The following is a 57105-nucleotide window of genomic DNA, read 5'->3' on the forward strand; positions in this document are numbered from 1 at the left end:
AAACATGGAATCAGGTGCTCGATGACCGACGGGTATGACTGTTATCAGAACGCTTTGGCAGAGCGTGTGAACGGGATCTTGAAGACAGAGTTTCTGCTTCACCGACCTAGAGATCTGGCCGAGGCGATTCGAATGGTCGACGAGTCGATAAGCATCTACAACAGCAAACGTCCGCACCTATCGTTGAAATGCAAAACGCCCGATGCGGTGCATCGGGCGTTTTGAGGGTGAAACAGGTGTAAACCTATTTCAGGACTAGACACCGGGTAAAGATCAAAACAACCCATCACTCTCCGGCAACTCATACGCTGCCGCGCCCTTGCCCATCGCGCTTGGCTTGCCCGGATTGCTCAAGGTCGGCTCCTTCTCCAGGCATTCCACCAGATAGTCGATGAATACCCGTAACTTGGGCGGCAGATAGCGGGTGGGCGAATGCAGCAGCCAGGCGCCTCCATGGTAGGACGCCAGAAAGGTCCAGTCCGGTAATACCTGCACAATCAGCCCCTGTTCCAGCGCATAACGGGCGGTGAAGTACGGCAGGCTACCGATCCCGATGTGTTGCAATACCGCGCCCAATCGCACGCCCGTGTGATTGGCGGCGTAACGTCCGCGCACGCCGACGGTCACGGCTTTACTGCCTTTCTTGAACTTCCAGCGCGCATCGCTCGGGGTTTCGCCCAGATAGATGCAGCTGTGATTGAGCAAGTCGTGGGGATGAGTCGGTGTGCCGTGCTCGGCCAGGTACTGCGGCGTGGCGCAGAGCAAATGGTCGATGGTCAACAATTGGCGCCCCACCAGCCCCGCAGGGGGCCGATCGGTAATACGGATGGCCAGGTCGACGTTGTCATCGATCAAATCCACCTGGCGGTCCTCGAGCAACAACTCCACATCCACTTTGGGATAACGCCGCAGAAACTCCGGCATATGTGGATGAATCACAAATCGCCCGACGGCCTTGGGCACGCTGACGCGCACCAGCCCTTCCGCTTCCTGGGTGAACTGACCGCTGATTTCCATCACCGACTTCGCCGCGCTGACCATCTCCTGGCAGCGCTTGAACACCTCTTCGCCTCCGTCGCTCAGGCGTAGCTTGCGCGTGGTTCGTTGCAACAAACGCGTGGCGAGCGCCTTCTCCAGCCGCGAAATGCTGCGACTCACCGCCGAGGGTGAAGACCCCAACTGACGCGCCGCTTCGGAGAAACTGCCGGTTTCGACAACCTTGACGAAAATCGCCATTTCACCGAGCAGCGGCAAGGGAAGATTTATGCTCACAGCGCAACAGTCCTTTGATGGTTGAACGGATTATCACGCAATTCCACGGTTCATATAATAAAAATAGAAACTTTAATAAGGGCATGGAATATGACGCTTCGCCTCTTTTTCCATAGTGATGACCTCAGGGCCAACGTGGAAGTCCTGGATTGCACGCCCTATGAGAACGAGTTCGCCGTGGTGCTGCGCGCCACTCTGTTTCACCCCCAGGGCGGCGGGCAACCCTGTGATACCGGCTGGATCGGCGAAAGCCAGGTGCTGCGCGTGGTGCAGGAAACGGAGCGGATCATCCATTTCGTCGACCACCCGGTAAAACTCGGCATGATCCAGATTCGGGTCGACGAGCAACGCCGCCAGTTCAATACGCGCATGCATTCGGCGGGGCACCTGATCGGTCACTTTGTTCAGGCCATGGGCTGGATGCCTATCAAGGCTCATCACTGGCCGGATGAAGGACGTGTGCAATTCAAACCGGGCGATGGCGCGCAGGAGGTTGATGCCCAGACGATTCAGCACGGCATCAAGCAATGGATCGCCCATGATCTGCCGCGCTTGACGTCGTTGCGCGAAGGCGCCCGTGAAATCGGTTTCGGTGAGCTGCCCGCCTACGGCTGCGGCGGCACCCATGTACGTAGCCTGAAGGATTTGGGCATGGTCACGATCGCTTCCCTTTCACAGAAAAAGGGAACGTTGTCAGTCCACTACCACGTGGACTGAGTCTTTGGGCGATGTCGATCCCGTCATCGCCTGACGCCGGGGGAGCCTGCGTTCGCGGGCTCTGTTGACTATCTGATAGATGGACCTAAGACATGATGCTTGACGTCGAGCGTCTCGATGAGACGTGCATAAAAAAACTGGCCAACGAAGAAGTCCTCGCCATCCGCGTCAGAGGCTTGTTGCCTCGGCCACTGGCGATCCAGATCGGCGACAAGATCCTCGCCCCCGGCTTCGAAGGCTACATCAACGCACCGAGCATCGGTCGCATCGGCATGGCGTTTTACGAAGCGGAAAACCAGCCACTGCTGATCGAAGACTATTTCGAGCGCGCCACTAGCAACATCGCCGAGTTGCGCAGCCGTTGTGCGCCCTACTCCTCGCCTGTCGACACCCTGCGCTGCATGCTCGATGAGTCCTGGCCGGCGGGGGCGCATCTGGAAAATCTCTATGGCCGCAAGATGTATGTGGGGCTATCGCGCGTGGTCAAACCCGGCGTGTGCTTCCTCGCCCATCACGACATTTTCGCCAAGGACGCCCCGGACAGTTTCCAGGCCAGAAGCCTGGAAGCGCAGTTCGCCTGCAATGTTTACCTGAACATGCCGACCGAGGGCGGCGCATTGCAGATGTGGGACCACGACATTTCCCCGGACCAGTTCGACGAGATGCGTGGCGACAGTTACGGCATCGATCCGGCCTTGCTCGGACCTCCGACCCTGGAGGTTCGCCCTGAGCCGGGTGATTTCATCATGTTCAATTCACGCCGCATGCACTCGGTGACGCCGGGTGTGGACGATCCGCGATTGAGCCTTTCTTTCTTTGTCGGCTACCGCGGCAATGCATCCCCCCTGACTTTCTGGAGTTGAGATGTTTTCGAATTACCTGGGCGAGTTTCTGGCGCTGGCAACCATCCATTTTCTGGCCGTGGTAGCTCCCGGGCCGGACTTCGCCGTGACCATCCGCCAAAGCGTGCGTTTCGGGCGTTTAGTGGGCATCTGCACGGCGCTGGGCATCGGCGCGGGCATTTCCGTGCATGTGCTGTACACCTTGCTCGGCGTCGGCGCATTGATGCACACCACGCCTTGGCTATTGATGGTAGCCAAGGTGATCGGGGGGGCCTACATTTTGTATCTCGGTGTGAGCCTGTTGCGCAGCAAACCCAAAGTGGCGACTGAAGGCGACAACGGCGCGGCAGCGTCAACTGAGCAGCAGACCCTGTTCAAGGCCTTCAGCACGGGGTTTCTGACCAACGCCACCAACCCCAAGGCCACGCTGTTCTTCCTGGCGATCTTCACCACCATCATCAGTGCCTCGACACCGCTGCAGATTCAGGCGCTGTACGGGCTGTGGATGTGCTTCGTGAACGCCTTGTGGTTCGTGATCGTGGCCCTGTTCTTTTCCAGCGCCCGGGTGCGACTGCTGTTCATGCGCATGGGGCACTGGTTCGAACGAACCATGGGGGTGATCCTTATTCTGTTCGCCGGACGCCTGATTCTGTCCATGTAAGCCCTGCCGCCTTAGTTGCCTCGCCGAACCGCATTTTTTTGCCGCTCCAACGCCAGCAACATGGCTATCTCCACACTCTGCCCTGAAAGTTTTGTTTTAAATCGTGGCGCTTTGCTTTGTTTGAACTACCTTCAAACAAGAAGAAGTCATAACGGTTTGAATTTTGACGTTAGGTTCAGAGATCAGATAGCGAATTGGCAAAAGGAGTTACCTCACTATGATCCTGACAGGCGTTTACCGGCGCAGAGCTGTGATTGCCGGTTGCTTTTTAGGGGAGTCAGGTTGGCGGGAAGTGCCGCCTATAACCGCGATGGTTGTCGAGCCTGAGCCTGTCGCTCGGGTCGGCAGCCCAGGTATCTGGATCACTAAAAGCCGTTTTAGAAGGTCGCTCGCTGTTCATTCGGATCAGCGTATTGCACCTGCTTGCGTGTAGCACCAAGGAATATTGCCGGGGGCATTGGTCATTAGTGGTGAGTGCTCTGGCGAGGTTGAGGGTCGACTCAGGCCCCCTGTAGTGATCCGAGGCAACTTGGTTTGCCTTGTAGATGGCCTATTCAGCGAGGATGCACTTAATGAGCTATCGTACCGTGCCCGCTTTCAAGCGAATTATCCATGGCCTGTTCTGGATGGGCCTCAGCGTGGACGCGGCTCAGGCCGCGGCGGCCAATTGTTCGCAGATGGACAGTATGCCGACAACGTTCGAGGTCGGTCAGGGGCTTCAGAGTGAACTGCGCACTCCGGTTCCGGTGACGCAACTGGCCGTGGGTGACCCGAAAATTGCCGATGTGCAACCCAGCGGCAACAACCCCAACGCCTTCCTGCTCACTGGTCTGACACCGGGCACCACCAGCCTGATGGTCTGGACCGGCTGTTCGAAAGAGCCGCGCCATAGCATGGTGTTCGTCAAGGGCCGGGCCACCTCGGCGCTGACCAGCGCGTCGACCGGACCTTACGAAGACCCGCTGCTGCCGAGCCAGGTACAGACCGATATTCGCTTCGTTGAAGTCAGCCGGACCAAACTCAAGGAAGCCTCAGCGTCTATTTTCGGCACCCGCGGCAACTTCCTGTTCGGCTCGCCGAGAACCTTGCCCACCATTGGCGGCGTCGTCACACCGTCGGTGCCGGTGGACAACGGCATGTTCAACCTCAACTTTGCTACCGGCAATACCCTGGTGGCGATCAACGCACTGGAAGGCAGCGGTTTCGCCTACACCCTGGCGCGGCCAAGCCTGGTGGCGCTCAGCGGGCAGAGTGCGAGCTTCCTGGCCGGCGGTGAAGTACCGATTCCGGTGCCCAGTTCGGGCAGCGATAACATCTCCATCGAGTACAAGGAGTTCGGTATCCGCCTGACCCTGACGCCAACCATCATCGAGAAAAACCGTATCGCCCTGAAGGTGGCGCCGGAAGTCAGTGAACTGGACTTCACCAACGCCGTCAGCATCGCCGGCACCATAGTTCCGGCGCTGACCATACGCCGTACCGACACCAGCATCTCCCTGGCCGACGGCGAAAGCTTCGTCATCAGCGGCCTGATCAGCACTCGCAACAATTCCCAGGTGAACAAATTCCCGGGGCTGGGCGATATCCCGATTCTGGGCGCGTTCTTCCGCGACAACTCCGTCAACCGTGAGGAGCGCGAACTGCTGATGATCGTCACCCCGCATCTGGTCCAGCCCCTGGCTGCCAATGCACAACTGCCGTCGTTGCCTGGCGAGCAGCTGCGCAATTACGACCCGAACTTCTACCGCATGTTCTTCCTCGAAAATGGTGATTTCGACAGTAAGACCGGGCTCTCGCAATGAACCGGAGCCAGACGCTGAACCGGGCTTTCGCCCTCACTCTTAACGGTGACCTTGAGCGCTTGGCGGGCCAGCTGTATTGCCATTGGCCAGGCGTTCAACGTGTTGTAGCCAGAGGACACTCGATGAAAGCAGTCATTGCAATAACGGCGACATTGATGCTCGCAGGTTGTGCCACCAACGGTATCGTTTCGCGACCGGGCAGTTGTGCCAAACCCGCTTCGGAGCAAGAGTTGGCCCTGAACCTGGCCGACAACATGGCCAACGAAGGCCGTTTGTACGCCAGCCTGGCGAACCTGGAAGGTTTGCCCGATGACCTGGTCCAGGTTCGTCTGCGCAAGGCCCGGGTGCTGCGCTTGATGGGGCGTAAAGATGCGGAGCCGTTGTATCAAAGCCTGCTCGGCACCTGTCTGGCCGCTGAAGGGGAACATGGCCTGGGCCAGTTGGCCGCGGCCAAAAATGATAACGCCGGCGCTACCACTCACCTCGAACGCGCGGTGAAGATGTCCCCCACCGACGACAAGATGCGCAATGACCTGGGGGTCGTCTACCTCAATCAGCGACGGATCCCTGAAGCACGCTTCGAGTTCATGACGGCCATGGAGCTCAAGCAGGCGGATTCACTGGCGGCACTCAACATGGTGACGCTGCTGATCTATCAGGATAACTGGAAGGCGGCTGCCGAACTCGCGAACCGCGCCAGCTTGAGTCCCCAGCAAGTTGCAGAGGCTCAAACCCGAGCGGAAAAACTCAAGGCCTCTGCCAAAAAAGCGGTGGCTTCCGAGGGGAATCGCAAGACTGAGGCCGTAGTCGATGCCTCAGCCAATGCTGCGATCAAGTAGAACGTACGAGGAGTCGAGATGAATACCAAAGGGCTGTTGATTGTGTGCATGGCTTGCCTGTCCACCAGTGCCTGGGCTATTGAGCCAGGTCCCTCCTCGGCGCCGCAAAAGGGCACCGAACAGTGGATGCAGCTACAGATTCGTGGTGTGGTTGCCTCCCCTTTTCGACAAACTGCATCGGTCACTGAGCGTGACCTGTCCTTCCAGCGCTGGCTGAACAGCTTCACCTACCCGATCCCGATGTTCTTTGAGCAGAAGGCTGGGGGGAAAATGACCTCCAGCAGCAACTGAGGGACGTCAATGGATGATCAACCTCTGGCATCGTCCAGAGTAGCCTGGCTAAAACGCCAGGCTTAATCACGTCTGCTGGAAAGTATTGGCATCTACACATTGTTCAGTTCTGACCGAGTCCCCCTGGAGCGCAATGCTGTTCACTTAAACAGTTTCAGCCGCGACGCATTCTTTGTAGCAGCTGCCGAAGGCTGCGTTCGGCTGCGCAGCAGTCGTGAGTCCGGCTGCCGTGATGTGCCTGACGCACCGCAATGGCTGATTTTACGACTGCTTCGCAGCCGAACGCAGGCTTCGCCAGCTGCTACAGATCGCATTACGGCTTAAGTGAACAACATTGCCCGTAGGAGCGAGCGGTGTAGATCTTGGGAGGGGAAGTACAGATCAGGTTCGGGTGGCAAGGCCATCTGATTCGACAGCCCCCCACCCGATCCTCTTACATATTTCCGAATGCTTTCATTACGCCAATCATGGCCGGGCCGATGGCGACCAGAAAGAAGCTCGGCCACAGGCAGAAAATCAGTGGAAATATCAGCTTGGTGCCGATTTTCGCCCCCGCCTCTTCGGCGGCCTGCGTACGCCGATCACGGAATTCATCGGCATAGATGCGCAGGGTGTCGGCCACGCTGGTACCAAAGCGAATACTCTGCGCCAACAAGCTGACCAACCCTTGCACGTCCTCCAGACCGGTGCGTATGGCCAGTTGTTTGAGCGCCTCGGTACTGGTGATGCCCGCGCGGATCTGCGCATTGACCAGGGCCAGCTCTTCAGCCAGTTCAACATGACTGACCGACATCTCTTCAGCCACCCGTTCAATGGTCGTGGGCAGTGACAGGCCTGACTCCACGCAGACCACCATCAGATCCAGCGCATCTGGAAACGCGATACGCAGCCGGTTTTGACGCGCCTGCTTACGCTTGGCGACATACAGCGCTGGCAGCAACCATCCGATACCGGCCACCATGACCACCAACAACAGCCCCACAGCCAGGGAAACCTTGGGAATCAGCGGCAACAGCAGCAACGCAAGGCCGACCATCAACAGCGGTAACATCAAGCGCACCGCCCAGTACATCTGCACCGCCGAAGAGGAGCGGTAACCCGCATGCGTCAACAGAGTCTGGGTAACTGACGCCTGGGCCGATTCAGCCGAGGCAAAACGCTGGCCGACCCGCTCCAGCAACAGCTGCAGATTACCCGGCGCTTCCTGCCCTGCCGTATTGCCCAAATAACCGCGCTTGATCAGCGCCAGACGACGCTGTACCGGGTCCTGAAGACCCAGCATCAGCAACATCAAGGCGACGACCGCAAGCACCGTACTCAAACCGATCGCGCCAAGGAACAACAGGCGCGCTACTTCCTCGTTCCCCGTGAACCGACTGAACAACCCGAGTAAAAAGTCCATGACCTGTACCTCCCGGTAGCGAATATCGCTTAAACCTGAATCCGGATGATTTTTCGTATCCAGAAAATCCCGATCAACATGGCGAAGAAAGCCCCGATGATCAGCTTGTGGCCTATGGGATCATTGAGCAGCACAGGCATGTAGCTGGGGCTTGTGAGCACGATCGCAATAGCCAGCACAAAGGGAATCGCCACCAGCACCCAGGCCGACATGCGCCCTTCCGCCGACAGGGTTTTGATCTTGCGCTGAAAGCGGAAACGCCCGCGGATCAGCCGACTCAGACGCTCCAGCACTTCCGTCAGATTGCCGCCAGTCTCGCGGTGGATGAGGATCGAAGTCACCAGCATCATCACCGTCATGCTGGGCATGCGCTCCAGCAGGCCGAGCATGGCCCGGCGAACATCGTTGCCATAGTTGATGTCGGCAAAGGTCAGGCCGAACTCATGAGCGACCGGCCCCTTGTGCTCCTCGGCGACCAGACGCAGGGTTTCGTTGAACGGGTGCCCGGCACGCAAGGCCCGGCACATGGCATCCAGCGCATCCGGCAGGCCTTCCTCAAACGCAGCGAAACGTTTGCTACGGTCACGAGAAATTTTCAGCAGGGGTAACCAGAACACCCCGAAGCCTGCCAGCAACGCCATCCACCAGACGGTCACGACCATCCAGATCGAGATGCCCGCACACGCGCCCAGGAACAGCCCGAGCAAGATCACTCGATAAGCGCGGTATTCATGGCCGCCCTGCTCGATCATCTGCGTAAGGCTCGCCATGAACGGCAACTGCTCGAGCATGGCCTCCAGTGGCGACAAACGCGTCAGGTATTTCTGCCGCAACACCGTCTGCATGTTGGGCAAATTGTTGGCTTTTTCCAGTACATGCAAACGGCCGCGGATGCGCTTGCGCATCTTGCCCGCTTCGCCGAACACCGGCACCACCACGCCCTGGGACAAGAGGAACACGGCGATAAACACCATGCCCAGGAACATCACAATGAATTCAGCAGGAATATGGCTCATGGCTGCCGTGCCTCCATCCATTCAGGCCTGAACATCGTCAGCGGCAACTCGATGCCACGCTTGGCCAGCACATCGCGGAAGGCCGGAATCATGCCGCTGGGGCGATAATCGCCAAGCACTTCACCGTTTTCACCCATGCCCTGGCGCGCAAAGGAGAAAATTTCGGTCATGGTGATGATCTCGCCTTCCATGCCGTTGATCTCTTGCACGCTGACCAGCCGGCGCTTGCCGTCCTCCTGACGTTCCAGCTGGATCACCACATCGATGGCCGACGCGATCTGCTGACGCATGGCCTTGATCGGGAAGGTCGCCCCGCTCATCGACACCATGTTCTCGACTCGCCCCAACGCATCGCGCGCGGTGTTGGCGTGGATCGTGGTCAACGAACCGTCATGGCCGGTGTTCATGGCCGTCAGCATGTCCAGCGCCTCGGCACCGCGCACTTCGCCGATCACAATGCGGTCTGGGCGCATCCGCAAGCTATTGCGCACCAACTCCCGCTGACTCACCTCTCCACGCCCCTCGATGTTCGAAGGCCGGGTTTCCAGGCGCACCACGTGGGGCTGCTGCAATTGCAGTTCGGCCGAGTCTTCGATGGTGACGATCCGCTCGTTGTGCGGAATGAAACTGGACAACACGTTGAGCATGGTGGTTTTGCCGCTACCGGTACCGCCGGAAATCAGCACGTTCAGGCGCCCGCGGACAATCGCCTTGAGCAGCAGAGCAATGGCCGGGGTCAATGTCCCCACCTGAATCAGGCTGTCGGTATTGAGCAGGTCCACCGCAAAGCGGCGAATCGACATGCTCGGGCCGTCGATGGCCAGCGGCGGGATAATCGCGTTGACCCGCGAACCGTCCTTGAGCCGGGCGTCCACCAATGGCGAGGACTCGTCGATACGCCGACCCAGGCTGGACACGATGCGGTCGATGATATTCAGCAAATGCTGATCATCGCGAAAACGCACATCGGTCCGTTGCAGTTTGCCGAAGCGCTCGACATAGACCGAGGCATAGCCGTTGACCAGAATGTCGGACACGCTGTGATCGGCCAGCAACGGCTCCAGGGGCCCCAGACCGAGCACCTCGTCGGTGATCTGCTTGATGATCAACTGGCGGCTGGTGGTACTCACCGGTGCCGAATGCTCGTCGAGCAGGCGCTGGCAAATATCACGGATCTGCCGTGAGGCCTCGGCCTGTTCAAGGGAGTCCAGCAAGGACAGGTCCATGACCTTGAGCAATTGCTGGTAGATTTTTTCCCGCCACTCGGCTTCCACCGGGGTGACCTGGCTTCTGGTTTCGTAAAGAACGTCCGGTGTTGCACGCTCCCACGCCATTATTTCCTCTGCCGGATCCAGCAGGTCGTCGCCCTGAGCAGCTGACGATGCTGCGGGTTTACCGGACTGTTTGCGCAAGCGGTTACGAAAGTCGCTGATCATGGGTCATCCCCCGAAAAAACGGTTGAAGGCGCGTTTGAGTAAGCCTTTGTTCCCGGCCACCTGTTGACCGACCAGGTCCTCGGTCATGTCGCGCAGGGCGGTAGTAATCGCGGCCCTCGGCGCATGCAGCCCCAACGGCACGCCAGTGTTCTGACTCTGGCTGACCAGGTTGAAGTCGTTGGGTAATTTCGACAGATTGGTGCAGCGCAGTGCCTCGCCAATATCCTTGAGGCTGATCGCTGCGGCCTTGTCATAGCGGTTGACCACAATCTGCAACTGATCGCCGCGCACGCCCAGGTCGTCGCGAAGAATCCGCACCAGGGAGCTGGCATCGCGCAGATGACTGACGCTCTGCTGCACCACCACGTACACCCGGTCCACCTGTTCCAGCACGGAGCCGGTGAGGTGGTCGATTTGCCGTGGCAGGTCGATCACCACCCAGTCGTAGCTGGCGCGGGCCAGTTGCAACAGGGTGTCAAGTTGCTCGGGTTGGGCATCCTGCGGCAGGCACAGCTCACCGGCCCGACCACCCAGCACATGCAAGGTCGGGCTGAAGTGGCTGCAAAAACCGCGTAGCGCGACGCTATCCATGCCATCGATCTGATGCAGCACCTCGAGATGGCTGTGCGTCTGCGCCACGTCCAGGTAATGCGTCACGCTGCCGAATTGCAGGTCCATGTCCAGCAATAGGGTGCTGCCGCCCCTGACGCTGAGCTGTTGAGCCAGGTTGCAGGCCAGCAAGGTTCCGCCGGAGCCGCCCTTGGCGCTCATCACGGCGATCAATTTCCCTTCTGTCCCGCTGCCGGTGCGAACCTCCATGACCAGGCGATTCAAGGCGGCAACCAGTTCGGTCTCGGCGATAGGCTCCGGCAGCACGTCACGGGCGCCGGCCTGCATCGCCAGGCGCATGCCTTCCTGCTCGGTCAGCAGACCGCACACCAACATCGGCGGACGCTCATGGGCCGGACGCTGCAACAGCGCCGCCAATTCTTCGCGCCACAGATGGCTGACGCGCAACAGCAACAGATCGGGCATGCGGTCCAGGCCGTAGAGCGGGTCGACATGCCCATTACTCACCAGGCGAGTGCTCACCTCCAGGCAGGGCATGCGCTGGCAGACGCTCTGCAGATCGCGCAACGAGGTGGCATCACGGCTGCTGATCAGCAACCTCAGCCCAGCCTTGCCGGTCGAAGTGGAGAGCGGGGTATCCTTGGTATTCAGCATGGTGTGATCTCCCCGGAATCGGAATGACGCCCGAGGCTTTCGCGTGGCAAGGTTGCCTTGAATGCAGGCAAGGTAATGGGCACGCCTAACCCGGGAATAAACAGATTGAAAACGAAGCCTTGCAGACTCAACTGGACATAACGGATGGCACGAAAGCCAGTAGCGCTGACCAGGTCGCCGGGATTGGCCACCACAGCACCGTTGACGTCCAGATAAGTCAGCGTCAGGTTGGTGGTGGCCAGGCTCGTGATCAGCTGGCTCGTGCCGGCGTCGGTCGAGGCGTTGAAGATCGCCCGCCGCAAGACCACCGGATCGCTGATGTTGCACACCGCTGCCAGCCGCGCACCACGCCGCGCGGCTTCATCCAGCGCACTGACCGTGAAGTACAGGCGGCCCATTTCCACCACGCCGAACAACAGGATGAACACCAGCATGCCGATGAAGGCGAACTCCACGACATAGGTGCCGTGCATGCGTTTTTTATTCATCACAGCACCCTCATGACAGTGGTGGCAACCAACGGAATGGCCAGCGCAAACTGCCCACCGATAAGACCAGGAAACGTGCCGACACAATTGCCACTGCCAATCACCGGGCAGAAGCTATAGGTGATGGTGACTCGCACATGGTCGGTGCCTACCGCGGCGACCGCTACGTTCGCGGTCGTCAACCCTGACACCACAGCGCTGCCGGTAGCGCTGGGCACGCCATAGACCGCGACGTTTTTCGTCTGGGTCAGCAGCGTATTGCTCAGAGCGATAGCGCCGAGCGTCGAGTCCCAGGCCTGGCTGGCGACAAAACGGTCGGCATCACGGCTGGCCTGCAACAGGACGTTGTACTGGTAGAGCATGCGGCCGAATTCGCCGAGGCTCAGTAACAACAGAAGCAACAGCGGCAGGACTAGGGTGAATTCCACCAATGCCACGCCTTGCTGAGCCTGTGGTCGCTTGAATGAGTGAAGTCCCATGACGCCTCCTACGAGTCTGTGCTCGGAGTGCCAGTGCCGCTGCCAATATAGGTTTTGTAGAGTTGAATGATCTGCGGGCCGACATCGGTGGACGGCGAGGGGCCGGCTACGTTATCGCCTTCGCACTCCTTCACAAACTGGCCGAATATCTGCGATTCCGTGCCGCCGTTGCTCATGGGCTGTACCACGAAATAGCAACCAAAACCCAGGACCGGCACCGAGGTTGTCCCCCCCTGTTTACCGGTGCAGTCGCCCACCACGATTTTCAGCATCCGACGCTCGTACACCCCACCGCTCTGACAGCCGCTGCCGGACCCGGCCACACACGCGGCTGTGCTTGCACGCCAGTCGTTGTAGTCCAGTATCGCGTCGCTGCCCGCCGTGAGATTGCCGTTGCTCGATGTGACGGTTTGCCCCTTGTACTTCTCGACTGGCGGGGTGACTGAGTCGTCGTAAGTGATCGCGGGGGTGCTGGACGTCGTCACCAGGTCTGGCGGATAGTCCGAGGCACTGACTGGGCCGTTATAGATGCCGAAGCGCGTATTCAGACCTTGCGAAGTAGGACCCACCATGTTGCCGGGAGCAGTCTGGACGTTTTGCCCCACGTTGCGACAGACCTTGCCACCTCCAGCCAGATCATCCCTGACCGTACTGCCGCCCGATCCAAAGTCGAGCAACTGAAAGTTGCCTGGGCCAATGGGGGACGAATTGCCAGCAGCCGTCTTCAGTACCTGCAAGTCACCAAACTGGAAGCCCCAGAACATGCCCGCGGCCGGGTTGTATTTAGTCGGGTCGCCACAGACCATCAAAGGTGCAAGATCACAGGGGCTGGTAGGGCTGGGGCCGGCGGTGGCGATCGCCGCCACGGCCTTGCTCCCAAGACCCGCAGTGCCTAATGTCTGAACGAAGCTCCAGAAAAAACCTGTCAGCTGATAGCTCGGTACCGATACCCGAACGTACTTGGCATTTGCCGGCCCGGGATAGGAGAACGGGCCATAGACGCTGCTGGAAAGTTCCACCACCGCAAATGCGCCTGGGTTGCCGGCGACCGCCGTTGCCAATTCGGAGTTGCCCGTGGCATTGGCATTTTGCGTCAGCGTATTGAGCGCGGCAGTGCGTGTCGCGCTGGCCATGGTGGCAGCACCTGCCGCCTCAAGCAGGGTTTTGGCGCCACTCAGGGCGGCGGCATCCACAGCGTTTTGCAGGCGCGTCTTGTTCAACATCATGTGCCCGCCGTCCAGAGCCAACGCCGCTATCATGGAAATCGCCGCCAAGGCGATCACCATCAGTACGCTCACCGCTCCTCCCTGGCGCCTTGGCGTCGCAGTGAACGGCCGCTGAATACGAAGATTCATCATCAAGCCCTCGTTTGCCGATACTGATCCGGATCGGCTCCGCCAATACCTTGGTGCACAGGCACCCCTACCGCTCAGTCAACGAACTTTCACTAAACTGGTCTGGACCCCGCGAATGATGGTGAGAGCCCCACCACCCTCGCTACGGTGCACCACGCGTTTTTGCACTGGGGCAGCGGCCACAACCATGGGGGCCTGTGCAGCAGGCGCGGCGGTCACGATTTTTTTCTCGGAGTTCAGCGGATTGCGCAGCGCCAGTTGCAGCTTGCCTTCCGTTTGCGCCGTGACCAGGGTTTCAGCCTCGGCGGCCGTCATCTCCAGCGTCACTGCGCGCACCACCACCGGTTGGGTCTTGTCGGTACCCGCCGTCTGGTCCACCGCCAACACCCGCAAGTTCTCGAGGATGGTCCTGGACACGGCACTGTTGCTGCCGGCACTGGTGGTTTTGGTCGCCAGTACATCGACCCGGTTACCTGGCAGGAGGAATCCGCCCACACCAACCACATCGTCCACGCGTACCGAAATGGCACGTTTGTCTGTGGCAATCAGAGAGGCCAGGGTACTGCCGCCCAGGTGCTCGCTCAGGCGTGCGCTGCGCATGACGTCGCCACGCAAGATGTCGAACGTTGCGATCTTGCCCACGGCCTTGTCGCTGGAATCGAGAGCATCGTCCGGGATCGTGTCCATGGGCATGCGCACGGTCGTGACCTGTTGGGCCTCGACCATCTGCCCGAATGGAATCTCTACCGTGGCGACTACCACGCTTCGAAGATGGTCATCTGGCGTGGCATTGAGCCGGGCGCTTAGCCAGGAGTCGGCCATCCATGCAGCACCAAGGCCCATGACCAGGGAAACGCCTATCAGGGGAAGAGTACGAGAGCTCATGTCAGTATCTCCGTATCAAAGAAAGTCGAGCTGGACGAAGTAGTTGTGCCAGGCCCATTCCAACTCTTGTGGTGACAGTGCCCCGGTACCGCCGATATAACGCTGACGATCGAGGGCCATGTTCAGGAGATCTCGGGGATGGCAAGGCACCAGGGGCATGCCTTCACTTGCATAAAGCCTTTGCAGTACATAACGCAGCAGCAGGGGGTCAAAAGGAATACCCAGACGCTCACATTCCTGACGCCAGATCTTTTCGTACTCCTCGGGCTTCAGGTAACCGAACTGCAACTTGTAGCCAATCCGCCGCAAGAAGGCCTCATCAGCCAGTTCCAGGGGATTGAGGTTGGTGGAGAACACCAGAACCAGATCGAATGGCAGCTCGCAATGCCGACCACCGCCCAAATTGAGGAAGTCGCGCTTCTCCTCCATCGGGACGATCCAGCGATTGAACAGCTCGGCGGGTGCCATGCGCTGGCGGCCCATGTCATCGATGATGAACAGGCCATTACTGGCCTTGAGCTGCAAGGCGGCCTGGTACTGGCGGGTGAAGGGGTCATAGCGAACATCCAGCTGTTCCATGCTCAACTCACCGCCCGTAATGACGACCGGGCGTTTGCAGCACAGCAGTCGACGATCGATCCCTTCGTTGAGCATCAGATTGTTCTGTTGACCGTTGTCATCCAGCCGCTGATGCACCTGCGGGTCATAGATCTCGATCACCGACTCGTTGATCACGATGGCATGAGGTACCCAGATGGCCTCGGCGAACAGACGAATCAACCGACTGCTGACGTAGGTCTTGCCGGTACCCGCGGGGCCATAAATCATGATTGCGCGCCCGGAGTTCAGGGCCACACCCAGTTGATCGAGCATCCCCTCCGTGAGCACTACACCGGTGAGGGCCTTGTGCATATCGCTTGAGCTGATGCGACCATGGTGAATGGTCTGGATTTTGATCAGGGAACGGTAGGTACTCACCGGGAAGGGGGCCGCGCCGATATAGCCGCTGCGTGACAGCGCATCGCGGGCAGCACTGCGACCGCGTTCGGTCAGGCTATAACGCAGCTGCCCACCCGATTGCCCCACCTGACCCAGGACTTCGACACGACCGTCCTTGCGCAGAAACGCCAGGACTTCTTCAAGTACGGCGCCAGTCAGCGCCAGGCGCTCCACCAGTCGCGGCATGTCCAGCACGCCGGCGTCGTACAAATGCTTGCATACCAACTCACCGAGAAAACTGTCGGTCAGACCCGTCTCGCGGATTGTGCAAGGCTGAGGAGCCAGCCGTTGCACCGCTTCCCGATCGCTGGAGTAGGCATCACTATCGACAATGACGTGCATGACTAACCTCCCAATCCACCGGCAACCAGTTGCCAGTAGACGCTGTTTAAAGTGCCGATCAAGATTGCGATCGAATAAGGAAAAGGTTTGCCGGCGACTTCATCCGAAGTCGGCGCCAGATAGGCCTGCGCCCTGAGAATCAGCCAATAACGCCCCAGGGTCTGCAACAATTGCCCGCGAACCAGCACGATCAGGAAACCGCACACCCCACCAGCTATCAGGCTGAACATGGCTGCCCACAAGGCGAAATGGAACGGAAGAAAGCTGCCGACCATGGCCATCAACTTGACGTCGCCAGCAGCCATGCCTCCCAGGGCGTACATCGGCAGAAAGAACGCAAAACAGATCAGGATACCCAACAGGCTGTCACCCAATCCGCTGATACCACCTGAATAAGTCTGACCGGCCAATCCCAGGGCAATGCCCAACAGGACCAGCGTGTTGGGGATACGGTGGCGAAGCAGATCGCTCACCACCGCGACGCCCAGCAGTCCTAGCAGTAAAACAGTCGACACCAGCAATTCCATGGACATGGCGCGTCTCCCCTACCGGGATTATCGTTAGCAGGCAACGTTGCCGTTGACCGCCTGGCACAGCGCTCTGATCTTGGTATCTACAGCGCCGCCCAAAAGAACGAAGGCTGCAGCCACAGCTACCGTAATCAACCCACCTGCCACCGCGTATTCCACAATGGTCAGGCCATCTTCATCTTTGGCGAACTTGCTTATCGAAGTTCTGATTGTTTGCAGAGTCATTTTGTGTACCTCACTTCAGCGGTCATACGGCTCGGAAAGTACATTGGCGGGGACAGCGCGAAGTCCATTGAGTTATCCGGTCGCTCTATCAGCAAAACAGCAACAACCGGTCATTCATGGACTTCGCCGCGTCCCGCCACCGTAAATTTCGTTATCAGCACGCAACGTTGCCGTTGACGGCCTGGCACAGCGCCCTGATTTTGGTATTCACGGCACCGCCCAAAAGCACGAACGCAGCGGCAACAGCTACCGTAATCAGCCCACCGGCCACGGCGTATTCCACGATGGTCAGGCCGTCTTCGTCTTTGGCGAACTTCACTACCGAAGCCTTGATTGTCTGCAGATTCATTTTGCCCACCTCACTCGAATGTTGTTTTTTCCGGAAGGCAGTACGTTCTGCACTGCCTGATGCAACCCTAGTCAGGGGCAAGGCATGGGCGTTAGGAAGATTTTGCACATCACTAGGACTTTTTTGCGGGTGCGGCCAAATACGGTTATTGGCCTTTGCAGAAGTAGCAGGAGGGGTAAAACAAGGGATGGCTCGCGAATACCACTGACTTCGATTTACAAGCGACGAGCGGCTGATACCTGGTTCATAGACGACACACCAACAGGCTGTTGCCTGGGACTGATTTCCAGGCAACGCATAGAGCGGATAGAACTAAAATTCGTCTTTCTTATCAGTATTTAATCTGCAAAGTGATGGCACGTTAGCAATACTACTCAGCGAAGAGGGGCCCGTAGAACCGCAGAGTAGAGACATGACGTCCAACATGACCAGAAGGCCATCGCTGCTTTGGTTCGATCTGACTCACGATCGTTCCACGAAGGAACTCATCGCGCAGTTCGAGGAGACTTGCGACTGCAAACTGGCGAAAAATTCCGTGCTGCCCAGCGGGGAACAGGCAGACATGATCTGCATCCATTTCGATCGCCCCGACACCCCCGGCTTGCGGTTGTTGCTGGAGATCAAACGCACCACCCCTACCATCCCGATCACCATGTTCACTGTGCAGCACTCAGAAGAACTGGCCGTCTGGGCCATGCGCTCCAGTGTCTGGGAATACATGGTGCTCCCGCTCACCAACGCCGAGAGGAAGCGCTACCTGACGGCTCTGCTGCAGCTTTGCGAATTGCGCCGCAATGCCGGTCAGGACAAGACATTGCTGATCGACCACTCGCCCACTCTGCCAGAGAGCATCCGCCTGACCTCCGGGCACCAAAAACACCAGGCGCTGAGCCATACCATGCTGTACATCGACCAGCACTTTCGGGACAGCATCGATCAGAGGGATTTGGCCAAGCGCTGCGGCATGACGACTTTTCGCTTCAGTCGCCTGTTCAAGGAAGCCAATGGCGTCGGTTTCACCGATTACATCCTGGACAAGCGCATGAGTTTTGCCAAACAGCTGCTCGACAACAGCCAGATGCCGATTACCAGCATCGGTTATGAGGCCGGCTTCAAGGATCCTTCCTACTTCGCCCGCGCCTTCAAGCAGTTCGTCAACTGCACGCCCAGCGAATACCGTTTGGCCAGCCAACTTAGAGCGGTAGCAGCGCAACCGCCCCTGGAAGATACAACCATTGAAGCACTTGAAAGCCTGGTGCAGAGCCTTGGAAATTGAAGCAGGTTTTTTACGCGCATAAAAAAACGCCGCTCAAATGAGCGGCGTTTTTTTGAATTTGGAGCGGGAAACGAGACTCGAACTCGCGACCCCGACCTTGGCAAGGTCGTGCTCTACCAACTGAGCTATTCCCGCAAATGGCGTCCCCTAGGGGACTCGAACCCCTGTTACCGCCGTGAAAGGGCGGTGTCCTAGGCCACTAGACGAAGGGGACACGCTGCCCGGAACACATGGTGTGTGTTTCGGTGCCCAGACCCGCATCCGAAGACTTGGTTCTGGTTTCACTCAGCTTTGCCCGAAAGCAACGCTGTTTAAAATTGGAGCGGGAAACGAGACTCGAACTCGCGACCCCGACCTTGGCAAGGTCGTGCTCTACCAACTGAGCTATTCCCGCATTGGCGTCCCCTAGGGGACTCGAACCCCTGTTACCGCCGTGAAAGGGCGGTGTCCTAGGCCACTAGACGAAGGGGACACACGTACAACATTCACTCCCTACCGCGTTTCGCTGTGTGCTTTACGCTGTAAGTGGCGCGCATTCTATGGATGGATTGAGGGGTCGTCAACCCCCAGATATAAATTTATTTAAATCAATGACTTCGCCCTGCTTTTGGCAGCGATTCAGGCTTTTGTGTCGCCTGACCTTTGGCGCCTATATTCTGGCATCCACCAAGACGCTATAGTCCATGCCGAGATGATGGCAATGTGCACCTCGCACGCTATTTACTTATAGAAGCGGCATTGCGGCCGATATAAGAAGAGCTATAGCCGATTCACTCGTCGAGCAACCCTATGCGCCCATATGCCAAGCCAACTACACTCGACTCGAACGCGAACCCCATAAAGAGGTCTTACCGGTGACACCACTCATGATCACCCTGCTAGTCGTAGCCGGGATCGCACTATTGATCGCCATTGGCTACATGAACCATGTGGTGGAAAACAATAAGCTGGAAAAAGCCCGCACCAAGGTTGAACTCAACGACCGCCTGCGTCGCTGCGGCGAAATCACCGAGACCTTTCCCGGTCAGTTCATGACACCCGCGCTCAAGTTGCTATTGACCCGTCTGGAACTGAACGTCTGCCAGCGCTTGCTCAACCTAGAAAAAACCAGCCCCACGCTAAAGCCACGGATTACCGAGCTGAGTGCCTTGGTTGCCCAAGGCGAATCGATCCCGGTCAACAACCCGCCGGCACCGATCCAGACCGAAGCCAAGGCCAAAGACGTGCGCTTCCTGCTCGAAGCCCTGCATGGCCAGATCACCCGTGCCGCACAGGACGGCTACCTGCCGACCAACGAAGCCAAGCACTGGATCCGCGAGGTCCGCCACATCCTGGTCCTGCTGCACATCGAATTCTTCAACAACCTTGGTCAGCATTCCCTGCAACAGAACCAGCCAGGTCAGGCCCGACTGGCCTTCGAACGCGGCGTGCAATACCTGCGCAAACAGCCGGAGCCCCAGGTCTACAGCGAACAACTCGAGTACCTGGAAAAACTCCTGGCCCGCGCCAACGACCAGGTCATGGACAAGATCGCCCCAGTTGAAGGCGAAGTGAACCAACTGACTGAAGGGCTCAAAGACGTCGAGGCTGATGCCGACTGGAAGAAGAAAGTGATCTACGACTGATCATGCAAATGCTGAAAAGCCACCGGGTCAGGTGGCTTTTTTTTGCGTTGGGATTGATGCCCGCCAGAGTCAATAGATCATCCGGACACAGCCCGGGCCTTCGGCAGCTGCTACAGCTTGAAATGCCCCACCATCCCCCTCAACTCACTCCCCAACTGCGCCAGTTCAATACTCGACGCCGCATTGCCCTGCATCGCCAATGAAGACTGATCCGCACTGGCGCGAATGCTCGTGACACTGCGATTGATCTCCTCGGCCACCGAGCTCTGCTCCTCCGCAGCCGCTGCAATCTGCTGGTTCATCTGCTGAATCAGCGACACCGCCGCCGCAATACTCCCCAATGCACTTTCGGTCTGCAACGCATCGCTCACCGCCAGTTTCACCAACTCGCCACTGCTCTGAATCTGCTGCACCGACGATTGCGCCGCCGAGCGCAAGGCACTGACCAGGCGTTCGATTTCCTCGGTCGATTGCTGGGTTCGCCTGGCCAGTGCCCGAACCTCATCGGCCACCACCGCAAAGCCCCTGCCCTGCTCGCCGGCACGCGCCGCCTCGATGGCCGCATTGAGCGCCAACAGGTTGGTCTGCTCGGCAACGCTTTTGATCACGCTGAGCACCGTGCCGATGTTCTGGATTTCTGCACTGAGGCTTTCGATGCTGGAGCTGGCCGAGGTGGCCGAGTCCGCCAGTTGCTCAATTCGCGCCATGCTCTGACGCACCACCTGCTGACCGCTTTCGACCTTGCCATCGGCCGTCTGCGCCGCCTGGGCGGCCTCCTCCGCGTTACGTGCCACATCGTGCACCGTGGCGGTCATCTGGTTCATCGCGGTGGCGACCTGCTCGGTTTCTTCTTTCTGGCTGCTGACTTCAAGGTTGGTCTGCTCGGTCACCGCCGACAGCGATTGCGCAGAGCTTGCCAGCTGTTCGATACCGGCCTGCAAACCACTGACAATGCTGCTGAGCCCCGCGCCCATTTGCTGCATGGCTTGCATCAACTGGCCGATCTCGTCACGGCGGGTCACCTCAATCGTCGCGCTCAAATCGCCCGCGGCGATCTGCTGGGCGACACGGATCACGCTGCGCAGCGGTGCGACGATCAACCGGGTAATCACCCACGCGGCAATCAGCCCGACCAGCAAGGCCAGTGCCGAGGAGCCGATGATCAACAGCGAGTTCTTTTTCAGCTCTGCCTGCATCGACCGGTCTTCGGCAACGTAGGCCTGATCCACCCGCTCCACCACTTGCGCGGCGCGCTGGTGGAGTTGCTCGGAGACGGTCTTTTCCTGCGCCAACAGCCCGGTGTACTCGGCGAGTTTTTCAGTGAAACTGCCGATATGACCCGACACTTCATTGAGGACCGTCTGGTAACCCTCATCCTTTACGGTAGCTTTCAACTGTTCGGCCTGGGCCAGCGCCTGGTCGGCTTGCTCGATCTTGCCCTGCCCGGCACTGTCGTCGCCCTTGCGGCTCTGATCCAGACGTACGTGCGCTTCGTTCATGGCCTGCAACATCAGTCGCGAGACCTGGCTGACCTGATTCGCCTGCTCGATGAATTGCGCACCGTCCTTGCCCTCGGACTCCTTCAAGGCATAGGCGCCATCATCGCTAAGCCCGGACTGCAGCACATCCAGGTTATTGGCCACACTGGACACCGACCAACTGGCCATTTCCAGCGCCAGGTCCTTGGCCTGACTCAGCGAGACGAACTCGTCAAAGGCTTTGCGATAAGCCCCCAGAGACTGTTCGACGTCATTCATGACCGGCACGTTGGCTGCGGACTGAGCCTTGAGCTCGGTCGCCAGCGCGATCAACGCGTCCACCCCCGCGTGCAAGGCTTCCACGGTTTTCGGGTCGCCGCGCAAGACGTAGTCCTGCTCAAGCAGACGCACCTTGAGCAAACCGCTGTTGAGCGACGACATCTGCTTGAGCCCATCGAAGCGATGACTGATGGTTTGCAGGGACCATACGCCGATGGCCGCCACCAGGGCTGTCAACAGCAGCACCAGTACAAACCCGACACCCAGTTTTTTCGCCATACCGAGGTTGGCAAAACGTCCTTGCACGGCCGAAATCATTGCGCTTAGTCCCCTGCCATTATCTGTTGATGCAGATTCGCAACGGGCTTGTGCCAACACAAGTCTCTGGCGTCGGAATAATGGCCAAAAGCTACGCCAGCGTCGTTTTCAGAACGCTTGAGGTCGATCCTCAGGGTCTGTTGACGTTTGGTGACGACCGCAACGTTGGCTCCGTCCCTTCGGGTTGCGCGCCAACGTGCGCGAGGCTGCGTTGCGGGATTTGCCAAGGGAACAACCATTGGCGGCATCCCGCGCCTTGCCTCGCGCACGTTGGCATCGCAACGCGGCTCGCCACCAAACGTCAACAGACCCTGGCGGTAGCCTGAAAAAATGCCCGAGCACGAGGATCACAGGCATAGGCAACGTTGATGCGCTGCCAGTCATGAGCCTCGCCGGTGGGGCTGAATGCCGTTGCGCATGACAGACGGATGCCGAAGCGTCGCGCCTGAACCTGCACCTGAACGGCGTCGGCCTTGCGCGATCGCGCCCAGATGAACAGGCCACCTGCGGGTTTGCCGAAAACCTCCCATTCCGCGTCTTCAAGCACCTGCAAGGCCGCGTCCCTGTCGGTGCTTAAACGCTGGCGCTGACGCTGCACCAATTTGCGATAGGCACCACTGGCCAACAAAGAAGCCAGCACCGATTCGCTGAACCGTGAAGCACCCATGCTGCTGATCATCTTGACCTCGGCCAGTCGCGCAATGACGTCGGCACCCGCCACGACAAAGCCGACCCGCAACGAACTGCTGAGAGTTTTGGAGTAGCTGCCGACGTAGATCACGTTGTCATCGATACCCAGTGCCGCAAGACGCGTCCCGGGACCGCGGTACAAATCCGCATAGACGTCGTCTTCGATCACCAGTACGCCATGCTTTCTGGCCAGCTGCATAACCTGCCGAGCCACGCCCAGGGTCAAACTGCTGCCGGTGGGGTTGTGATAAAAACTGTTGATGAACAAGCCACGGGGTTTGTATTTCAGCAACAGTGCCTGGAGTGCTTCGGTGTCGGGTCCGTGAGGCGTTCGTGGGACTTCGATCATGCTGACCCCATGCAGCCTGAGCAAATCGAACAGCATCGAATAACCGGGGTTCTCCACCACCACGCAATCGCCCGGTTTGAACAACGTGCGCACGATCAGGTCGAGCCCATGACTGGCACCCGCCGTGGTGAGGATTCGACTTTCATCCACCGCGATATCCAGCTGCTTCAGTCGTTTGAGGATCTGTTGGCGCAGGGCAAGCAGGCCCAGCGGTGTGCTGTAGTTGAACAAACCGGCCATATCGGTGCGGCTGACCTGGCGTATGGCATAGCTCAGGTCGTCAGTCTCGCGCCAGCTTTCGGGTAATCCGCCGCAACCCAGCTTCAGATCGCCCGCGACGCCACTCTGCTGCTCAACCCCCTCGAACCAGGAAAAATCCCGTTGCCCGTGAGCGGCAAGCGCCGTTGCCGCGACAAAGAAACCCGCCCCGCTACGCGTGGCCAGCACACCTTGGGCCACTAACCGTTCACAGGCCTCGACAACACTGGATTGGCTGAGCAGATTGATCCGCGCGATTTGCCGCACGGAAGGCAAACGTGTCCCCGGCGACACCTCGCCACGATGGAGCCAGTCGGCCATCGCGTCGACGATTTGCTGCACGACCGGCACCAATGCCTGTCGATCGATTCTCAACTCCATGAGCAAGCAAACTCCTGTCTGTTTTGCGGAAAACAGTTAATCACAGGAGCGCTCGACAAGATGTGCGACAAAACCGCCAAAACCGTCGGTTCTAACCATTTGAAACACAATGCCCGGTGTTTTCACGGAACCGATGGCAGTGTGCGTAATGCTGAGAAACCTGTGGCGAGGGAGCTTGCTCCCGCTTGAGTGCGTAGCACTCACAAAAACCGGCAATGGTTGTCAGATTTTTGGGGCCGCTACGCAGCCCAGCGTGAGCAAGCTCCCTCGCCACAAAAGCAGGTATATCGAAACGCCTGATTAAAACGCCGTAACCCCACCATCCACCGCCAGCGAATGACCGGTGGTGAACGCCGCGCCGTCGCTGCACAGGTACAGCACCGCGCTGGCAATCTCCTCGACCTTGCCGATACGTCCGACCGGGTGCATGGCATTGGCGAACTCGCCCTTCTTCGGGTCCGCTTCATAGGCCCGACGGAACATATCGGTGTCGATCACCGCCGGGCACACCGCATTCACGCGAATCTTTTTCTTGGCGTATTCGATGGCCGCCGATTTGGTCAGGCCGATCACCGCATGTTTGGAGGCGGCGTAGATGCTCATCTTCGGCGCAGCCCCCAGGCCGGCGACCGAAGCGGTATTGACGATCGCGCCGCCGCCCTGGGCCAGCAGCAATGGCAACTGGTACTTCATGCACAGCCAGACGCCTTTGACGTTGACGCCCATGATCGCGTCGAACTCATCGAGCGTGCCCTCGGCCAGTTTGCCTTTCTCGATTTCGATGCCGGCATTGTTGAAGGCATAGTCGAGACGGCCGTAGGCATTCACGACCTCGTCCATCAGATTTTTTACATCGCTTTCCACAGTGACATTGCAGCGCACGAAGGTCGCGTCACCGCCGGCAGCGCGAATCAGCGCCACAGTGCCTTCACCACCGGCCACGTCCAGATCGGCCACCACCACTTTCAACCCTTCGGCGGCGAACGCCAAAGCGGTTGCGCGGCCAATCCCATTGGCCGCGCCCGTCACAACGGCGACCTGGCCGGAAAACGTCATGCTCATTGTTATGTCCTCGAAGAGAAGAATGTGGGGAGTCACGTGTTTTCAGTTAGCCACAGCGCCTTGTGACACGGCAGCACTATCAGAAGGCCGGTTGGGCGCCCATGAGTGGCGGTGATGGAACTGCCGCCCTGACTATCACTGCACTGGATCGATGTGCATTCGCCGTGTCAGCCAACCTTGCAGCATCGTCCATGAAGGTCTATCAACAAGGCTTCATTCATCTTGAGTGCCTGTCATGACTACCCAGACCAATCGCCAGTTCCTGCTCGCCAAACGTCCCGTGGGGCCAGCTACCCGCGAGACGTTCACCTATCAAGAAGTACCAGTCGGTGAGCCTGCGGCAGGTCAGATCCTGGTCAAGAACGAATACCTGTCCCTGGACCCGGCCATGCGTGGCTGGATGAACGAGGGCAAGTCCTACATCCCGCCGGTCGGCATTGGTGAAGTGATGCGTGCATTGGGCGTAGGCAAAGTCATCGCCTCGAACAATCCGGGCTTTGCCGTGGGGGACTACGTCAACGGTGCCTTGGGTGTGCAGGATTACTTCCTTGGCGAGCCGCGAGGTTTCTACAAGGTCGATCCGAAACTGGCGCCGCTGCCGCGTTATTTATCCGCGCTGGGCATGACCGGAATGACCGCCTACTTCGCTCTGCTCGATGTCGGCGCGCCGAAAGCCGGCGACACCGTGGTGTTGTCGGGCGCGGCCGGTGCGGTGGGCAGCATCGCCGGGCAAATCGCCAAGATCAAAGGTTGCCGGGTGGTCGGCATCGCCGGCGGCGCGGACAAGTGCAAGTTCCTGATCGATGAGCTGGGTTTTGACGGTGCCATCGATTACAAGAACGAAGACGTGATCGCCGGCCTCAAGCGTGAATGCCCGAAAGGCGTCGACGTGTATTTCGATAACGTCGGCGGCGATATTCTCGACGCCGTGCTGAGCCGCCTGAACATGAAGGCACGGGTGGTGATTTGCGGTGCCATCAGCCAGTACAACAACAAGGAAGCGGTCAAAGGCCCGGCCAACTACCTGGCCTTGCTGGTCAACCGCGCGCGGATGGAAGGCTTCGTGGTGATGGATTACGCCGCACAGTTCGCCGCTGCCGGGCAGGAAATGGCCGGCTGGATGGCCAAGGGGCAGCTCAAGAGCAAGGAAGACATCGTCGAGGGACTGGAAACATTCCCGGAGACGCTGATGAAGTTGTTCAGCGGCGAGAATTTCGGGAAGTTGGTGTTGAAGGTATAAAAGCTTCGCGGGCAAGTCGGATCGCCGCACCGCTCGCTCCTACAGGAGCGAGGCTTGCCCGCGAATCGGCGCTTAAGCGATTTCTGCGACGACCGCCGCCAACGCCTTGGCCGGATCCGCCGCCTGACTGATCGGACGGCCGATCACCAGGTAATCGGAACCGGCATCCAGCGCCTGACGCGGCGTCAGGATGCGGCGCTGATCGTCCAGGGCACTGCCCGCCGGACGAATCCCCGGCGTCACCAGTTGCAACGACGGGTGGGCGGCTTTCAAGGCCTGGGCTTCCTGGGCCGAGCAGACCAGACCGTCCATCCCGGCCTTTTCCGCCAGCGCGGCCAGGCGCAGCACCTGCTCCTGCGGCTCGATGTCCAGGCCAATACCCGCCAGATCCTCACGCTCCATGCTGGTCAGCACGGTCACGCCGATCAACAGCGGTTTCGGGCCGCTGCGCTGATCGAGCACTTCGCGGCAGGCGGCCATCATGCGCAGGCCGCCGGAGCAGTGCACATTGACCATCCATACGCCCATTTCCGCAGCCGCCTTGACGGCCATGGCGGTGGTGTTCGGAATGTCGTGGAACTTGAGGTCCAGGAACACTTCGAAACCCTTGTCGCGCAAGGTGCCGACGATTTCCGAAGCGCAACTGGTAAACAGTTCTTTACCGACTTTGACCCGGCACAGTTTCGGGTCCAGTTGATCGGCCAGCTTCAGTGCGGCGTCACGGGTGGGGAAATCCAGGGCGACGATGATAGGCGTCTGGCAGGCGGACATGAGTGGGCTCTCAGGCAAGTCGAAATCGGCGCGCATTGTAGCGGAACCAGCGCCGCTGCGGGACCCGATGATCGGTAATTCGTCGTCGCGGCTCAGGCAAGACTAGCTGCTGCGGCAATTGTGTCGACCCCGATACACACACGACACGCCCACAACACCCTTCAACGCTACCCTCGTCAGCCGCAACAAGCCCTACAGCACTTCCCGCCTCACGGCCGGACGCCTATGCTGAAGCCACAACCTCGCAGCCTATCTTTGTGGTTGGCAGCCTACCTGGCAGATGAACGCACGCATGCACAACTCCCCAGCACCTCTGAACGACGATCAAAAAGCGCCGGCCGATGACAAACGCTGGAGCATTCGCGCCCTGATCGTCGACGATGACGTTCCGATCCGCGAACTGATGATCGACTACCTGGCCCGTTTCAATATCCACGCCAGCGGCGTCTCCGATGGCGCCGCCATGCGTCAGGCGCTGCAAGCCGAGCATTTCGATGTGGTGGTGCTCGATCTGATGTTGCCGGGTGAAGATGGTTTGTCGCTGTGCCGCTGGCTGCGCGCCGAATCGGACATCCCGATTCTGATGCTCACCGCCCGCTGCGAACCCACCGACCGGATCATCGGCCTGGAACTGGGCGCCGACGACTACATGGCCAAGCCGTTCGAGCCGCGGGAACTGGTTGCGCGGATTCAGACCATTCTGCGTCGGGTGCGCGACGACCGTACTGAACAGCGTGCGAATATTCGCTTCGACAACTGGCGATTGAACAGCGTGTTGCGCCAGTTGATCGCCGCCGATGGCCTGGTGGTGCCACTGTCCAACGCCGAATTCCGTTTGCTTTGGGTGTTCATCGAACGGCCGCGCCGGGTGCTCAGCCGCGAACAACTGCTGGACGCGGCGCGCGGTCGCTCGATCGAAGCGTTTGATCGCAGCATCGATCTGTTGGTGTCGCGCCTGCGCCAGAAACTGGGCGACGACCCGAAAGCCCCGCAGTTGATCAAGACCGTTCGCGGTGAGGGTTATCTGTTCGACGCACGAGACATCAGCTGATGCGTGCGCGCTTCGATACGCTGTTCGGCCGCCTGTTCGGCGTGCTGTTGGTGGCGATCGTACTGGCGCACTTGTTAGCTTTTTTATGGTTCAAACATTACGGGCCGCCCCCTCCTCCCCCTCCGCCGCCGGGGTTTTCCGAGCGCTTTGACGGCCCTCCCCCACCAATGGACCCGCGTTTCGGCAATCGACCACCGCGGCCATGGTTCGGCGGGCCGCTGGTGCCACTGACCTTTCAGTTTGTCTCGCTGATCATCGCCGCCTGGTACGGCGCCAAGCTATTGACCCGCCCGATTCAACGCCTGAGCGACGCCGCCGAGCGCCTGAGTGAAAATCTCGACAGTCCGCCTCTGGATGAGTCCGGCCCACGGGAAGCGCGGCAAGCGGCGCACACTTTCAACCTGATGCAGAAACGCATTCTTGAACAAATGCAGCAACGTTCGCGCATGCTCGGCGCGGTGTCCCATGACCTGCGCACACCGCTGTCGCGGCTCAAGCTGCGGCTGGAACAGATCGACGATGAGAAGCTGCAAGGCCAAATGCGTCAGGACCTGGACGACATGATCGGCATGCTCGATTCCACCCTCACCTACCTGCACGAACAGCGCACCAGCGAGGCGCCACAATGGATGGACGTGCAGGCGCTGGTGGAGTCCCTGAGCGAAAACGCCCAGGACCAGGGCGCCGACGTCCAGGCCCGCGGCCGTTGCGCCCCGCTGCAGGTCCAACCGATGGCTTTGCGCTCGTGCATCAACAACCTGCTGGACAACGCCTTGCGTTATGCCGGGGACGCGCTGATCACGCTTGAGGACAGTCGCGAACAACTGGTGATCCGGGTCATTGACCATGGCCCGGGTATCGCGGCGGAAAAACGTGAAGCGGTGTTTGAACCGTTCTTTCGCCTGGAAGGTTCGCGTAATCGCAACTCCGGCGGCGTCGGCCTGGGCATGACCATCGCCCGGGAAGCCGCGGAGCGTTTGGGCGGGCAGTTGAGCCTGGAAGAAACGCCCGGCGGTGGTCTGACCGCCGTCATCCGCCTGCCCCGCGTCTAAGCCCGCACCCACAGGATCCGGGTCTGACTGGATAAGTTGTGTGTACCCATCGGTACAAATCCCACATACCCACGACAACTTGCCCCTTGAGGCTGCATAAGCCGGTGCACCCACCGGTTTCCCATTCCAAGGAGTGAGCACAATGATCGGTAGTGTCAGCAGCTACACGAGCTATACCAGCACCAGCAGTACCGCCACCAACAGCGCCCGTAGCCAGCAATTCCAGAAAGAACTGCTCGCCAAACTCGACAACAACAGCGACGGTGCGGTGGATCAGGATGAGCTCAAGAGCGCCCTGTCGCAGAAAAACGACGATGGTCTGCTGGTCAGCCTGAGCAAGAACTTCAGCGATCTGGACAGCGACAAAAGCGGCAGCCTGAGCAGCGAAGAGATGGCCGCGATGGCCCCTCCGACGCCACCGCCGCACGATCAGGCACCGAACACCGAGCTGGCCGATGCGCTGATCAGCGCTTTGGACAAAGACGGCGACGGCGCCATCAACAGCGATGAGCTGAGCAATGGCCTGACCAGTGCCGGCAGCACGGCCGACAGCTCGAAAATCTTCTCGGCCCTGGACAAGAATGAAGACGGCACCGTCAGCCAGGACGAACTCGCCGCCAGCCTGACCCCGCCGCCACCGCCACCTCAGCAGATGTCCAGCGAAGAGCTGTTCAGCCAAGTCGATACCGACAGCGATGGCAGTGTCACGGCCACGGAACTGAGCAGCGCGTTGCAGGCGAGCGACAGCACTTCATCGACCGCCACCGACACCAGCGCCGCGTTGCTCAAAGTACTCGATAGCGACAGCAGCGGTGGCGTCAGCAACGATGAACTGAAAGCCGTCCTGCAAGCCGGCCGCGAGCAGAACTCCGACAGCTCCACCCATCAGTTCAACGTGACCGAAGCCCTGAACAAAATGATCGCCAACCTGAGCAAGCAGTATTCGCTCGACAACGTGGCGACCGTGGGCAAACACCTGAACGTAGCGACCTGAGTCAAAAAACTTCGCGGCCCTAAGACCCAACAAAAAACTTAGGGCCGGCGATCTTCAACCCGAGCCTGGCTCTTGCTCCAATCGGTCAACAGGCTGTAAGCCACTGCCAACAACGTCGGGCCAATGAACAGGCCGATAAACCCGAACGCAATCAACCCGCCAAACACCCCGAGCAGCACAATCACCAACGGCAAATTCCCGCCCCGGCTGATCAGGTACGGCTTAAGCACGTTGTCGACCCCGCTGATAATGAACGTGCCCCAGATCCCGAGGAACACTGCCATTCCGTACTCACCCTTCCAGGCCAGCCACGCCGTGGCCGGAATCCACACCAACGGCGGCCCCATCGGAATCAGGCTCAGCAAGAACGTCACGATCCCCAGCACCAGCGCCCCAGGCACGCCGGCAATCAGGAAGCCGATCAACGCCAGCACCGCCTGCGCCGCCGCTGTACCGATCACCCCGTTGACCACCCGTTGCACGGTGCCCGCCACCAGTTCGATGTAATACCCGGCGCGGTCGCCAATCAGCCGCTCCAGCAACCCATGGACAAACACCGCCAAACGCGGCCCGTCCCGGTAGAAAAAGAACACAAACACGATACTCAGCGTCAACTCGAGGATCCCGCCGCCAATCTGCGCACTGCGTGCCAGCAACCAGTTACCGACCTGACCCAGATATGGCTTGATCGCCAGCATCATCGCCGCACCTTGCTGATCGATGCTGTTCCAGATCCCCACCAGCCGCTCGCCGACCAAAGGAATACCGCCAACCCAGGCCGGCGCTTCAGGCAGACCATCGACCTGCACATCCTTGATGAACGCCGTGGCATCGCGCACGTGATCCGCCAGGTTGAACCCCAGCCACACCAGCGGCACCGCCACCAGCAGCATCCAGCCAAGCGTCAGTAACAGCGCCGCCAGGGATTCACGACCATTGAGCCAACGGGTCAACAGACGCATCAACGGCCAACTGGCAAACGCCAGCACCGCCCCCCAGAACAGCGCCGACCAGAACGGTGCCATTACCCATAAACTCGCGCCAAACAGCACCAGCAGCAGGATCTGCACCAACAGCCGATCGTTATTGACCATGTAAGATCCCGAAAAAAGTCAGCCCGCAAAGAGTAGGCAAATGCGCAGACGCATTCGCCAAATGAAGCTTATCGCAACAGTTCGAAGTGCAGGCCAGAGCCTTCGACGCTGCCGGTTTCCATCCGCGCCGTGCGCACGCCCTGGCCGATCAACGCCTGGCGCCAGGCTTCGGCACTGGGCCCGGAAACGCTGACTCGCAGTGTGGTGTCCAGGTTCAGGCCTCGGGAAATCAAACGCAGCCAGGTGTCGTCAGGGTCGCCGTCGAGTTTGGGGAAATCGAGTTTCCCGGTGCTTTTGAGCTGGCGCAGCAACGTCGCGGACGTCGGCAGCAAATCACCCAACGGCGCCGAGGCATCGAACTGTTCGACGTGCAGATAAGCCCTGCGATTACCGCGAGTGATGCTGTACAGCGCCACCAGGGTGTTTTCTTGGGGGGCCGCCAGACGCAGCAGCAAATAAGCCTGCTGATTATCGGCGCCATAGAGCTTGGCGTTACCGAAGACTTCATTGGCCCACAGGCTGCTTTCGCCACAATCCCGGGCCTGACACCAGAACAACAGCTCGGCGCCCTGCTTCTGCAAGGCTTCGCGGGCGGCGGTGAAGGCATCGGTGGAGGAGTGCTCCGGTGGCAATTCGTAGGTGACCGAGGTGGTTTGACCGCGAGCGGTGACCTGGCCGTCGAAACGCAATTGGCCGCTGATCTTGCGGATCGAACCCAGCGGGTAAATCCGCTCGAGTTCTACCGTCGGGCGATAGTCGACGATCTGCGCATCGGTTATGCGCGGCACGATAGGCAGGTCCTGACTGCCAGGAATGTCAGCGGCCAATAACCAGGGACTGAAACTGCACAGCGCCAGCAGAGTGAGTGAACGCATGGATAGGTTCATCGGATCAACATGGCCTGGGCACCCTTGATGACACTGGCATCATCGATGCGCTCCGGCACCCGCAAACCACGCTGCACCGCAGGGCGTGCTTCCATGGCGGCCAGCCAGCGTTGCAAGGCAGGCAAGCCGTCCACCGAGACACCGGACCAGTCATGGCCACGGACCCACGGGAAGGTCGCGATGTCGGCAATGCTGTACTCGCCCGCCAGAAATTCCACGGCTTGCAGACGCGTGTCGAGCACTTCATACAAGCGCCGGGTTTCATGTTGATAACGGTCGATGGCGCCCTGGAGCTTTTCCGGGAAATAACGGAAAAACACATTGGCCTGGCCCTGCATCGGGCCGATGCCACCCATCTGGAACATCAGCCACTGCAACACCACCGAGCGCCCTTTCGGATCCTGGGGCAGCAGTTTGCCGGTCATCTCGGCGAGGTAAATCAGAATCGCGCCGGACTCGAACACGGCGAAATCGCCATTGGCGCGGTCGACAATCGCCGGAATCCGGCCATTGGGGTTGATCTTGAGGAACTCCTCGGACTTCTGTTCCTTTTTGTCGAAACTCAAGGCATGCACCGTGTAGGGCAGGCCGAGTTCCTCGAGCACGATAGAGACCTTGTGGCCATTCGGGGTCGCAGCGGTGTACAGATCTATCATGGTTGTCTCCCATTTCAACCCGCCCAGCCTCGACAGTTGCCCGACGCAAGTCAAGGAACGGCGAAGAACCGATTGAAACAGTCTGCGACAAGACCGGCACCGGGTTCGTCATTGAGGTGCAAGTGATGGCCGCCAGGCAACTGTTCATGGCTAAAGGGTAGACGTTCCAGCAACTCGGGATGTTTGGCGAGCATGCCGTCAGCCGCGACCACCAGGTGTGCAGGACAACTGACGCGCTGGACGAAAGCCATCGCCTGCTCAGTGGTCAGACGCAGCGGCGACGGTAGCGTCAGGCGGTTGTCGGTACGCCAGGTATAACCGCCCGGCACCGGCATCAAGCCGCGCTGGGCCAGCAGTTCGGCGGCTTCGCGACTGACCGCCACCAAGCCTTTCATGCGCGCTTCGATGGCCCGGTCGAGGGTGTTGTAGACCGGTTTGCGTTTTTCCCGCAGATCCAGCTGCGCCTGCAGGGCCATGCCCATGCGTTCGGCGGCGTTTTCGCCTTTGTCTGTAGGAGGAATGATGCCGTCGATCAACCCCAGGTGAGTCACCCGCTCCGGCAACGACCCGGCCAGCACCAGCGAGACGATCGCCCCCAGGGAATGCCCCAGCAGCGCAAAACGTTTCCATCCCAACTGCTCGGCCACTTGCAGCACGTCGTGGGCGTAGTCCCACAGCGCATAACCGGCGCCGCTCGGCCGGTGCCCCGAGTGACCGTGCCCGGCCATGTCCAGCGCGATGATGCGCAAGCCTTTGAGCTTCGGCGCCAGCCGGGCAAAGCTGTTGGCGTTGTCCAGCCAGCCGTGCAAGGCCATCACCGGCAAGCCGTCCTCGGGACCGAACAGGTGCGCCGCCAACTCGATATGCGGCAGGCTCAGGCGAACTTCTTCGACGACGCTATTCATGCGCAATCCTGTTGGCGGCGACCGTCCCAGCGACTGAACAGGCTCTTCAGCAGCGTGGCCGTGTCTTGTGGACGTTCGAGGGGAAACATGTGACCGCCGGGCAGGGTCAAGGACTCGCCCAGCGGCATGCGCCCGACGGATCGGGCGTGATGACGCATCACCACGCGGCTCTTGTGCCCGCGAACCACCGCCAGCGGCACTTTCAACTGCCGCGCGCGACCGGGGCTAGTGTGGGGTACGCCGCGGTAGATGCTGATTTCCGTGGCCGGGTCGAAACGCAGGCGCAGCTTGTCGCCGACCTTTTGCAAACCATGTTGAAGATAGGCTTCGAAGCATTCCGGGTCGAAGCCACGAAACAGGGTTTTACCGGCGAAATACAGGCGGGCCGCTTCCAGATCGGCGAACTCTTCCCGTCGTCCCAACGTGCGACCGGCCGGGGTCAGGCGATCGATGAAACCGAAGCGTTTGGCGGCACGGATTACCCATTGATCGGTGCGGGTCAGCACCGGTGAATCGAGCATGACCACGCCGCGATACAACTCAGGGCAACGCAACGCGGCGTGCAGGTGCAGCACGCCGCCGAAAGAGTGGCCGACGCCCCAGACCGGCTCCGGCTGCTGCTGGAGGTGATGAATCAGCTCATCCACCAGATTGCTCCAGTTGTCGTCCGCCGGAAAACGCGGGTCATGGGCGTGCTGCTCCAGATGCGCCACCTGGTACTCGGGCGCCAGCGCCGCGAACAACTTGCTGTAGGTCCCCGAAGGAAAGCCATTGGCGTGGGCGAAAAATATCTGTTGCGACATACCGGCAGATCCATGTGCGAAAAACAGACGTTGATTGTCCGTAAGACGGCGTCCTACAGCAATGACCGTAACTGACAGGAATGATGACAGTCGGGTCAGGGCTATAGGGATGCAGAAGAATAGACCGCCCCTTTGTAGCAGCTGCCGAAGGCTGCGTTCGGCTGCGCAACAGTCGTTAGACCATTCACCGCGGTGTTTCAGGAAGATTGAGATGGCAGGATTTACGACTGCTGCGCAGCCGAACGCAGGCTTCGCCAGCTGCTACACAGAACATGTCGAAACTCATCGTGCTGGTGGATTCTCCCCCAACGGCACCACCGCCATGGTCAGCCGCGACACACAACTGGCCTTGCCCTCATCACTGGTCAAGCGAATATCCCAGACATGGGTGGTGCGCCCGATGTGAATCGCCTTGGCCACCGCCGTCACCCGACCGCTGCGCAGACCGCGCAAATGGTTGGCGTTGATTTCCAGGCCCACGCAATAAAACTTGCTGGCGTCGATGCACAGGAAACTGGCCATCGAGCCAACGGTTTCGGCCAGCACCACCGAAGCGCCGCCGTGCAGCAATCCATAAGGCTGGTGCGTACGGTGGTCAATGACCATGCTCGCGGTCAGAGACTCGTCATCGAAGGCTTCGAAGCGAATATCCAGCACTTCGCCGATGGTGTTTTTCTGGATAGCGTTCAACTGCTCGATGTTGGGAGTGGTGCGCCACAGAGTCATTGTTGCGTTCCTTTGTTGGTGTTGTTCGTGACTCAATCCTGCCACAGCACCGCCTCGCTGCGCGCGCTCCATTCTTCGAAGCGCGCACCGTAAGCCGCTTCAATCATGTTGCGCTTGATCTTCAAGATCGGTGTCAGGAAACCGTTTTCCACCGCCCAACAGTCCTTGACCACCACCAGCCGGTGCAAGCGTTCATGTTTATCAAGCGAACCGTTGACCTCCTCCAGCAGCTTTTCCAGACTTGAATGCAGGCCCGCCCTCATCGTTCCGCTGGCGTCTTGCAGGCCAACCGCCGACAACACGCATAACCCCAGCGGTGCGCTCAAGCCGTCGCCCACCACGCACACTTGTTCGATCCGCGAATGCACCGCCAGGCGATTCTCGATCGGCGCTGGGGCCACGTATTTGCCTTTGCTGGTCTTGAAAATTTCCTTCAGGCGCCCGGTCAGGCGCAGGTTGCCCTCGGCGTCTTCCTCGCCCTTGTCACCGGTGCGCAGGAAGCCGTCCTCGGTGAGGGTTTCGGCGGTTTTCAAAGGCTCCTTGAAATAGCCGAGCATGATCGCGCCGCTGCGCACCAGCACTTCACCTGATGGCTCAACCCGTACTTCGACCTCCGGGCATGGCTTGCCGATCCAGCCAGGGTTGTTTTGACCGGGCAGGCCGATGTGGGAGTAACCGCAGCTTTCGGTCATGCCGTACACCTCCAGCACGTCCAGCCCCAGTTTTCGATACCAGTTCAACAAGGCCTGCGGCACTGGCGCCGCGCCGGACAAGGCGATGCGCAAAGCGTCCAGCCCCAGCCCGGCGAGGACTTTGTGCCCTACCCGTTTGCCGATGAAAGGCAGGCCGAGCAGGAAGTCGAGGCGTTTTGCCGGGATCTTGCCGTACACGCCCATCTGGAATTTGGTCCAGATGCGTGGCACGCCGAACAGCGCGGTCGGTCGGGCACGCTGCAAATCGGTGAGGAAGGTGTCGAGGCTCTCGGCGAAAAACACCGTTTGCCCGGTGTAGATCGCTGCCAGCTCGACGAACATCCGCTCGGCGACATGGCACAGCGGCAGGTAGGACAGCAGGCGATCCGACTCATTCAGGCCAAACAACCGGGTGCCATGGGTGGTGGCAAATCCCAGCGTGCCGAAACTGTGCATCACGCCTTTGGGCTGGCCCGTGGTGCCAGAGGTGTAAATGATGGTCGCCAGTTGATCGGCGGCGGGTTTGGGGTCGTCCTGAATCGGTGAGCTGCGTTGCAGGTCTGCCCAGCTGAAATCGAAAGTGCCCACCGGGCACAGCGGCAGGCTGATGGTCGGCAGGTCAGGCCTAATCCCGACGGACATGCCCGGCCAGTCATCCAGCTTGCCGATGAACGCCAGTGCAGCTTCAGAATGTTCGAGCACCTGGGCCACGGATTCGGCGGTCAGATTGGGGTACAGCGGCACCGAGACATGCCCGGCCATCCAGATCGCCAGGTCGGCGATGATCCAGTGGGCACAGTTTTTCGAGATCAATGCGATGTGGCTGCCTTGCGGCAATTCACGAGCCCGCAGCCAGTGGGCGGCACAGCGCGCCTGATGACCGACGTCGGCCCAGGTCAGCGTCTCGACCTGGCCGCCCCCTGTCGGCTGAACCAGAAAGCGCTGGCGTGGATGACGGGCTTCGCGCTCGTAGAAGACGTCCAGTGGCAAACGAAAAGCAGCAGACATGCGACTTGCTCCCATATTTCTGGTCTGGAGCAAGCGTAGTCAACCAAGCAAGTGCTTGGTTGACTATTTCACACAAAAATCAGCGTCCTGTGGGAGCCGGTTACGGGGTTTTGATGCCGTTGAGCTTCATCGCCCCGACCAGCAGTTCATCGCCCTCAAGCTCGGCCAGTCCGGCGGTGCCGACCCGCTCCGGGTCTTGCACGTGACCATGCTGCAAATAGCCCAGCAGGTTACCGACCAGCGGGTTGTGGCTGACCAGCAGTGCGTGATCCACGGAAACCAACTGCTCCGCCACTGCTTGCGGATTATTGTCGGGCGTCAGCCATTCGACGGTGCGAATCTCCGGTGCAAAACCCAGCTCCTTACGCACCAGCATTGCGGTCTCCTGCGCTCGCAGGTAAGGGCTGGCATAAATGGCAGTCAGGTGTTTGCCCTTCAATTTGGCCGCGATGCGCTTCACCTCTTTGCGCCCCTTATCGGTCAGGGCCCGCTCGGAGTCCGGACGGGTACCGTGAGGTTCGGCTTCACCATGACGCAATACCCAGAGTTTCATAGTTTCGGTTCCTCATCTCGGGCCGGATGCGGCGCCGGCGCCACAACGTGCGGGGCTTCACCTTCCGGTGTACGCGGCGCTGGCCAGTCGGCGAACGGCCAGGGCTTCTGGTCGCTGTGAAAGCTGCCGAAACGACCGATCTGCGCCAGAAACTGGCTCAGGCTGTCGCCGAAATTCATCAGGCTGGCGCTCGGTGCGCCATATATCAAACGATAGATCAGCTGCACCAGCACCACTGCGCCGAGGATCAATTGCGCCACTTGCCAGACCAGCACATAGACAATCATCCACAGCACCCGCAGCAGGATGGATTCGTACTTGCCTTCTTCTACTTTCGGATCGTTCATGTCTGTCTCGCTCCCTGCTCGTATCGGTTAAGTGCTTAGAAACCACTGGGGGAAATAAAGTCCACGTCGGTTTTCGGTTCGCCACGCATCAACAACCCGATCACCTGATCAAGCGTGCGCCCTTCGAACAGAATCGCGTGCAATCCGGCGACCAGCGGCATATATACACCTACTTCCTGAGCCTTGGCCTTGAGCACCTTGAGGGTATTCACGCCTTCGGCCACTTCGCCCAGACGCGTCACCGCGTCCTCCAGGCTCAAGCCCTGGCCGAGGGCAAACCCGACCTGATAATTGCGGCTTTTCGGCGATGAGCAGGTGACGATCAAATCGCCGACGCCCGCCAGCCCCAGGAACGTCATCGGGTTGGCACCCTGACTGACCGCGAAGCGGGTCATTTCCGCCAGTGCCCGGGTAATCAGCATGCTCTTGGTGTTTTCGCCCATGCCCAACGCCACCGCCATGCCGGCGATGATGGCGTAAACGTTTTTCAGCGCCCCGCCCAGCTCCACGCCAAAGCGGTCGGCGCTGGCGTATACGCGAAAGGTCCGGCCATGCAGCGCGGCCTGGACCTGCTGGCAAAGGTCTTCGTCTTCGCTGGCAACCACCGTGGCGGTCAGCGCGTGCTCGGCGATTTCACGGGCCAGGTTCGGCCCGGACAGCACGCCGATGCGCGCTTGCGGGGCGATGTCTTCAAGAATCTGGCTCATAAGCTTGAACGTATGGGCTTCGATGCCTTTGGTCAGGCTCACCAGCATTTTGCCGCTCAAAAGCTGAGCGTAAGGCGCCAGCACCGAGCGCAGCGCGCTGGAGGGCAACGCGACGAAGCACAGGTCGCAGGCTTCCAGCGTGGCTTGCAGGTCTGTGACTGCCTCCACCGCCGGAAGAATCTTGATGCCTTTGAGGTAACGCGGGTTCTCGCGATTGACCCGAATGGCCTCGGCCTGCTCGGGGTCACGCATCCACAGCCGCACCTGATGCCCGTTCTCGGCCAGCAGATTAGCCACGGCGGTACCAAAACTTCCGCCTCCCAGGACCGCAATTGGGCGCTGTTCAGTCATATGCAATCCGTTAATCCATACCAGTGGCGATGCCCGCATTATACGGAGCGGCCCAGTCGCGGCCAGCCCCGACATCAATTACCGGCACTTGTAGGAAGAAGACCAAGAAAACCGAGGAAAATGCCCACAACGTGACTGGAAAAGTCATTGCGCTCGGTTAACATGCGCGCCAATTAATCGCTATCAAGGCCGTGCCGTGTCTTTTGGCTCTCCCTCTCCTCGCTCGCCACTGGTACTGGCGCTGATGTTCAGCTCGCCATTGCTGGCCGACGACCTGTTCCTGGACAACGATCCGTTGCCGCAAGTGCTCACCGCGACGCGCCTGAAGCAGTCGCCGGCGGCCGTGCCGGGCAGCATGACGGTGATCGACAGCGAGCTGATCAACGCCAGCGGCGCGCGGGACATCAGCGAGTTGCTGCGGCTGGTACCGGGGATGATGGTCGGCAATATCAGCGGCAACCAGGCAGCGGTGAACTACCATGGCACCAACGCCAGCGAAGCGCGGCGCATGCAAGTGCTGATCGACGGCCGCTCGGTGTACCGCGCGGGCCTGGCCACGGTGGACTGGAGTGATATTCCGGTGGCCATGGAAGACATCGAGCGCATCGAGGTTTTCCGTGGCCCGAACACCGTCAGCTACGGCGCCAACGCGCTGATGGCGGTGGTCAATATCATCACCCGCAAACCGGCCGACAGCCACGGCACGCGGCTGAAAATCACCCGAGGCCAACGCGGCATCAACGATTTCTACGCCAGCCAGGGTATGGGCTGGGACAGCGGCGACTTGCGCCTGTCGCTGTCCGGCCAACAAGACGATGGGTTCGACTCGGACCGCACCGGCGCCGATTATCGCGACAACCGTCGTTTGAATCGCTTCAGCCTCGCCGTCAGCCAGACGCTCAATGAGAATCAGAGCATCGATTGGCAACTGAACGCCAAGGACGGGACCAACCAGCGGCCCTATACCTACAGCCCGGTGTTCTCAGGGATTACCGCCGCTGGGAACAATTCCGACGTCATCGCCAAGGACTACGCCGGCTCGCTGCGCTGGAACCTGGACATCAACCCTGATCACAGCCTTTATATTCAAGGCTCGGCGCAACACTGGGATCGTCAGCAGACTTGGCGTGCCTGCGATGCCGAGATCTCGTTCAGCCCGGAGCTGACCCAACTTTGGCACCTCAATCCCAATTACACCGAACGCCTGGCGCGCAACATCGCTCGTTTCACCGGCGCGCCCCCCGGTACAGCGGCAGAACAAGACCTGGCCAATCAGGTTCTGGCGCAATGGCGAAACGGCGCGAACAAAACGCTGTGCGGCGACATCGACCAGAGTGCCCGAGAGTCGCGCTACGACCTCGAACTGCAAGACACCCTCAGCCTGTCCGACACGCTGCGGCTGGTCAGCGGCATGAACTATCGTTACGACCGGGCCGATTCCGAGACCTACTTCAATGGCACGCTCGACGACACCACCTGGCGGGCGTTCGGCCAACTCGAGTGGCGCGCCACCGAGCACTGGTTGCTGCAAGGCGGGGCGATGTTCGAAGACACGCAATTGACCGGCAGTTCACTGACCCCACGACTGGCGGTCAACTATCTGATCAACCCGCGCCACGGTTTGCGCGCGGTGTATTCGGAAGCCGTCCGCTCGCCGGACATGTTCGAGAACAGCGTCAACTGGAGTTACCAGGTGACCAACCTGCAACCCAGTGCCTATGGCCAGACCAGCGCCCGCTATTTCGTCAGGACCCGTGGCCCGGGTGACCTCGAACAGGAACGCATGCGTTCCCGGGAATTGGGCTACAACGGCTACTTCACAGACTGGGGGCTGACGGTCGATGTGAAGCTGTTCTACGACGAAATCAACGGCATGATCAGCGAACCGCTGCGCAACAATCAGTACATTGCCAGCAACTCGAACAGCTCACGATTCTCAGGGACGGAAACCCAACTGGACTGGCGCGTCAGCAGCACCGATCGTCTGCGCCTGACGTACGCCTATGTCGATGCCGAGGCGAGCAACCCGCTGGATGCACAACAAACGGCGCGCAACAGCGGCTCCGCCGGTTGGCTGCGCAACTGGGGCCAGGGCTGGAACAGCGCGCTCTTCTACTATGGCGCCGACGCCCTCAACGGTTACCGCTTCGAACGGGTCGACACCCGCCTCGCCAAACGTATCGGCTTGGGCAAGGCCAATCTGGAGCTGGCCGGGATCCTCCAGCAACGCCTCGACAATCAGCCCACCACTTTCGTCGACAACAACTACGACGAACGCCGGGTGCTCTACTTCAGCGCGGAGCTGGAGTTTTAAGATGCCGTATTGCCTGCCACGGAAGACGCCAACCCTTGGCCGCCTGCTGGCCGGGCTGTGCCTGGTGTTTGCCGGGCTGCTGTGCAATCTGCCGGCCCGGGCCGCCGACATTCTGCTGACCGGCGCCGACGACAGCCCTGGCGTGCAGTCTTTCGTCCAGGCCCTGAGCGAGTTGCGCCCCACCGACAGCGTGCGTTTCCAGCCGGTCGCCAGCTTGCCGGCACCCGGCCAACTGCCTGCGAGCACCCGCCTGATTCTGCTCGACTTGCAAAGCCTCGACTGGCGCCTGCAAGACGCCCAAGGCCCGGCAACGCTGGTGCTGCGCATCAGCCGTCTGCAAGCCCACCAACGCTTTGGCGATGTTTCGCCACCGCACCTGAGCCTGCTCTGGAGCGATCCGCCGCTGGATCGACAATTGCGCCTGACCCGACTCGTCCTGCCCGAGGCTCGACGGGTCGGCGTGCTGTTCGACAGCCACAGCGAATTCCTGCTGAAGGAACTGCATCAGGCAGCCCTGCCCCTGGGCCTTGAAGTGGTCACCGAGCGTTGGGACAACACCAATGACAGTCGCCCGTTGCAGGCCCTGCTGAAAAACAGCGATGTGCTGCTGGGCCTGGATGATCCTGATCTGTACAACCCCAAAACCGTGAAAAACCTGCTGCTCAGCAGCTACGCACGGCAGCTGCCGCTGATCGGTCCCAATGCCGCGTTCGTCAGGGCGGGCAGCCTCGCCAGCACCTACAGCGACCAGAGCGATTGGCTGAAGATTCTCGACGAACTGCTCGACCGCCCCTCCAGCACCTGGCCGCGCACCCTTTATCCGCAGCACTTCAAGGTCTTGAGCAACCCGCAAGTGGCTCGTTCATTAAGCATTGAACCGATGAATGAAGCCTCTGTCGCAACACAGCTGGCCGAAGGAGAACATCGCCCATGACCTTCCATAGCGGTTGGGACATCAATACCCGTACCCAGATCATCAGCCTCGGCCCGGCGCTGCTGCTGACGTTGCTGCTGATCAGTTTTTTCACCTTCGTGCGAATCCAGGACCTGCGCCAGGAACTCAACCACACCGGTCAACTGATCGCCAACCAACTGGCGCCGGCCACCGAATACGGGGTGATCTCGGGTAATAACGACGTGCTCGAGAGTTTGCTCAAAGCCACCCTGGCCACGCCCAATGTGCGTTTTCTGGAGGTTCAGGACCGCACCAACCGGGTTCTGGTGTACGTCGAACAACCGTCGGAAACCCACAATCGTTCGCACCAGGTCGAAGTGTTCCAGGCACCGGTGCGGCTGCAACGCATCGCGCTCAACAATGACTTCTTCCAGAACAGCCGCACCGCCCCCACGAAGCCGGGAGAGGATTACCTGGGCCGGGTGATCGTCGGTCTGTCCAATGACGCCTTCAACCAGCGCCAGCAGGAAATCCTGTTCAAGGCCGGGATCCTGGCTCTGTTCGCCCTGCTGTTTACCTTTCTGCTGGCTCGGCGTCTGGCCAGCAGCCTGTCGCAACCGATCCATGACATCGGCAATGCGGTCAAGGCGATCCAGAAAGGCGACTACAAAACGCCCCTGCCGATTGTCGATGACACCGAACTGGGCGCCCTGTCACAACACATCAACAACCTTGCCCAGGGCCTTGAACAAGCCAGCCGCGAACAGCATCAGGCCATGGCGCAATTGATCCAGACCCGCGAGGAAGCGGAAAAGGCCAACAACGCCAAATCCGATTTCCTGGCGATGATGAGCCATGAGCTGCGCACGCCGATGAATGGCGTGCTGGGCATGCTGCAACTGCTGGAAACCACCGCGATGACCGAGGAACAGATCGAGTACGCCGCGCTGGCTTCTGAATCGACTGAACACCTGCTCAAAGTGATCAACGACATTCTCGACTTCTCGCGCATCGAACGCTCGGAACTGGAGCTGGAGCATATTGCATTCAACCTCGCGGACCTGATCACCAGTTGCGCCCAGTCGTTCCAGCACGGCGCAGTGCAACGTGGGCTTGACCTGCAACTGCAGATCCCCGAGGACATGCGCGCCCTGCAGGTTCAGGGCGACCCGACGCGGATCCGGCAGATCCTGGTCAACCTGGTCGGCAATGCGCTGAAATTCACCGAACGGGGCCGCGTCACGATCGAACCGCAGTGGCAGTCGCTGGATCACGAATTGCTGTGGTTCACCTGCACCGTGCGCGACAGCGGGATCGGCATCCCGGCCGAAAGCCTGGAATTGATGTTCAACGCGTTCCAGCAGGCCGACAGTACTATTTCAAGACGTTACGGTGGCACCGGGCTGGGGCTGCCGATTGCCCGCACTCTGGCAGAACGAATGGGCGGCACCTTGCGTGCTCAAAGCGAAGAAGGCGTCGGCTCGGTGTTCACCCTGGAAATTCCTTTGGCGCTGTATAAGCAGTCGTTGCCGGTGCTGACGCCGCGAGTACATACCGGCAATGGCCACGGCGAAGGTCGCAATGTGTTGCTGGTGGAAGACAACCCGGTCAACCGCACCGTCATTGAAGCAATGTTGCGCAGCCTGGGCTTTACTGTCAGCGTCGTCACCGATGGTGCACAAGCGGTGCGCAGCGCCGAGAGCCTGATTTTCGAAGCGATTCTGATGGATTGCCGACTGCCGGTCATTGACGGCTACGAGGCCACCCGACAGATTCGCCAACTGCCCGGCTGCGCTGACGTGCCGATCATTGCCCTGACGGCCAACGCCTTGCAGGGCGATCGTGAAGCCTGTTTGTCCGCGGGAATGAACGATTACCTGGCCAAGCCCTTTAAACGCACTGATCTGCAGCAAATTCTGCAGCGTTGGGTGCAGTAGTGCAGGCCTTTCGACGATCTGCGACTGGCGTGAAAGACGAAAGTGCGGCAGTCTTAGGCACCCGAACAGGCCCTAAAAGGGGCTTGAATAATAATTTCAGTGCACAAGTGTACATTCATGTCCTTGGTACTGTGACTTTCACTACAACGCAATAGTCTATGAGTAGGCTGCTGACTCGAGGCATGAACGCTTCGATCGGCCGGGAAGATTCGCCCCCCTGCCGCATGGACTATTGAGGAGCTCGCATGACCAAACAAAACGCCTTTACCCGGGAAGACCTGCTGCGCTGCAGTCGTGGTGAGCTGTTCGGCCCGGGTAACGCGCAACTGCCCGCCCCGAACATGCTGATGGTCGATCGCATCACCCTGATCTCCGAAGAGGGTGGCAAGTACGGCAAAGGTGAATTGGTCGCCGAGCTGGATATCACTCCAGACCTGTGGTTCTTCGCCTGCCACTTCGAAGGTGATCCGGTGATGCCGGGCTGCCTGGGCCTCGATGCCATGTGGCAACTGGTCGGTTTCTTCCTCGGCTGGCAAGGCCTGCCGGGCCGCGGTCGCGCCCTGGGTTCGGGCGAAGTGAAATTCTTTGGCCAGGTACTGCCGACCGCCAAGAAAGTCACCTATAACATCCATATCAAACGCGTCCTCAAAGGCAAACTGAACATGGCCATCGCCGATGGTTCCGTGACTGTCGACGGCCGCGAAATCTATACCGCCGAAGGCCTTCGGGTCGGCGTTTTCACCTCCACTGACAACTTCTAAGGGTTATCCGCATGCGCCGCGTCGTTATCACTGGTCTGGGCATCGTTTCGTGCCTGGGCAATGACAAAGAGACCGTCTCCGCTAACCTGCGTGCAAGCCGCCCTGGCATCCGGTTCAACCCGGAATATGCCGAAATGGGTCTGCGTAGCCAGGTTTCCGGCTCCATTGACCTTCCCCTCGAAGAGCTGATCGATCGCAAGATCTATCGCTTCGTCGGCCACGCGGCGGCTTACGCCTACCTGGCCATGAAAGATGCCATCGCAGACTCCGGCCTGACCGAAGAGCAAGTTTCCAACCCGCGTACCGGCCTGATCGCCGGTTCCGGTGGCGCCTCCACGCTGAACCAGATGGAAGCGCTGGACATCCTGCGCGAGAAAGGCGTCAAGCGCGTCGGCCCATACCGCGTAACGCGGACCATGAGCAGCACTGTTTCCGCTTGCCTGGCCACCCCGTTCAAGATCAAGGGCCTGAACTACTCCATCGCTTCTGCCTGCGCCACCAGTGCTCACTGCATCGGTACCGCCATGGAACAGATCCAGATGGGCAAGCAGGACATCGTATTCGCCGGCGGCGGTGAAGAAGAGCACTGGAGCCAGTCGTTCCTGTTCGACGCCATGGGCGCCCTGTCCAGCCAGTACAACGAAACTCCGGAAAAAGCTTCCCGTGCCTACGACGCCAAGCGTGACGGTTTCGTCATCGCCGGCGGTGGCGGCATGGTCGTGGTCGAAGAGCTGGAACACGCTCTGGCCCGCGGCGCGAAGATCTACGCGGAAATCGTTGGCTACGGCGCGACCTCCGACGGCTACGACATGGTCGCCCCAAGCGGCGAAGGCGCCATCCGCTGCATGCAGATGGCCATGTCCACCGTTGACGCACCGATCGACTACCTGAACACCCACGGCACCTCGACTCCGGTCGGCGACGTGATGGAAATGAAAGGTGTGCGTGAAGTGTTCGGCGACAACGCTCCGGCCATCAGCTCCACCAAGAGCCTGTCGGGTCACTCCCTGGGCGCCGCCGGCGTTCACGAAGCGATCTACTGCATGCTGATGATGGAAGGCAACTTCATGGCGGGTTCCGCCAACATCGACGAACTGGACCCGGAAGTGGCAGACATGCCAATCCTGACCAAGACTCGCGAAGACGCCACCATCAACACCGTGATGAGCAACAGCTTCGGCTTCGGTGGCACCAACGCCACGCTGGTACTGAAGCGCTGGCAGGGTAAGTAATACCCGCCTACGCCACACATAAAAACGCCCCGACTGGTTCGGGGCGTTTTTTTTGGCCAGGTTTTATCTACGGCCAGACAGCCCTTGAAACATGAAACATTTGTCATGGAACTCAACAGCCTGCGACTGAATGTCGCGTATTTCGCGGGCTGCAGCACTTTCTCCGTTTTTGAAAAAGTCCGTTACCGATTTCAGCCGTTTACTTAGCCAGCTAACAAAACTTATAACAAAGGCCTGCACACGCCTTGCTGCAGATAACAGAGATTGGAGCTAGCAGATGACTGTAAAAGTAACTGAACGCGACGATTCACATATGTCCCATGAAGGCATCGCCGCCGGTATCCGCATCTGGGATGTACATCAACAAGACCTGCTGGTCGGGATGTTCCACTCCGAGACCGAAGCCCACCAATACAAGGCCGAACTGGAATCACTGGAGCAGCAACGCGAAGCGCGTTCTGCATAACCACCGCATTGAAAATGACAAACCCCGCCATGAGCGGGGTTTGTCGTTGTTGCAGCTGCTAACGGCTTACCACATCAGATCGTCAGGAATCTGATAGGCCGCGTACGGATCGTCTTCGGTGCTGACTTCTTCTGTCTTCACATTCAGCTGCACGATGCGCTGTGGGTCGCGCTCCTGAATCTTCAGGGCCGCTTCACGAGGGATCACTTCATAACCGCCAGCGTGATGCACGATCGCCAGGGAACCGCTGCTGAGCTTGTTGCGCATCAGGGTGTTGACGGAGATACGCTTGACCTTTTTGTCGTCGACGAAGTTGTAGTAGTCCTCGGTGTTCAGCTTGGGCAGGCGCGAGACTTCGATCAATTGCTTGACCTGGGCGGCTCGGGCCTTCTGCTCGGCCTTCTCCTGCTGCTGACGGTTGAGCTCCTGATCGCGCTTGACCTTCTCGGCCATGGCTTCCTGAGCCGCACGCTGCTGGGAGTCATCGAGTTCGATCTGGCCTTTGTGGGCCAGACGCTGTTGTTTCTGTTTTTCTTTGCCGACCTGTTTGGCCTGCTTTTGGTTGACCAGCCCTGCTTTGAGCAACTGGTCGCGAAGGGAAAGGCTCATGGTGCTTACTCACTTAGGCAACAGCTCAGCCGCAGCTGGGCAAATTCTTTTCCTGACGTTTGGCTTCGCCCCACAAGGCGTCCAACTCTTCGAGGGTGCAATCTTCTATGGGACGGTGGGTGTCGCGCAATGCCTGTTCGATAAATCGGAAGCGTCTTTCAAATTTTGTGTTCGCACCACGCAGTGCGGTTTCCGGATCGACCTTGAGGTGACGCGCCAGATTGACCACGGAAAACAGCAGGTCGCCGACTTCATCGGCAATCGCCGCCGAGTCATTGTCGGCCATGGCTTCAAGCACTTCATCGAGCTCTTCGCGAACCTTGTCGAGCACCGGCAAGGCGTCCGGCCAATCGAACCCGACCTGCCCTGCGCGCTTCTGCAGTTTTGCCGAACGGGACAACGCCGGCAGTGCCGCGGGTACGTCATCGAGCAAGGACAACTGCTCCGGCGCCGAAGACTTCTCGGCGCGTTCTTCGGCCTTGATCTCTTCCCAGCGTTGCTTGACCTGCTCTTCATTCAGACGCGGGACGTCCAGCGGCGCGTACAGATCACCGGTGGGAAATACGTGAGGATGACGGCGGATCAACTTGCGCGTGATGCTGTCGACCACGCCAGCGAATTCGAAGCGCCCTTCTTCCCGAGCCAGTTGGCTGTAATAAACCACCTGGAACAACAAGTCGCCCAACTCACCCTGCAAGTGATCGAAATCGCCGCGTTCAATAGCATCGGCAACTTCGTAGGCTTCTTCCAGGGTGTGCGGGACGATGGTGGCGTAGGTTTGCTTGATGTCCCACGGGCAGCCGTACTGCGGGTCGCGCAGACGGTTCATCAGGTGCAGCAGGTCTTCAAGTGAATACATCAATCAATCTCTGCGAGAACCTGTGGGAACCTGGCTTGTCGGATCGCCGCACCGCCGCAATCAAAAAAGCCAGCCCCACAAAAGCTTGGCGGCCACAAAAAAGTGAACGCCTTACGGTGTGCGGTTACGGCGGGTTTCGATGATGTTCGGCAACTGGGAAATACGCCCCAGCAACCGCCCCAGCGCATCCAGCCCCGGAATCTCGATGGTCAGGGACATCAACGCAGTGTTGTCCTCTTTGTTCGAGCGGGTGTTGACCGCCAGCACGTTGATCCGCTCGTTGAGCAGCACCTGCGACACGTCACGCAGCAGACCGGAACGGTCGTAAGCGCGAATGATGATGTCCACCGGATAGGTGAGCACCGGTACCGGCCCCCAGCTGACCTGGATGATCCGCTCCGGCTCGCGCCCGGCCAGTTGCAGCACCGAGGCGCAGTCCTGACGGTGGATGCTCACGCCACGGCCCTGGGTGATGTAACCGACGATGGCGTCCCCCGGCAACGGCTGGCAGCAGCCGGCCATCTGGGTCATCAGGTTGCCGACGCCCTGGATCTGGATATCGCCGCGCTTGCCCGGTTTATAGCCGGTGGCTTTGCGCGGGATCAGCTCCAGCTGTTCGTTGCCGCGTTCCGGCTCGACCAGTTGCTGCGCCAGGTTCACCAGTTGCGCCAGGCGCAAATCGCCTGCGCCCAACGCAGCGAACATGTCCTCGGCGGTCTTCATGTTGGCCTTTTCGGCCAACTTGTCGAAATCCACCTGCGGCAGGCCGAGGCGATTGAGTTCGCGCTCGATCAAGGTTTTACCGGCCGCAACGTTCTGATCGCGGGCTTGCAACTTGAACCAGTGAACAATCTTCGCCCGCGCCCGCGACGTGGTGATGTAACCCAGGTTCGGGTTCAGCCAGTCGCGGCTCGGAGTGCCGTGCTTGCTGGTGATGATCTCGACCTGTTCACCGGTTTGCAGGCTGTAGTTGAGCGGCACGATGCGCCCGTTGATCTTGGCGCCGCGGCAGTTGTGACCGATTTCGGTGTGCACGCGGTAAGCGAAGTCCAGCGGTGTCGCGCCCTTCGGCAAGTCGATGGCATGACCGTCGGGAGTGAAGATATAAACCCGGTCCGGCTCGATATCGACCCGCAGCTGTTCGGCAAGGCCGCCGATATCGCCCAGCTCTTCGTGCCACTCGAGAACCTGACGCAGCCAGGAGATTTTCTCTTCATAGTGGTTCGAGCCGGACTTGACGTCGGTGCCCTTGTATCGCCAGTGCGCGCAAACCCCCAGCTCGGCTTCTTCGTGCATGGCGTGGGTGCGGATCTGCACTTCCAGCACCTTGCCTTCAGGGCCGATCACCGCGGTGTGCAGCGAGCGGTAGCCGTTCTCTTTCGGGTTGGCGATGTAGTCGTCGAACTCTTTCGGGATGTGCCGCCACAGGGTGTGGACGATGCCGAGCGCGGTGTAGCAGTCGCGCATTTCCGGCACCAGCACGCGAACGGCGCGCACGTCGTAGATCTGGCTGAACTCCAGACCCTTGCGCTGCATTTTGCGCCAGATCGAATAGATGTGTTTGGCACGGCCGCTGATGTCAGCCTCGACGCCGGTGGCCTGCAACTCGTTCTTGAGCTGGGTCATCACATCGCTGATGAAGCGCTCGCGATCCAGCCGTCGCTCATGGAGCAACTTGGCGATCTGCTTGTACTGGTCGGGCTCGAGGTAACGGAAGGACAAGTCCTCCAGCTCCCACTTGATATGACCGATACCGAGGCGGTGAGCCAGCGGCGCGTAGATGTCGAAGACTTCACGGGCGACGCGGTTACGCTTCTCGTCATCGGCGGTTTTTACCGCACGGATCGCACAAGTGCGCTCGGCCAGTTTGATCAGCGCGACGCGCACGTCGTCGACCATGGCCACGAGCATCTTGCGCAGGTTTTCCACCTGGCCTTGGGTGCCCATCACCATGGATTTACGCGGACTCAGACTGTCGCTGATCGCCGCCATGCGTTGCACGCCGTCAATCAGTTTGGCGACCACCGGGCCGAAGCGCTGGCTGACCGCCGGCAACTGGATCTGGCCTTCGCGCACGCCGCGGTACAAGACTGCCGCGACCAACGAATCCTGATCGAGTTTGAGGTCGGCGAGAATCTCGGCGATCTCAAGGCCGGTGCGGAAACTCGAGGTCCCTTCGGACCACAGGTTTTTCGCCGCATTGGCTTGTTGTTCGGCCTCGCGAGCGAACTCGCAGGCTTCTTTCAAGGCTTCGCGATCCAGTGCCGTATCGATACTGACCGCGTGATCGAGCCAAGCCTCGAGATTGATACTGCCGTCAGTGTTGATCGGCTGGTGTGCTCTCACCTGTACCATCTTGCTTTACCTTCCCTACGACGCAGATTCAATGCGTCAAATCGCTGACCTTCATTGTCCGGGCGCCCCGCCGGGCTGATGCGTGGCGGCACGGACGGTCAGTCGGACCAGACGAGCCATCCTAGCTCGCTTCAAATAACGCCATGGCCTCGACATGCGCCGTTTGAGGAAACATATCGAGAATCCCGGCACGTTTTAACCGGTAGCCCTGCTTGATCAATTCGACCGTGTCGCGCGCCAGAGTTGCAGGGTTGCACGACACATAAACCAATCGTTCGGCACCCAGGGACGCAAGCTTGCGCACCACCTCGAAAGCACCGTCGCGAGGTGGGTCCAAGAGTACCGCACAAAAGCCTTCGCTGGCCCATTCGGCATCAGCCAAAGGCTGGGATAAATCGGCCTGAAAAAATTTCGCGTTATGCAAATTATTACTAGCGGCGTTCGCGGCGGCCCGCTCGACCATGGCCTGCACACCTTCCACCGCCACCACTTCACGAACGGTTCTGGCCAGCGGCAAGGCAAAGTTGCCCAACCCGCAGAACAGGTCCAGAACCCGCTCATCGGCTTTCGGCGCCAACCATTCCAGCGCCTGAGCGACCATCGCTTCGTTGACCCCGGCGTTGACCTGGATGAAATCTCCAGGCCGATACGCCAGATTCAAGTCCCACGGTTCAAGGCGATAGCCCAGGGTCTGATCGGCGTCGACCGGTTGCGGCTCGCCGTCGCCATGCAGCCACAACTGGGCCTCATGGAGCGCGCAGAATTGCTTGAGGATCGTCATGTCGGCTTCGGACAACGGCGCCATGTGCCGCAGCAATACCGCCAATGACGAACCGCTGAACAATTCCACATGCCCCAGTGCCTGAGGTTTGCTCAAGCGCCGCAGCATATCCGGCAAGCAGGTCATGATCGGCTGCAAGGGCTGTACCAGCACCGGGCACTCGTTGATGGCAACGATGTCCTGGCTGCCGGCAGCGCGGAAACCGACTTCGAGTTTTTTCGCCTTCATGTCCCAACGCACCGCCACCCGGGCACGACGCCGGTAGCCGAATTCAGGACCGCTCAATGGCGCAGCCCACTCTTCGGGCTCGACGCCGGCGACCCGCGACAATTGCTCGGCGAGCATGCGCTGTTTCAGGGCGAGTTGTTCGTTGTGGGGCAGATGCTGCACGCTGCAACCACCGCAGCGACCGGCATGGGCGCACGGTGCCGGGCGGCGCAATTGGCTGGCCTGGAACACCCGCTCGGTACGCGCCTCGACCACTTTACCGTGGGCCCCCAAGACCCGCGCCTCGACCTCTTCACCGGCCAAGGCGCCGATGACGAACCAGGTGCGACCTTCAAAAAATGCGATACCGCGACCGTCATTAGCCAGGCGCTCGATGGTCAAACGCTGCTTTTTGCCGGTCGGGACTTGCGGGGCCTTGCTGCCGCCCGTGGGCTGAAAGCGCAGGCCTCTCTCTTGCTTGGCCATCAGTTGGGCGCGTCGAAAATGCCGGTCGACAGGTAACGGTCGCCACGGTCACAGATGATCGCGACAATCACCGCGTTTTCAACTTCTTTGGACAGGCGCAGCATCGCCGCCACGGCACCGCCCGAAGACACGCCGCAGAAAATGCCTTCTTCGCGCGCCAGACGACGGGTCACGTCCTCGGCCTCGCTTTGCGCCATGTCGACGATCCGGTCCACGCGATCAGCCTGATAAATCTTTGGCAGGTATTCCTGCGGCCAGCGGCGGATGCCCGGAATTGCCGAGCCTTCCATGGGTTGCAGACCGATGATCTGCACGTTCTCGTTCTGTTCTTTCAGGTAGCGCGAGACACCCATGATGGTGCCGGTGGTGCCCATCGAGCTGACGAAATGCGTGATGGTGCCCTGGGTCTGACGCCAGATTTCCGGACCGGTGGTGGTGTAGTGCGCCTCGGGGTTGTCACCGTTGGCGAACTGATCGAGCACCTTGCCACGGCCTTCGGCTTCCATTCGCTGGGCGAGGTCGCGCGCGCCTTCCATGCCTTCTTCCTGGCTGACCAGAATCAGCTCGGCGCCATAGGCCGTCATCGCGGCTTTACGCTCGGCGCTGGAGTTGTCCGGCATGATCAGGATCATCTTGTAACCCTTGATCGCGGCGGCCATGGCCAGGGCAATCCCGGTGTTACCCGAAGTCGCTTCGATCAGCGTGTCGCCGACGTGGATCTGCCCGCGCAATTCGGCGCGGGTGATCATCGACAGCGCCGGACGATCCTTGACCGAACCCGCCGGGTTGTTCCCTTCGAGCTTGAGCAAAAGCGTGTTGCTGGTGACGCCAGGCAGGCGCTGCAAACGGACCAGCGGAGTGTTGCCGACGCAATCGGCGATGGTTGGGTACTGCAAGGTCATGGCGTATTCGCAATCCGGACTGCGGGGGCGCCTATCATACCGGCAAACGTGCGCAGGCCATATCACGCAAAGTAAGGGGCTTATGGCTTATGGGAATAAGCAGTTCACTCCTCTTCTCCTTGTGCAATATTCAATGCATAAAACTCATGCAATTTGGCCTGCAGCAGCTGTTTGTCCGGAAGCTGGACCTGGTATTCAGCGATCAACGCTGGCGACAGGCTGCGGTTAAGGGCGTATTCGACCACTTCGTCATCCTTACTGGCGCAGAGCAACACACCGATGGCCGGGTTTTCGTGGGGTTTGCGCTCCTTGCGATCCAGCGCTTCCAAATAGAAGTTCAGCTTGCCCAAATACTCCGGCTTAAAACGACCGACCTTAAGCTCAATGGCTACAAGACAATTAAGGCCACGGTGGAAGAACAGCAGGTCCAGGGAAAAATCACACCCACCCACTTGAAGCGGATACTCGGAACCGACAAAGCAGAAATCGCGGCCAAGCTCGCTCAGGAATTCTTTGAGGCGCGCCATCAACCCTTTATGCAGATCAGTTTCGGCATGGCCACCCGGCAGGTCGAGAAACTCGAGCATGTAGGCGTCGCGGAATATCTCAAGCGCTGCCGGGTGGGCTTGTCTCAGCACTGCTGAGATTTTTGCTGGTTGGGTCACGCTTCGTTCAAACAGTGCGGTTTTGAACTGACGCTCTAGTTCGCGCTTCGACCATTTTTCCTGAACTGCCAAACGCACGTAGAACTCCCGCTCTTCCGGCCGTTTACTCTGGCTGAAAATGATCAGGTTATGCGACCAGGACAATTGTCGCACCAGTGGTGCGACTTTCTCTTCAGCGTGATAAGTCTCATAGAACTGGCGCATGCGAAACAAGTTCGACCGGGTAAACCCGCGCAACCCCGGTTGAGTCTGAGCCAGATGCTCAGCCAGTTGGCTGACCACAGAATCGCCCCACTCAGCCTGTTCCAGCTTGCGACTGATGTAAGCACCGACCTGCCAATACAGCTCGATCAACTGGGTATTCACCGCCTGCATGGCCTGCTGTTTGGCATTTTGAATCAGCGCAAGCACTTCATTGAAACGCTCGTCGTGTGCGTTGCCGGGGACGCTGGATGCATTCATACCGAACTCCTGGAGGACGAGGAAAAACGCGAGTCTATTCCGTCAAGTCAGGCTTAAGGTGTCGGCGATACCCTTTAAGAAAGGTCGTACAAAATAACTGGAACGCTCCGGCAAAATCAGCAAGCCTCTTCGCGGCCGGGGTTGATCACGCAATTTGTGGTCGACACATATCAATTGTGGGAGCGGGGGCGTCATCATTGTCGCCATGGAGATCAGCCAATAACAGCATATTCAGCCGTAAGCCCCGCCCTGCATTCTCCGCCCAAAGCCGCCCGCCCTGCCGCTGCACCGCATTCCTCGCAATGCTCAACCCCAATCCGAACCCATCCCCCGGCCGTGAACCGTCGAGCCGGATGAACGGCGAGAAGATTCGCTCAAGATCCTCGTCAGCCACCCCACCGCCCTCGTCCTCCAGCCACAGGTGCCAAAAGTCGCCATCACGCCGGCCATCGAACATCACGACACCGCCCTGCGGTGAATGACGAATGGCATTGCGCAGAATGTTTTCCAGCGCCTGGGCCAGGGTATTGAGATGGCCGCGCACCCAGCAGGAGGCATCCACCGCACAGTGCAACTGACTCGCCGGCCAGCTGCTTTCATAGCAAGCGTTTTCCGTGAGCATTTCCCACAAGGCCTGGACCTGGATCGCTTCATCGGGCAAAGACGTGCGCTCGGTGTCGAGCCAGGCCAGTTGCAGCGCATCCTCGACCAGGCGCTGCATGCCGTCGACTTCCCGGCTAATGCGCTCGCGCAATTGCTCCAGGTCCTGCTCGCTTTCGCAGGCCACCCGCAACCGGCTGAGCGGCGTGCGCAATTCGTGGGACAGATCGCGCAGCAATTGCTGTTGCAGGAGCACCGTGCGGCCCGGCGCGTCAGACCACTTCATCGACCGCACTCAATACGTACCCTTTGCCCCAAACCGTGCGCACTTCACGCTCGGTGTAACCGATGGCCTTGAGCTTGCGGCGAATCTGGCTGATGTGCATGTCGAGGCTGCGGTCATGGGGCGCATAACCGCGCTGCAATACCTGCTGATAAAGGAACGCCTTGCTCAACACTTCATCGTCGTTGCGGTTCAGCGTGTCCAGCAAACGGTACTCGCTGCGGGTCAGGCCGGCCGCGTACTCGCCCCAAAAGACCTCGCCCAGTTCATCGTCAAAACGCAGGCAGTCCGTCGCAGGGGGCGTCGGTATCGGCGCTGGTCGACGGTCGAACGCCACCCGCCGCAGGATCGCTTCGATGCGCACCCGCAACTCGGCCATGCTGAAAGGCTTGGGCAGGTAATCGTCGGCCCCGAGGCGAAAACCACTGATGCGATCCGTCTCGGCACCCAGCGCCGACATCAGCACCACTGGCGTGGAATGGCTCTGGCGCAATTGGGTCAACACCGCCAGGCCATCGAGCCCCGGCAACAGAATATCCATCAACACCACATCGAAGGCCTGCTGGCGCGCAATCGCCAGGCCTTCCTGCCCGTTCTGGCACCAGGTCACCTGAAAACCGCAGCGCCCCAGATGCTCATGAACATAAGCACCGAGCACTGGATCGTCTTCGATAGAGAGGATGCGAGGATGGCCAATCGCGATGGGAGTCATGAGTATCTGCAAATAATTCTCAATTGATGATTATTCAAGATTGCCTCTCCAGGGGCAACCCAAGGTTTGTCTCCCTGGACCAAAGCATTGAACTGACCGACGAATGACGACATCAATTTTACGAAGATTGCCCGCATGCAAATCGCTACACTGCGCAAGTGGCGCGTGCCGGACGCATGTGCAGGTCAATAAACAGCTGGATGCAGGAGAGATGCGTGCTCAAGAAACTGGGAATTAAAGGCCGCGTGCTGTTACTGACCCTGTTGCCGACCACCCTGATGGCGTTGGTCCTGGGCGGCTATTTCACCTGGATGCAGCAATCGGACCTGCAAGCCCAGCTCATGCAACGCGGCGAAATGATCGCCGAACAGCTGGCACCGTTGGTGGCCCCGGCCATGGGTCGCAAAGACAACGAGCTGCTGGAGCGCATCGCCACCCAGTCCCTGGAACAGACCGACGTGCGCGCGGTGACCTTCCTCGCCCCCGACCGCACGCCGCTGGCCCATGCCGGCCCGACCATGCTCAATCAGGCCCCCCTGGGCAACGGTTCACAGTTGCTGCGCCGCAGTGGCAATGACGCCACGCGTTACCTGCTGCCGGTGTTCGGCAAGCACCGCAACCTGGCTGGTGACCTGATCCCCGATGAAGCCGACCGCCTGCTGGGCTGGGTCGAACTCGAACTGTCCCACAACGGAATGCTGCTGCGCGGCTACCGCAGCCTGTTCGCCAGCCTGCTGCTGATCGGCGGAGGCCTGGCCGGTGCGGCGCTGCTGGCGTTACGCATGGGCCGAACCATCAATCGGCCATTGAGTCAGATCAAACAAGCCGTGGCACAACTCAAGGACGGTCACCTGGAAACCCGCCTGCCGCCCCTCGGCAGCCAGGAACTGGATGAACTGGCGTCCGGCATCAACCGCATGGCCGGGACGCTGCAGAACGCTCAGGAAGAATTGCAAAACAGCGTCGACCAGGCCACCGAAGACGTGCGTCAGAATCTGGAAACCATCGAAATCCAGAACATCGAGCTGGACCTGGCGCGCAAGGAAGCCCTGGAGGCGAGCCGGATCAAGTCCGAGTTCCTGGCCAACATGAGCCATGAAATCCGCACGCCGCTCAACGGCATTCTCGGCTTCACGCACCTGCTGCAAAAAAGCGAACTGACGCCGCGCCAGCTCGATTACCTGGGCACCATCGAAAAGTCTGCAGACAGCCTGTTGGGGATCATCAACGAGATTCTCGACTTCTCGAAAATCGAGGCCGGCAAACTGGTGCTCGACCATATTCCGTTCAACCTGCGCGACCTGCTGCAAGACACCCTGAACATCCTCGCCCCGGCCGCCCACGCCAAAGAGCTTGAGCTGGTGAGCCTGGTTTATCGCGATACGCCACTGTCGCTGGTGGGCGATCCGTTGCGACTCAAGCAGATCCTCACCAACCTTGTGAGCAATGCGATCAAGTTCACCCGCGAAGGCACCATCGTCGCCCGGGCGATGCTCGAAGAAGAGCATGAAGACAGCGTGCAACTGCGCATCAGCATTCAGGACACCGGCATCGGTCTGTCGAACCAGGACGTGCGCGCCCTGTTCCAGGCCTTCAGCCAGGCCGATAACTCGTTGTCCCGACAACCCGGCGGCACCGGCCTCGGATTGGTGATTTCCAAACGGCTGATCGAACAAATGGGCGGCGAGATCGGCGTCGACAGCACGCCGGGCGAAGGCTCGGAATTCTGGATCAGCCTGAGCCTGCCCAAAACCCGCGACGACGCCGAAGACCTGCCCGGCCCACCGTTGCTCGGGCAGCGGGTGGCTGTCCTGGAAAACCATGAACTGGCCCGTCAGGCATTGCAGCATCAACTGGAAGACTGTGGCCTGA

The 57105-nt window shown here is 59.8% G+C and carries 54 protein-coding genes, 4 tRNA genes and 2 pseudogenes (1 of these 60 only partly in view); 20 read left to right on the plus strand and 40 right to left on the minus strand.

Translation table 11 applies throughout. From position 1 onward, the window contains the following. Positions 1-225, plus strand: a 225-nt coding sequence (locus F475_RS26715; RefSeq protein WP_146602951.1) for an integrase core domain-containing protein, incomplete at its 5' end; no start/stop codon positions are given. A 48-nt stretch (positions 226-273) separates the two neighbouring features. On the opposite strand, the gene F475_RS26720 is transcribed toward F475_RS26715, so the two are convergent. Next, complete coding sequence (locus F475_RS26720; RefSeq protein WP_064616565.1) at positions 274-1272, minus strand: LysR family transcriptional regulator; 999 nt, start codon at positions 1270-1272, stop codon at positions 274-276. A gap of 90 nt (positions 1273-1362) precedes the next feature. Between F475_RS26720 and F475_RS26725 the strand changes: the two genes are divergently transcribed. From F475_RS26725 to F475_RS26755, 6 genes are all read left to right on the plus strand, one after another. Continuing rightward, entirely contained in the window at positions 1363-1989 is a 627-nt protein-coding gene (locus F475_RS26725; RefSeq protein WP_019650412.1) for a hypothetical protein, read from the plus strand. 92 nt (positions 1990-2081) lie between these two features. Continuing rightward, positions 2082-2852: a 2OG-Fe(II) oxygenase gene (locus F475_RS26730; protein ID WP_111455148.1), complete on the plus strand. Its 771-nt coding sequence runs from the start codon at positions 2082-2084 to the stop codon at positions 2850-2852. Between the two features lies 1 nt (position 2853). After that, on the plus strand, positions 2854-3492 hold the full coding sequence (locus F475_RS26735) for a LysE family translocator (protein WP_111455149.1): 639 nt from the start codon (positions 2854-2856) through the stop codon (positions 3490-3492). Between the two features lie 572 nt (positions 3493-4064). Continuing rightward, positions 4065-5294, plus strand: coding sequence for a type II and III secretion system protein family protein (locus F475_RS26745; protein WP_064616561.1), 1230 nt, complete (start codon positions 4065-4067; stop codon positions 5292-5294). Positions 5295-5416: 122 nt separating this feature from the next. Beyond that, positions 5417-6133: a tetratricopeptide repeat protein gene (locus tag F475_RS26750; RefSeq protein ID WP_026286433.1), complete on the plus strand. Its 717-nt coding sequence runs from the start codon at positions 5417-5419 to the stop codon at positions 6131-6133. Positions 6134-6151: 18 nt separating this feature from the next. Further along, positions 6152-6424 carry a DUF3613 domain-containing protein gene (locus tag F475_RS26755; protein ID WP_018926249.1) on the plus strand — a complete coding sequence of 91 codons (273 nt, stop codon included), beginning with the start codon at positions 6152-6154 and terminating at the stop codon, positions 6422-6424. 433 nt (positions 6425-6857) lie between these two features. Here F475_RS26755 and F475_RS26760 read toward each other — a convergent pair whose 3' ends face one another. From F475_RS26760 to F475_RS26815, 12 genes are all read right to left on the minus strand, one after another. Further along, on the minus strand, positions 6858-7826 hold the full coding sequence (locus F475_RS26760) for a type II secretion system F family protein (RefSeq protein WP_018926250.1): 969 nt from the start codon (positions 7824-7826) through the stop codon (positions 6858-6860). A 29-nt stretch (positions 7827-7855) separates the two neighbouring features. Then, complete coding sequence (locus F475_RS26765) at positions 7856-8842, minus strand: type II secretion system F family protein (protein WP_111455150.1); 987 nt, start codon at positions 8840-8842, stop codon at positions 7856-7858. Continuing rightward, complete coding sequence (locus F475_RS26770; protein WP_111455151.1) at positions 8839-10278, minus strand: CpaF family protein; 1440 nt, start codon at positions 10276-10278, stop codon at positions 8839-8841. Before F475_RS26770 ends, F475_RS26765 begins: the two co-directional genes overlap by 4 nt. 3 nt (positions 10279-10281) lie before the next feature. Continuing rightward, positions 10282-11502 (minus strand): AAA family ATPase, encoded by a 1221-nt coding sequence (locus F475_RS26775; RefSeq protein ID WP_064616555.1) that lies wholly within the window; start codon positions 11500-11502, stop codon positions 10282-10284. Continuing rightward, complete coding sequence (locus F475_RS26780) at positions 11496-11990, minus strand: TadE family protein (protein WP_111455152.1); 495 nt, start codon at positions 11988-11990, stop codon at positions 11496-11498. The genes F475_RS26775 and F475_RS26780 overlap by 7 nt, the downstream gene beginning before the upstream one ends. Next, positions 11990-12469, minus strand: coding sequence for a TadE/TadG family type IV pilus assembly protein (locus tag F475_RS26785; RefSeq protein ID WP_018926255.1), 480 nt, complete (start codon positions 12467-12469; stop codon positions 11990-11992). Before F475_RS26785 ends, F475_RS26780 begins: the two co-directional genes overlap by 1 nt. Positions 12470-12477: 8 nt before the next feature. After that, complete coding sequence (locus F475_RS26790) at positions 12478-13827, minus strand: Tad domain-containing protein (RefSeq protein ID WP_111455153.1); 1350 nt, start codon at positions 13825-13827, stop codon at positions 12478-12480. 75 nt (positions 13828-13902) lie between these two features. Continuing rightward, entirely contained in the window at positions 13903-14709 is an 807-nt protein-coding gene (cpaB, locus tag F475_RS26795; protein ID WP_111455154.1) for a Flp pilus assembly protein CpaB, read from the minus strand. 15 nt (positions 14710-14724) lie between these two features. After that, complete coding sequence (locus tag F475_RS26800; RefSeq protein ID WP_111455155.1) at positions 14725-16050, minus strand: AAA family ATPase; 1326 nt, start codon at positions 16048-16050, stop codon at positions 14725-14727. Between the two features lie 2 nt (positions 16051-16052). Further along, positions 16053-16583 carry a prepilin peptidase gene (locus F475_RS26805; RefSeq protein WP_018926259.1) on the minus strand — a complete coding sequence of 177 codons (531 nt, stop codon included), beginning with the start codon at positions 16581-16583 and terminating at the stop codon, positions 16053-16055. 27 nt (positions 16584-16610) lie between these two features. Then, positions 16611-16805 (minus strand): Flp family type IVb pilin, encoded by a 195-nt coding sequence (locus F475_RS26810; RefSeq protein ID WP_018926260.1) that lies wholly within the window; start codon positions 16803-16805, stop codon positions 16611-16613. Between the two features lie 154 nt (positions 16806-16959). Next, positions 16960-17154: a Flp family type IVb pilin gene (locus F475_RS26815; RefSeq protein ID WP_018926261.1), complete on the minus strand. Its 195-nt coding sequence runs from the start codon at positions 17152-17154 to the stop codon at positions 16960-16962. Between the two features lie 412 nt (positions 17155-17566). On the opposite strand from F475_RS26815, the gene F475_RS26820 reads away from it, so the two are divergent. Beyond that, positions 17567-18430, plus strand: a complete 864-nt coding sequence (locus F475_RS26820) for a DNA-binding response regulator (RefSeq protein ID WP_018926262.1) — start codon at positions 17567-17569, stop codon at positions 18428-18430. 59 nt (positions 18431-18489) lie between these two features. Here the strand turns inward: F475_RS26820 and F475_RS26825 are convergent. The 4 genes from F475_RS26825 to F475_RS26840 form a co-directional block, all read right to left on the minus strand. Then, positions 18490-18565, minus strand: a tRNA-Gly gene (locus F475_RS26825). A 3-nt stretch (positions 18566-18568) separates the two neighbouring features. Further along, positions 18569-18644 (minus strand) — tRNA-Glu (locus tag F475_RS26830). Positions 18645-18748: 104 nt separating this feature from the next. Next, positions 18749-18824: transfer RNA gene (locus F475_RS26835), tRNA-Gly, on the minus strand. A gap of 2 nt (positions 18825-18826) precedes the next feature. Further along, positions 18827-18902 (minus strand) — tRNA-Glu (locus F475_RS26840). Between the two features lie 394 nt (positions 18903-19296). Between F475_RS26840 and F475_RS26845 the strand changes: the two genes are divergently transcribed. Further along, positions 19297-20055 (plus strand): hypothetical protein, encoded by a 759-nt coding sequence (locus tag F475_RS26845; protein ID WP_064616541.1) that lies wholly within the window; start codon positions 19297-19299, stop codon positions 20053-20055. Between the two features lie 110 nt (positions 20056-20165). Here F475_RS26845 and F475_RS31195 read toward each other — a convergent pair whose 3' ends face one another. The 4 genes and pseudogenes from F475_RS31195 to F475_RS26865 all read right to left on the minus strand — a co-directional run bounded on the left by F475_RS31195 (position 20166) and on the right by F475_RS26865 (position 24870). Beyond that, positions 20166-21047 (minus strand): methyl-accepting chemotaxis protein, encoded by an 882-nt coding sequence (locus tag F475_RS31195; protein WP_371861333.1) that lies wholly within the window; start codon positions 21045-21047, stop codon positions 20166-20168. Continuing rightward, positions 21027-22130: pseudogene (locus F475_RS31200) on the minus strand (HAMP domain-containing protein); the annotation flags it as partial. The gene F475_RS31195 and the pseudogene F475_RS31200, both read right to left, overlap by 21 nt. Before the next feature lie 301 nt (positions 22131-22431). Next, on the minus strand, positions 22432-23808 hold the full coding sequence (locus tag F475_RS26855) for a PLP-dependent aminotransferase family protein (protein ID WP_111455156.1): 1377 nt from the start codon (positions 23806-23808) through the stop codon (positions 22432-22434). Positions 23809-24108: 300 nt separating this feature from the next. Continuing rightward, positions 24109-24870, minus strand: a complete 762-nt coding sequence (locus tag F475_RS26865) for an SDR family oxidoreductase (protein ID WP_064616537.1) — start codon at positions 24868-24870, stop codon at positions 24109-24111. Between the two features lie 235 nt (positions 24871-25105). Between F475_RS26865 and F475_RS26870 the strand changes: the two genes are divergently transcribed. Then, positions 25106-26110, plus strand: a complete 1005-nt coding sequence (locus F475_RS26870; protein ID WP_018926267.1) for an NADP-dependent oxidoreductase — start codon at positions 25106-25108, stop codon at positions 26108-26110. A 72-nt stretch (positions 26111-26182) separates the two neighbouring features. Here the strand turns inward: F475_RS26870 and pyrF are convergent, their stop codons facing one another. Further along, a complete protein-coding gene (gene pyrF, locus F475_RS26875; protein WP_167331181.1) occupies positions 26183-26881 on the minus strand; it encodes an orotidine-5'-phosphate decarboxylase in 699 nt (232 codons plus the stop codon). A gap of 292 nt (positions 26882-27173) precedes the next feature. Here pyrF and F475_RS26880 point away from each other — a divergent pair, with 292 nt between their 5' ends. From F475_RS26880 to xopAW, 3 genes are all read left to right on the plus strand, one after another. After that, a complete protein-coding gene (locus F475_RS26880; RefSeq protein WP_019581208.1) occupies positions 27174-27932 on the plus strand; it encodes a response regulator in 759 nt (252 codons plus the stop codon). Next, entirely contained in the window at positions 27932-28984 is a 1053-nt protein-coding gene (locus tag F475_RS26885) for a HAMP domain-containing sensor histidine kinase (RefSeq protein ID WP_064616535.1), read from the plus strand. The genes F475_RS26880 and F475_RS26885 overlap by 1 nt, the downstream gene beginning before the upstream one ends. A gap of 142 nt (positions 28985-29126) precedes the next feature. Further along, the gene (xopAW, locus tag F475_RS26890; RefSeq protein WP_111455158.1) at positions 29127-29978 is read left to right on the plus strand and encodes a XopAW family type III secretion system calcium-binding effector; all 852 of its coding nucleotides are present in this window, start codon (positions 29127-29129) and stop codon (positions 29976-29978) included. A 38-nt stretch (positions 29979-30016) separates the two neighbouring features. Here the strand turns inward: xopAW and F475_RS26895 are convergent, their stop codons facing one another. From F475_RS26895 to F475_RS26940, 10 genes are all read right to left on the minus strand, one after another. Further along, the gene (locus tag F475_RS26895; protein WP_018926272.1) at positions 30017-31072 is read right to left on the minus strand and encodes an AI-2E family transporter; all 1056 of its coding nucleotides are present in this window, start codon (positions 31070-31072) and stop codon (positions 30017-30019) included. A gap of 68 nt (positions 31073-31140) precedes the next feature. Then, positions 31141-31947 (minus strand): DUF4892 domain-containing protein, encoded by an 807-nt coding sequence (locus tag F475_RS26900; RefSeq protein ID WP_018926273.1) that lies wholly within the window; start codon positions 31945-31947, stop codon positions 31141-31143. A gap of 8 nt (positions 31948-31955) precedes the next feature. Then, the gene (locus F475_RS26905; RefSeq protein WP_096480905.1) at positions 31956-32615 is read right to left on the minus strand and encodes a glutathione S-transferase family protein; all 660 of its coding nucleotides are present in this window, start codon (positions 32613-32615) and stop codon (positions 31956-31958) included. 50 nt (positions 32616-32665) lie between these two features. Further along, complete coding sequence (locus tag F475_RS26910; RefSeq protein WP_111455159.1) at positions 32666-33520, minus strand: alpha/beta hydrolase; 855 nt, start codon at positions 33518-33520, stop codon at positions 32666-32668. After that, positions 33517-34323 carry an alpha/beta fold hydrolase gene (locus F475_RS26915; protein WP_111455160.1) on the minus strand — a complete coding sequence of 269 codons (807 nt, stop codon included), beginning with the start codon at positions 34321-34323 and terminating at the stop codon, positions 33517-33519. The genes F475_RS26910 and F475_RS26915 overlap by 4 nt, the downstream gene beginning before the upstream one ends. Before the next feature lie 282 nt (positions 34324-34605). Beyond that, positions 34606-35049 (minus strand): hotdog fold thioesterase, encoded by a 444-nt coding sequence (locus F475_RS26920; protein ID WP_096480908.1) that lies wholly within the window; start codon positions 35047-35049, stop codon positions 34606-34608. Between the two features lie 32 nt (positions 35050-35081). Next, positions 35082-36749 carry an AMP-binding protein gene (locus F475_RS26925; RefSeq protein WP_111455161.1) on the minus strand — a complete coding sequence of 556 codons (1668 nt, stop codon included), beginning with the start codon at positions 36747-36749 and terminating at the stop codon, positions 35082-35084. A gap of 100 nt (positions 36750-36849) precedes the next feature. Next, positions 36850-37302: a phosphohistidine phosphatase SixA gene (gene sixA / locus F475_RS26930; RefSeq protein ID WP_018926279.1), complete on the minus strand. Its 453-nt coding sequence runs from the start codon at positions 37300-37302 to the stop codon at positions 36850-36852. Then, positions 37299-37649, minus strand: a complete 351-nt coding sequence (locus F475_RS26935; RefSeq protein ID WP_018926280.1) for a DUF4389 domain-containing protein — start codon at positions 37647-37649, stop codon at positions 37299-37301. The genes sixA and F475_RS26935 overlap by 4 nt, the downstream gene beginning before the upstream one ends. Before the next feature lie 35 nt (positions 37650-37684). Further along, positions 37685-38707 carry an NAD(P)H-dependent glycerol-3-phosphate dehydrogenase gene (locus F475_RS26940; RefSeq protein ID WP_018926281.1) on the minus strand — a complete coding sequence of 341 codons (1023 nt, stop codon included), beginning with the start codon at positions 38705-38707 and terminating at the stop codon, positions 37685-37687. 196 nt (positions 38708-38903) lie between these two features. On the opposite strand from F475_RS26940, the gene F475_RS26945 reads away from it, so the two are divergent. The 6 genes from F475_RS26945 (at position 38904) to F475_RS26970 (ending at position 46312) form a co-directional block, all read left to right on the plus strand. After that, a complete protein-coding gene (locus tag F475_RS26945) occupies positions 38904-41021 on the plus strand; it encodes a TonB-dependent siderophore receptor (RefSeq protein ID WP_111455162.1) in 2118 nt (705 codons plus the stop codon). Position 41022: 1 nt separating this feature from the next. Beyond that, positions 41023-41955 (plus strand): ABC transporter substrate-binding protein, encoded by a 933-nt coding sequence (locus tag F475_RS26950; protein WP_111455163.1) that lies wholly within the window; start codon positions 41023-41025, stop codon positions 41953-41955. Next, positions 41952-43853 (plus strand): ATP-binding protein, encoded by a 1902-nt coding sequence (locus F475_RS26955; protein ID WP_111455164.1) that lies wholly within the window; start codon positions 41952-41954, stop codon positions 43851-43853. Before F475_RS26950 ends, F475_RS26955 begins: the two co-directional genes overlap by 4 nt. 245 nt (positions 43854-44098) lie before the next feature. Continuing rightward, on the plus strand, positions 44099-44614 hold the full coding sequence (gene fabA, locus F475_RS26960; protein WP_018926285.1) for a 3-hydroxyacyl-[acyl-carrier-protein] dehydratase FabA: 516 nt from the start codon (positions 44099-44101) through the stop codon (positions 44612-44614). A gap of 11 nt (positions 44615-44625) precedes the next feature. After that, complete coding sequence (gene fabB, locus F475_RS26965) at positions 44626-45846, plus strand: beta-ketoacyl-ACP synthase I (protein ID WP_007937568.1); 1221 nt, start codon at positions 44626-44628, stop codon at positions 45844-45846. A gap of 277 nt (positions 45847-46123) precedes the next feature. Then, positions 46124-46312 carry a hypothetical protein gene (locus tag F475_RS26970; RefSeq protein ID WP_018926287.1) on the plus strand — a complete coding sequence of 63 codons (189 nt, stop codon included), beginning with the start codon at positions 46124-46126 and terminating at the stop codon, positions 46310-46312. 66 nt (positions 46313-46378) lie between these two features. On the opposite strand, the gene F475_RS26975 is transcribed toward F475_RS26970, so the two are convergent. From F475_RS26975 to F475_RS27010, 8 genes and pseudogenes are all read right to left on the minus strand, one after another. Continuing rightward, positions 46379-46921: a DUF2058 domain-containing protein gene (locus F475_RS26975; protein WP_018926288.1), complete on the minus strand. Its 543-nt coding sequence runs from the start codon at positions 46919-46921 to the stop codon at positions 46379-46381. Between the two features lie 25 nt (positions 46922-46946). Then, positions 46947-47780, minus strand: a complete 834-nt coding sequence (gene mazG, locus F475_RS26980) for a nucleoside triphosphate pyrophosphohydrolase (protein ID WP_018926289.1) — start codon at positions 47778-47780, stop codon at positions 46947-46949. A 111-nt stretch (positions 47781-47891) separates the two neighbouring features. Continuing rightward, positions 47892-50135 (minus strand): GTP diphosphokinase, encoded by a 2244-nt coding sequence (gene relA, locus F475_RS26985; protein ID WP_018926290.1) that lies wholly within the window; start codon positions 50133-50135, stop codon positions 47892-47894. A 121-nt stretch (positions 50136-50256) separates the two neighbouring features. Continuing rightward, complete coding sequence (rlmD, locus tag F475_RS26990) at positions 50257-51609, minus strand: 23S rRNA (uracil(1939)-C(5))-methyltransferase RlmD (RefSeq protein ID WP_064616518.1); 1353 nt, start codon at positions 51607-51609, stop codon at positions 50257-50259. Further along, on the minus strand, positions 51609-52511 hold the full coding sequence (gene cysM, locus F475_RS26995) for a cysteine synthase CysM (protein ID WP_018926292.1): 903 nt from the start codon (positions 52509-52511) through the stop codon (positions 51609-51611). Before cysM ends, rlmD begins: the two co-directional genes overlap by 1 nt. A 104-nt stretch (positions 52512-52615) precedes the next feature. Then, a complete protein-coding gene (locus F475_RS27000; RefSeq protein WP_111455165.1) occupies positions 52616-53638 on the minus strand; it encodes a YhcG family protein in 1023 nt (340 codons plus the stop codon). Between the two features lie 145 nt (positions 53639-53783). Continuing rightward, a pseudogene (locus tag F475_RS27005) lies at positions 53784-54497 on the minus strand (sensor histidine kinase); the annotation flags it as partial. A gap of 13 nt (positions 54498-54510) precedes the next feature. Then, entirely contained in the window at positions 54511-55233 is a 723-nt protein-coding gene (locus F475_RS27010; RefSeq protein ID WP_111455167.1) for a response regulator transcription factor, read from the minus strand. A gap of 215 nt (positions 55234-55448) precedes the next feature. Here F475_RS27010 and F475_RS27015 point away from each other — a divergent pair, with 215 nt between their 5' ends. Then, a protein-coding gene (locus F475_RS27015) for a response regulator (RefSeq protein ID WP_018926296.1) crosses the window boundary here: on the plus strand, positions 55449-57105 show its 5' portion. 1094 nt of this gene lie beyond the right edge of the window; only the first 1657 of its 2751 coding nucleotides appear in the window; the start codon lies at positions 55449-55451; the stop codon falls past the right edge of the window.

It is taken from the genome of Pseudomonas sp. URMO17WK12:I6 (assembly GCF_003253625.1).
In the GTDB taxonomy this organism is placed as follows: Bacteria; Pseudomonadota; Gammaproteobacteria; order Pseudomonadales; family Pseudomonadaceae; genus Aquipseudomonas.

Excerpts from the sequence above, each read along its gene's own strand:
- F475_RS26725 (WP_019650412.1), top strand. The coding sequence starts at position 1,363 with ATGACGCTTCGCCTCTTTTTCCATAGTGATGACCTCAGGGCCAACGTG.
- F475_RS26730 (WP_111455148.1), top strand. The coding sequence starts at position 2,082 with ATGATGCTTGACGTCGAGCGTCTCGATGAGACGTGCATAAAAAAACTG.
- F475_RS26735 (WP_111455149.1), top strand. The coding sequence starts at position 2,854 with ATGTTTTCGAATTACCTGGGCGAGTTTCTGGCGCTGGCAACCATCCAT.
- F475_RS26745 (WP_064616561.1), top strand. The coding sequence starts at position 4,065 with ATGAGCTATCGTACCGTGCCCGCTTTCAAGCGAATTATCCATGGCCTG.
- F475_RS26750 (WP_026286433.1), top strand. The coding sequence starts at position 5,417 with ATGAAAGCAGTCATTGCAATAACGGCGACATTGATGCTCGCAGGTTGT.
- F475_RS26755 (WP_018926249.1), top strand. The coding sequence starts at position 6,152 with ATGAATACCAAAGGGCTGTTGATTGTGTGCATGGCTTGCCTGTCCACC.
- F475_RS26760 (WP_018926250.1), bottom strand. The coding sequence starts at position 7,826 with ATGGACTTTTTACTCGGGTTGTTCAGTCGGTTCACGGGGAACGAGGAA.
- F475_RS26765 (WP_111455150.1), bottom strand. The coding sequence starts at position 8,842 with ATGAGCCATATTCCTGCTGAATTCATTGTGATGTTCCTGGGCATGGTG.
- F475_RS26770 (WP_111455151.1), bottom strand. The coding sequence starts at position 10,278 with ATGATCAGCGACTTTCGTAACCGCTTGCGCAAACAGTCCGGTAAACCC.
- F475_RS26775 (WP_064616555.1), bottom strand. The coding sequence starts at position 11,502 with ATGCTGAATACCAAGGATACCCCGCTCTCCACTTCGACCGGCAAGGCT.
- F475_RS26780 (WP_111455152.1), bottom strand. The coding sequence starts at position 11,990 with ATGAATAAAAAACGCATGCACGGCACCTATGTCGTGGAGTTCGCCTTC.
- F475_RS26785 (WP_018926255.1), bottom strand. The coding sequence starts at position 12,469 with ATGGGACTTCACTCATTCAAGCGACCACAGGCTCAGCAAGGCGTGGCA.
- F475_RS26790 (WP_111455153.1), bottom strand. The coding sequence starts at position 13,827 with ATGATGAATCTTCGTATTCAGCGGCCGTTCACTGCGACGCCAAGGCGC.
- cpaB (WP_111455154.1), bottom strand. The coding sequence starts at position 14,709 with ATGAGCTCTCGTACTCTTCCCCTGATAGGCGTTTCCCTGGTCATGGGC.
- F475_RS26800 (WP_111455155.1), bottom strand. The coding sequence starts at position 16,050 with ATGCACGTCATTGTCGATAGTGATGCCTACTCCAGCGATCGGGAAGCG.
- F475_RS26805 (WP_018926259.1), bottom strand. The coding sequence starts at position 16,583 with ATGTCCATGGAATTGCTGGTGTCGACTGTTTTACTGCTAGGACTGCTG.
- F475_RS26810 (WP_018926260.1), bottom strand. The coding sequence starts at position 16,805 with ATGACTCTGCAAACAATCAGAACTTCGATAAGCAAGTTCGCCAAAGAT.
- F475_RS26815 (WP_018926261.1), bottom strand. The coding sequence starts at position 17,154 with ATGAATCTGCAGACAATCAAGGCTTCGGTAGTGAAGTTCGCCAAAGAC.
- F475_RS26820 (WP_018926262.1), top strand. The coding sequence starts at position 17,567 with ATGACGTCCAACATGACCAGAAGGCCATCGCTGCTTTGGTTCGATCTG.
- F475_RS26845 (WP_064616541.1), top strand. The coding sequence starts at position 19,297 with ATGATCACCCTGCTAGTCGTAGCCGGGATCGCACTATTGATCGCCATT.
- F475_RS31195 (WP_371861333.1), bottom strand. The coding sequence starts at position 21,047 with ATGCAAGCCATGCAGCAAATGGGCGCGGGGCTCAGCAGCATTGTCAGT.
- F475_RS26855 (WP_111455156.1), bottom strand. The coding sequence starts at position 23,808 with ATGGAGTTGAGAATCGATCGACAGGCATTGGTGCCGGTCGTGCAGCAA.
- F475_RS26865 (WP_064616537.1), bottom strand. The coding sequence starts at position 24,870 with ATGAGCATGACGTTTTCCGGCCAGGTCGCCGTTGTGACGGGCGCGGCC.
- F475_RS26870 (WP_018926267.1), top strand. The coding sequence starts at position 25,106 with ATGACTACCCAGACCAATCGCCAGTTCCTGCTCGCCAAACGTCCCGTG.
- pyrF (WP_167331181.1), bottom strand. The coding sequence starts at position 26,881 with ATGTCCGCCTGCCAGACGCCTATCATCGTCGCCCTGGATTTCCCCACC.
- F475_RS26880 (WP_019581208.1), top strand. The coding sequence starts at position 27,174 with ATGCACAACTCCCCAGCACCTCTGAACGACGATCAAAAAGCGCCGGCC.
- F475_RS26885 (WP_064616535.1), top strand. The coding sequence starts at position 27,932 with ATGCGTGCGCGCTTCGATACGCTGTTCGGCCGCCTGTTCGGCGTGCTG.
- xopAW (WP_111455158.1), top strand. The coding sequence starts at position 29,127 with ATGATCGGTAGTGTCAGCAGCTACACGAGCTATACCAGCACCAGCAGT.
- F475_RS26895 (WP_018926272.1), bottom strand. The coding sequence starts at position 31,072 with ATGGTCAATAACGATCGGCTGTTGGTGCAGATCCTGCTGCTGGTGCTG.
- F475_RS26900 (WP_018926273.1), bottom strand. The coding sequence starts at position 31,947 with ATGCGTTCACTCACTCTGCTGGCGCTGTGCAGTTTCAGTCCCTGGTTA.
- F475_RS26905 (WP_096480905.1), bottom strand. The coding sequence starts at position 32,615 with ATGATAGATCTGTACACCGCTGCGACCCCGAATGGCCACAAGGTCTCT.
- F475_RS26910 (WP_111455159.1), bottom strand. The coding sequence starts at position 33,520 with ATGAATAGCGTCGTCGAAGAAGTTCGCCTGAGCCTGCCGCATATCGAG.
- F475_RS26915 (WP_111455160.1), bottom strand. The coding sequence starts at position 34,323 with ATGTCGCAACAGATATTTTTCGCCCACGCCAATGGCTTTCCTTCGGGG.
- F475_RS26920 (WP_096480908.1), bottom strand. The coding sequence starts at position 35,049 with ATGACTCTGTGGCGCACCACTCCCAACATCGAGCAGTTGAACGCTATC.
- F475_RS26925 (WP_111455161.1), bottom strand. The coding sequence starts at position 36,749 with ATGTCTGCTGCTTTTCGTTTGCCACTGGACGTCTTCTACGAGCGCGAA.
- sixA (WP_018926279.1), bottom strand. The coding sequence starts at position 37,302 with ATGAAACTCTGGGTATTGCGTCATGGTGAAGCCGAACCTCACGGTACC.
- F475_RS26935 (WP_018926280.1), bottom strand. The coding sequence starts at position 37,649 with ATGAACGATCCGAAAGTAGAAGAAGGCAAGTACGAATCCATCCTGCTG.
- F475_RS26940 (WP_018926281.1), bottom strand. The coding sequence starts at position 38,707 with ATGACTGAACAGCGCCCAATTGCGGTCCTGGGAGGCGGAAGTTTTGGT.
- F475_RS26950 (WP_111455163.1), top strand. The coding sequence starts at position 41,023 with ATGCCGTATTGCCTGCCACGGAAGACGCCAACCCTTGGCCGCCTGCTG.
- F475_RS26955 (WP_111455164.1), top strand. The coding sequence starts at position 41,952 with ATGACCTTCCATAGCGGTTGGGACATCAATACCCGTACCCAGATCATC.
- fabA (WP_018926285.1), top strand. The coding sequence starts at position 44,099 with ATGACCAAACAAAACGCCTTTACCCGGGAAGACCTGCTGCGCTGCAGT.
- fabB (WP_007937568.1), top strand. The coding sequence starts at position 44,626 with ATGCGCCGCGTCGTTATCACTGGTCTGGGCATCGTTTCGTGCCTGGGC.
- F475_RS26970 (WP_018926287.1), top strand. The coding sequence starts at position 46,124 with ATGACTGTAAAAGTAACTGAACGCGACGATTCACATATGTCCCATGAA.
- F475_RS26975 (WP_018926288.1), bottom strand. The coding sequence starts at position 46,921 with ATGAGCCTTTCCCTTCGCGACCAGTTGCTCAAAGCAGGGCTGGTCAAC.
- mazG (WP_018926289.1), bottom strand. The coding sequence starts at position 47,780 with ATGTATTCACTTGAAGACCTGCTGCACCTGATGAACCGTCTGCGCGAC.
- relA (WP_018926290.1), bottom strand. The coding sequence starts at position 50,135 with ATGGTACAGGTGAGAGCACACCAGCCGATCAACACTGACGGCAGTATC.
- rlmD (WP_064616518.1), bottom strand. The coding sequence starts at position 51,609 with ATGGCCAAGCAAGAGAGAGGCCTGCGCTTTCAGCCCACGGGCGGCAGC.
- cysM (WP_018926292.1), bottom strand. The coding sequence starts at position 52,511 with ATGACCTTGCAGTACCCAACCATCGCCGATTGCGTCGGCAACACTCCG.
- F475_RS27000 (WP_111455165.1), bottom strand. The coding sequence starts at position 53,638 with ATGAATGCATCCAGCGTCCCCGGCAACGCACACGACGAGCGTTTCAAT.
- F475_RS27010 (WP_111455167.1), bottom strand. The coding sequence starts at position 55,233 with ATGACTCCCATCGCGATTGGCCATCCTCGCATCCTCTCTATCGAAGAC.